Origin of the sequence: Glutamicibacter sp. BW78 (genome assembly GCF_002332245.1) — a bacterium.
GTDB lineage: Bacteria > Actinomycetota > Actinomycetes > Actinomycetales > Micrococcaceae > Arthrobacter_H > Arthrobacter_H rhombi_A.
Window position 1 is genome coordinate 399801 of sequence record NZ_NRGU01000030.1, and the last position, 57096, is coordinate 456896.

General features: G+C 65.4%; 52 protein-coding genes, 1 tRNA gene and 1 riboswitch (2 of these 54 running past the window's edge). Of the genes, 21 read left to right on the top strand and 32 right to left on the bottom strand.

Annotated elements, in window-relative coordinates:
• The 4 genes from clpB to CIK75_RS06365 all read right to left on the bottom strand — a co-directional run.
• On the bottom strand, positions 1 to 75 hold the start of the coding sequence (clpB, locus tag CIK75_RS06350) for an ATP-dependent chaperone ClpB (RefSeq protein ID WP_086997746.1). It extends 2538 nt beyond the left edge of the window; only the first 75 of its 2613 coding nucleotides appear in the window; it begins with the start codon at positions 73 to 75; its stop codon lies beyond the left edge, outside the window.
• Positions 76 to 195: 120 nt separating this feature from the next.
• On the bottom strand, positions 196 to 759 hold the full coding sequence (locus CIK75_RS06355; RefSeq protein ID WP_086997743.1) for a hypothetical protein: 564 nt from the start codon (positions 757 to 759) through the stop codon (positions 196 to 198).
• Entirely contained in the window at positions 759 to 1925 is a 1167-nt protein-coding gene (locus CIK75_RS06360; RefSeq protein WP_086997739.1) for a globin domain-containing protein, read from the bottom strand. Before CIK75_RS06360 ends, CIK75_RS06355 begins: the two co-directional genes overlap by 1 nt.
• Before the next feature lie 256 nt (positions 1926 to 2181).
• Positions 2182 to 2598 carry a YccF domain-containing protein gene (locus CIK75_RS06365; RefSeq protein WP_086997736.1) on the bottom strand — a complete coding sequence of 139 codons (417 nt, stop codon included), beginning with the start codon at positions 2596 to 2598 and terminating at the stop codon, positions 2182 to 2184.
• An 88-nt stretch (positions 2599 to 2686) separates the two neighbouring features.
• On the opposite strand from CIK75_RS06365, the gene trmB reads away from it, so the two are divergent.
• Positions 2687 to 3553, top strand: a complete 867-nt coding sequence (gene trmB / locus CIK75_RS06370; RefSeq protein WP_086997733.1) for a tRNA (guanosine(46)-N7)-methyltransferase TrmB — start codon at positions 2687 to 2689, stop codon at positions 3551 to 3553.
• Positions 3554 to 3569: 16 nt separating this feature from the next.
• Here trmB and CIK75_RS06375 read toward each other — a convergent pair whose 3' ends face one another.
• The 7 genes from CIK75_RS06375 to CIK75_RS06405 all read right to left on the bottom strand — a co-directional run bounded on the left by CIK75_RS06375 (position 3570) and on the right by CIK75_RS06405 (position 12992).
• Positions 3570 to 4508: an alpha/beta hydrolase gene (locus CIK75_RS06375; RefSeq protein WP_086997730.1), complete on the bottom strand. Its 939-nt coding sequence runs from the start codon at positions 4506 to 4508 to the stop codon at positions 3570 to 3572.
• A gap of 11 nt (positions 4509 to 4519) precedes the next feature.
• Entirely contained in the window at positions 4520 to 4966 is a 447-nt protein-coding gene (locus CIK75_RS06380; protein ID WP_086997725.1) for a MerR family transcriptional regulator, read from the bottom strand.
• A gap of 60 nt (positions 4967 to 5026) precedes the next feature.
• Positions 5027 to 6004, bottom strand: a complete 978-nt coding sequence (locus CIK75_RS06385; RefSeq protein ID WP_086997722.1) for a DnaJ C-terminal domain-containing protein — start codon at positions 6002 to 6004, stop codon at positions 5027 to 5029.
• A gap of 83 nt (positions 6005 to 6087) precedes the next feature.
• Positions 6088 to 6723: a nucleotide exchange factor GrpE gene (locus tag CIK75_RS06390; protein ID WP_086997718.1), complete on the bottom strand. Its 636-nt coding sequence runs from the start codon at positions 6721 to 6723 to the stop codon at positions 6088 to 6090.
• Between the two features lie 15 nt (positions 6724 to 6738).
• On the bottom strand, positions 6739 to 8598 hold the full coding sequence (gene dnaK, locus CIK75_RS06395) for a molecular chaperone DnaK (protein ID WP_086997715.1): 1860 nt from the start codon (positions 8596 to 8598) through the stop codon (positions 6739 to 6741).
• Between the two features lie 240 nt (positions 8599 to 8838).
• The gene (locus CIK75_RS06400; protein WP_086997714.1) at positions 8839 to 10560 is read right to left on the bottom strand and encodes a DEAD/DEAH box helicase; all 1722 of its coding nucleotides are present in this window, start codon (positions 10558 to 10560) and stop codon (positions 8839 to 8841) included.
• Positions 10561 to 10829: 269 nt separating this feature from the next.
• Entirely contained in the window at positions 10830 to 12992 is a 2163-nt protein-coding gene (locus tag CIK75_RS06405) for an MMPL family transporter (protein ID WP_086997711.1), read from the bottom strand.
• Positions 12993 to 13115: 123 nt separating this feature from the next.
• On the opposite strand from CIK75_RS06405, the gene CIK75_RS06410 reads away from it, so the two are divergent.
• Genes CIK75_RS06410 through CIK75_RS06425 form a run of 4 tightly spaced genes read left to right on the top strand, consistent with a single transcriptional unit; the run spans position 13116 to position 16878 of the window.
• Complete coding sequence (locus CIK75_RS06410) at positions 13116 to 13586, top strand: MarR family transcriptional regulator (RefSeq protein ID WP_086997708.1); 471 nt, start codon at positions 13116 to 13118, stop codon at positions 13584 to 13586.
• 27 nt (positions 13587 to 13613) lie between these two features.
• Complete coding sequence (locus CIK75_RS06415) at positions 13614 to 14240, top strand: LysE family transporter (RefSeq protein WP_096223391.1); 627 nt, start codon at positions 13614 to 13616, stop codon at positions 14238 to 14240.
• Between the two features lie 54 nt (positions 14241 to 14294).
• Positions 14295 to 14798 (top strand): low molecular weight protein-tyrosine-phosphatase, encoded by a 504-nt coding sequence (locus tag CIK75_RS06420; RefSeq protein ID WP_087001297.1) that lies wholly within the window; start codon positions 14295 to 14297, stop codon positions 14796 to 14798.
• Positions 14788 to 16878 (top strand): chorismate-binding protein, encoded by a 2091-nt coding sequence (locus tag CIK75_RS06425; protein WP_241895333.1) that lies wholly within the window; start codon positions 14788 to 14790, stop codon positions 16876 to 16878. Before CIK75_RS06420 ends, CIK75_RS06425 begins: the two co-directional genes overlap by 11 nt.
• Before the next feature lie 7 nt (positions 16879 to 16885).
• On the opposite strand, the gene cls is transcribed toward CIK75_RS06425, so the two are convergent.
• Complete coding sequence (gene cls, locus CIK75_RS06430) at positions 16886 to 18367, bottom strand: cardiolipin synthase (protein WP_256382348.1); 1482 nt, start codon at positions 18365 to 18367, stop codon at positions 16886 to 16888.
• 74 nt (positions 18368 to 18441) lie between these two features.
• Here cls and CIK75_RS06435 point away from each other — a divergent pair, with 74 nt between their 5' ends.
• Together CIK75_RS06435 and CIK75_RS06440 are read left to right on the top strand one after the other, a co-directional pair.
• Positions 18442 to 19332 (top strand): aminodeoxychorismate lyase, encoded by an 891-nt coding sequence (locus CIK75_RS06435; RefSeq protein WP_087001293.1) that lies wholly within the window; start codon positions 18442 to 18444, stop codon positions 19330 to 19332.
• Positions 19333 to 19357: 25 nt separating this feature from the next.
• Positions 19358 to 20617, top strand: coding sequence for an SH3 domain-containing protein (locus CIK75_RS06440; RefSeq protein WP_158225907.1), 1260 nt, complete (start codon positions 19358 to 19360; stop codon positions 20615 to 20617).
• A gap of 15 nt (positions 20618 to 20632) precedes the next feature.
• On the opposite strand, the gene CIK75_RS16645 is transcribed toward CIK75_RS06440, so the two are convergent.
• Together CIK75_RS16645 and CIK75_RS06450 are read right to left on the bottom strand one after the other, a co-directional pair.
• Entirely contained in the window at positions 20633 to 23068 is a 2436-nt protein-coding gene (locus CIK75_RS16645) for an ATP-binding cassette domain-containing protein (RefSeq protein ID WP_087001289.1), read from the bottom strand.
• A 4-nt stretch (positions 23069 to 23072) separates the two neighbouring features.
• Positions 23073 to 23693, bottom strand: coding sequence for an ECF transporter S component (locus CIK75_RS06450; RefSeq protein ID WP_087001287.1), 621 nt, complete (start codon positions 23691 to 23693; stop codon positions 23073 to 23075).
• A gap of 53 nt (positions 23694 to 23746) precedes the next feature.
• A riboswitch (TPP riboswitch) is annotated at positions 23747 to 23873 on the bottom strand.
• A gap of 69 nt (positions 23874 to 23942) precedes the next feature.
• Between CIK75_RS06450 and CIK75_RS06455 the strand changes: the two genes are divergently transcribed.
• Positions 23943 to 24212 carry a DUF4235 domain-containing protein gene (locus CIK75_RS06455; RefSeq protein WP_087001285.1) on the top strand — a complete coding sequence of 90 codons (270 nt, stop codon included), beginning with the start codon at positions 23943 to 23945 and terminating at the stop codon, positions 24210 to 24212.
• Positions 24213 to 24219: 7 nt separating this feature from the next.
• Here the strand turns inward: CIK75_RS06455 and mnhG are convergent, their stop codons facing one another.
• From mnhG to CIK75_RS06485, 6 genes are read right to left on the bottom strand one after another with little or no spacing between them, the layout of a single operon-like run.
• Positions 24220 to 24618 (bottom strand): monovalent cation/H(+) antiporter subunit G, encoded by a 399-nt coding sequence (gene mnhG / locus CIK75_RS06460; RefSeq protein WP_087001283.1) that lies wholly within the window; start codon positions 24616 to 24618, stop codon positions 24220 to 24222.
• Positions 24615 to 24881 carry a monovalent cation/H+ antiporter complex subunit F gene (locus CIK75_RS06465; protein WP_087001281.1) on the bottom strand — a complete coding sequence of 89 codons (267 nt, stop codon included), beginning with the start codon at positions 24879 to 24881 and terminating at the stop codon, positions 24615 to 24617. Before CIK75_RS06465 ends, mnhG begins: the two co-directional genes overlap by 4 nt.
• Positions 24878 to 25546: a Na+/H+ antiporter subunit E gene (locus CIK75_RS06470; protein WP_087001278.1), complete on the bottom strand. Its 669-nt coding sequence runs from the start codon at positions 25544 to 25546 to the stop codon at positions 24878 to 24880. The genes CIK75_RS06465 and CIK75_RS06470 overlap by 4 nt, the downstream gene beginning before the upstream one ends.
• The gene (locus CIK75_RS06475; RefSeq protein ID WP_087001276.1) at positions 25543 to 27171 is read right to left on the bottom strand and encodes a Na+/H+ antiporter subunit D; all 1629 of its coding nucleotides are present in this window, start codon (positions 27169 to 27171) and stop codon (positions 25543 to 25545) included. Before CIK75_RS06475 ends, CIK75_RS06470 begins: the two co-directional genes overlap by 4 nt.
• Positions 27171 to 27743: a Na(+)/H(+) antiporter subunit C gene (locus CIK75_RS06480; protein WP_087001274.1), complete on the bottom strand. Its 573-nt coding sequence runs from the start codon at positions 27741 to 27743 to the stop codon at positions 27171 to 27173. The genes CIK75_RS06475 and CIK75_RS06480 overlap by 1 nt, the downstream gene beginning before the upstream one ends.
• Positions 27740 to 30763, bottom strand: coding sequence for a Na+/H+ antiporter subunit A (locus CIK75_RS06485; protein ID WP_087001272.1), 3024 nt, complete (start codon positions 30761 to 30763; stop codon positions 27740 to 27742). Before CIK75_RS06485 ends, CIK75_RS06480 begins: the two co-directional genes overlap by 4 nt.
• 118 nt (positions 30764 to 30881) lie before the next feature.
• Between CIK75_RS06485 and CIK75_RS06490 the strand changes: the two genes are divergently transcribed.
• Together CIK75_RS06490 and CIK75_RS06495 are read left to right on the top strand one after the other, a co-directional pair.
• Complete coding sequence (locus tag CIK75_RS06490) at positions 30882 to 32225, top strand: MFS transporter (protein ID WP_096223393.1); 1344 nt, start codon at positions 30882 to 30884, stop codon at positions 32223 to 32225.
• A complete protein-coding gene (locus CIK75_RS06495; protein WP_087001268.1) occupies positions 32222 to 32989 on the top strand; it encodes an SDR family oxidoreductase in 768 nt (255 codons plus the stop codon). Before CIK75_RS06490 ends, CIK75_RS06495 begins: the two co-directional genes overlap by 4 nt.
• A 6-nt stretch (positions 32990 to 32995) precedes the next feature.
• Here the strand turns inward: CIK75_RS06495 and dcd are convergent, their stop codons facing one another.
• Complete coding sequence (gene dcd, locus CIK75_RS06500) at positions 32996 to 33577, bottom strand: dCTP deaminase (protein WP_087001307.1); 582 nt, start codon at positions 33575 to 33577, stop codon at positions 32996 to 32998.
• Positions 33578 to 33678: 101 nt separating this feature from the next.
• Between dcd and CIK75_RS06505 the strand changes: the two genes are divergently transcribed.
• Entirely contained in the window at positions 33679 to 34620 is a 942-nt protein-coding gene (locus tag CIK75_RS06505) for a M15 family metallopeptidase (protein ID WP_087001266.1), read from the top strand.
• A gap of 24 nt (positions 34621 to 34644) precedes the next feature.
• Here CIK75_RS06505 and CIK75_RS06510 read toward each other — a convergent pair whose 3' ends face one another.
• Positions 34645 to 36351 carry a fumarate hydratase gene (locus CIK75_RS06510; protein WP_087001264.1) on the bottom strand — a complete coding sequence of 569 codons (1707 nt, stop codon included), beginning with the start codon at positions 36349 to 36351 and terminating at the stop codon, positions 34645 to 34647.
• A 130-nt stretch (positions 36352 to 36481) separates the two neighbouring features.
• On the opposite strand from CIK75_RS06510, the gene CIK75_RS06515 reads away from it, so the two are divergent.
• From CIK75_RS06515 to CIK75_RS06545, 7 genes are all read left to right on the top strand, one after another.
• Positions 36482 to 36982 carry an SseB family protein gene (locus CIK75_RS06515; protein WP_087001262.1) on the top strand — a complete coding sequence of 167 codons (501 nt, stop codon included), beginning with the start codon at positions 36482 to 36484 and terminating at the stop codon, positions 36980 to 36982.
• A 110-nt stretch (positions 36983 to 37092) separates the two neighbouring features.
• Positions 37093 to 37575, top strand: coding sequence for a cation:proton antiporter regulatory subunit (locus tag CIK75_RS06520; RefSeq protein WP_087001305.1), 483 nt, complete (start codon positions 37093 to 37095; stop codon positions 37573 to 37575).
• Between the two features lie 9 nt (positions 37576 to 37584).
• Complete coding sequence (locus CIK75_RS06525) at positions 37585 to 38778, top strand: cation:proton antiporter (RefSeq protein WP_087001260.1); 1194 nt, start codon at positions 37585 to 37587, stop codon at positions 38776 to 38778.
• Positions 38779 to 38873: 95 nt separating this feature from the next.
• Positions 38874 to 38944 (top strand) — tRNA-Gly (locus CIK75_RS06530).
• A gap of 57 nt (positions 38945 to 39001) precedes the next feature.
• Positions 39002 to 39433, top strand: coding sequence for an aspartate 1-decarboxylase (gene panD, locus CIK75_RS06535; RefSeq protein ID WP_087001259.1), 432 nt, complete (start codon positions 39002 to 39004; stop codon positions 39431 to 39433).
• A gap of 4 nt (positions 39434 to 39437) precedes the next feature.
• Positions 39438 to 40367, top strand: coding sequence for an AEC family transporter (locus tag CIK75_RS06540; RefSeq protein ID WP_087001257.1), 930 nt, complete (start codon positions 39438 to 39440; stop codon positions 40365 to 40367).
• Between the two features lie 66 nt (positions 40368 to 40433).
• Positions 40434 to 41132 carry a hypothetical protein gene (locus CIK75_RS06545; RefSeq protein ID WP_143269311.1) on the top strand — a complete coding sequence of 233 codons (699 nt, stop codon included), beginning with the start codon at positions 40434 to 40436 and terminating at the stop codon, positions 41130 to 41132.
• A gap of 197 nt (positions 41133 to 41329) precedes the next feature.
• Here CIK75_RS06545 and CIK75_RS06550 read toward each other — a convergent pair whose 3' ends face one another.
• Together CIK75_RS06550 and CIK75_RS06555 are read right to left on the bottom strand one after the other, a co-directional pair.
• Positions 41330 to 43018 (bottom strand): MDR family MFS transporter, encoded by a 1689-nt coding sequence (locus CIK75_RS06550; RefSeq protein ID WP_087001253.1) that lies wholly within the window; start codon positions 43016 to 43018, stop codon positions 41330 to 41332.
• Between the two features lie 64 nt (positions 43019 to 43082).
• Positions 43083 to 43583 (bottom strand): MarR family transcriptional regulator, encoded by a 501-nt coding sequence (locus CIK75_RS06555; protein WP_087001251.1) that lies wholly within the window; start codon positions 43581 to 43583, stop codon positions 43083 to 43085.
• A gap of 223 nt (positions 43584 to 43806) precedes the next feature.
• Here CIK75_RS06555 and CIK75_RS06560 point away from each other — a divergent pair, with 223 nt between their 5' ends.
• Both CIK75_RS06560 and CIK75_RS06565 read left to right on the top strand, forming a co-directional pair.
• Complete coding sequence (locus tag CIK75_RS06560; RefSeq protein WP_087001250.1) at positions 43807 to 44004, top strand: hypothetical protein; 198 nt, start codon at positions 43807 to 43809, stop codon at positions 44002 to 44004.
• A gap of 320 nt (positions 44005 to 44324) precedes the next feature.
• Positions 44325 to 44840, top strand: a complete 516-nt coding sequence (locus CIK75_RS06565) for a hypothetical protein (protein ID WP_143269310.1) — start codon at positions 44325 to 44327, stop codon at positions 44838 to 44840.
• Between the two features lie 121 nt (positions 44841 to 44961).
• Here CIK75_RS06565 and CIK75_RS06570 read toward each other — a convergent pair whose 3' ends face one another.
• From CIK75_RS06570 to CIK75_RS06585, 4 genes are all read right to left on the bottom strand, one after another.
• Positions 44962 to 46179 (bottom strand): cystathionine gamma-synthase, encoded by a 1218-nt coding sequence (locus tag CIK75_RS06570; protein WP_087001245.1) that lies wholly within the window; start codon positions 46177 to 46179, stop codon positions 44962 to 44964.
• A 1-nt stretch (position 46180) separates the two neighbouring features.
• Positions 46181 to 47515, bottom strand: a complete 1335-nt coding sequence (locus tag CIK75_RS06575; RefSeq protein ID WP_087001243.1) for an aminotransferase class V-fold PLP-dependent enzyme — start codon at positions 47513 to 47515, stop codon at positions 46181 to 46183.
• 90 nt (positions 47516 to 47605) lie between these two features.
• On the bottom strand, positions 47606 to 49996 hold the full coding sequence (gene metE, locus CIK75_RS06580; protein WP_087001240.1) for a 5-methyltetrahydropteroyltriglutamate--homocysteine S-methyltransferase: 2391 nt from the start codon (positions 49994 to 49996) through the stop codon (positions 47606 to 47608).
• Positions 49997 to 50065: 69 nt separating this feature from the next.
• Positions 50066 to 51001: a methylenetetrahydrofolate reductase gene (locus CIK75_RS06585; RefSeq protein WP_087001239.1), complete on the bottom strand. Its 936-nt coding sequence runs from the start codon at positions 50999 to 51001 to the stop codon at positions 50066 to 50068.
• Positions 51002 to 51491: 490 nt separating this feature from the next.
• Between CIK75_RS06585 and CIK75_RS06590 the strand changes: the two genes are divergently transcribed.
• Positions 51492 to 52484, top strand: a complete 993-nt coding sequence (locus CIK75_RS06590) for a hypothetical protein (RefSeq protein WP_087001237.1) — start codon at positions 51492 to 51494, stop codon at positions 52482 to 52484.
• 6 nt (positions 52485 to 52490) lie between these two features.
• Here the strand turns inward: CIK75_RS06590 and CIK75_RS06595 are convergent, their stop codons facing one another.
• The 4 genes from CIK75_RS06595 to CIK75_RS06610 all read right to left on the bottom strand — a co-directional run.
• A complete protein-coding gene (locus CIK75_RS06595; protein ID WP_087001234.1) occupies positions 52491 to 53777 on the bottom strand; it encodes an MFS transporter in 1287 nt (428 codons plus the stop codon).
• A 5-nt stretch (positions 53778 to 53782) separates the two neighbouring features.
• Complete coding sequence (locus CIK75_RS06600; protein ID WP_241895334.1) at positions 53783 to 54223, bottom strand: MarR family transcriptional regulator; 441 nt, start codon at positions 54221 to 54223, stop codon at positions 53783 to 53785.
• A 154-nt stretch (positions 54224 to 54377) separates the two neighbouring features.
• A complete protein-coding gene (locus CIK75_RS06605; protein ID WP_087001232.1) occupies positions 54378 to 56327 on the bottom strand; it encodes an NHL domain-containing thioredoxin family protein in 1950 nt (649 codons plus the stop codon).
• A gap of 142 nt (positions 56328 to 56469) precedes the next feature.
• A protein-coding gene (locus CIK75_RS06610) for a hypothetical protein (RefSeq protein ID WP_087001230.1) crosses the window boundary here: on the bottom strand, positions 56470 to 57096 show its 3' portion. Its footprint extends 192 nt past the window's final position; 627 of the gene's 819 nt are visible here — the last part of the coding sequence; its start codon lies beyond the right edge, outside the window; it ends in the stop codon at positions 56470 to 56472.

Sequence of the window (57096 nt, forward strand, 5' to 3'; positions counted from 1 at the left end):
GTTACCTGCGGTGGAGGCGTTCATGCCGGCAGCTGAGAGGGCTTCCTGGCTCTTGGTGGTGAATTTCGCGTCCATGTGGATCCTTTCCTGGGAGGTCCATCCTCGTTTCAAACTTGAGTCTACCTGACTCAACTATGTTTTGGGATGGATTATTCCTGGGGCGAAGTCCCGGAGCCGAGGGCCACTTCGGCTGGCTCAGTGACCCCCGTTCGCCGGTGAATTCGCGGCACTAGCACCGAACTGCGGCAAATGGCCCAACTGATCCACCTGCTCGGCCAAGGCGTCAATCACGGAGCGCAGCTGGACCTGGGCCACCCGCGTGTAGGTGCGGACGTACTCGATTTCCGGAACGGGCTCGTTGTAGCCCGGGACACCAGGGGCCGCCGGAGCAGCGGCACCGCCCGCATTCTCTTCAGCTTTCTGCAGGATTTCCGTATATTGCTTTCGAGCACCGTCGATGAGGTCATGGGCATACTGCTCGGCCTCGCTCACGTGCTGATCGGCGATGATCTGGGCCCGGCTCAGCAGGTTCACGGTTTCGGCACTCACATCCATCGCTGGGCCGTGGTCTTCTTCGACGCGTCGTCGAAGCGTCAGAATTTCCTCACGGTCCGACGCCATCTGCCGGGCGGCATCGGAGAGGAAGGAATTGATGGCCGCCGGGTCGAGTCCACCGGCTTCCACGGCCGGAAACATGGCATCGCGAACGGCTTCTGGCGTCAGGGGGCGAACTGGCTGTGTGTCATGGGCAGAGGGCATTATCGGGATCCTTCTTCGTCGGTCTGGCCGATGGCCGAGGAACTCTTATCAAGAGTTGCGAACGTTTCGTAGCGGAGGTCCTCCGGGGCGAGCCCAGCAGCCCCCAATTGGGCCACGGCATGCCCCACCATGGGCGGCGAACCACAAATCAGGGCTGTTCGCCCGGCCCATGACCCTTCGGCGGCAACGGCAGATCCCACCAAACCGCGTAGTCCATGGAAGGTCGGGTCGTCCGAGACGACCGGCCGGTAGGTGAACCAGGGTTCTTCCGTCAGCGTGGTGAGCTTGTCATGATCGTAGAGGTTCCACGGAAGTCGGGCGCCGTGGAACAGGTCGACTCGCGGCCCGGCCCCTTCGGCCCTCCACTGTGTGTTGATTTCATCCAAGACCGCAGCCAGTGGGGCCAGCCCCGTTCCCCCGGCAACCATGAGCAGGTCGTTGTCATTGAATGGACGGGTGAGTTGGTCACCCATCGGAGCGCCCAGTCGGGCGGTGTCACCGGGGCGGACTTTGCGTACCGCGGTGCTGCTGAACTGTCCGCCGGGCACCAGCTGGATATGGAGCTCCACCAAGCCATCCGAGCGCGGCTGGTTGGCAGGTGTCACGTAGCGCCACAGACGTGGCAGTCGTCCCAGTTCCATCGCCATGGATTGCCCGGGCCGGTAGTCCATGGCAACCGAGGTCCGCATTTGGAGGACTGTGACGTCGATGCTCCGTCGATCAACGGAGACCACCTCGGCATCCCACCACGGCGGTGCATCGTCAGCAGCGTCCTCGGCGGCAATGACCATGATCTTTGCGATCTGGCCGTAGGCTGCCGACCAATCCGCTGCGACGCTTTCGGTCCATTGGCTGCCCAGGAACTGTTTGAGAGTTGCTAGCAACGATGAGCCGACCGCAGAGTAGTGCTCCGGTTCCACCGCGAAGCGTCGGTGATCGCGCCCCAGTTCCTCGATGAAACCCGTGTCCGAGTCCAGTTTTTCGACATTGCTGACGATATGGCCCAGGGCGCCGAACAGCTTATCGCGCTGGCTGGCCATGGAAACCGGGAACATTTCGCGCAGTTCCGGGTGGGTGATGAATAAGTGGGAATAGAAGTACAAGGGGGCTTCATCGCCGGCCTGCGACATATCCGCCCAGGTGCTCTTGAGCATTTCAATGTTCATGGCAGCTCCCACAGTCGTGGAATGCGGTCGCGTTACACGCCGTCCTCCGACTCGATACAACTGCCATCTGACCTATTCGGTCCATGTATTGCTATCAACTCTCGTTGTGGGGGCCATCACTGTCGGTCGATAACTATGCCACAAAAGTCAATACCGTAAGGGTGGATTCCAAAAGGACTCGACGTGCCCGACGAGACGGAAGCTCTTTGGACCTCGAGGGCTTCGTCGAGTTAATGGGCACCTGACCGGTGGTGGGTCAGGCTGCCGGCCCCATCGGCAAACGTGAACCCGAGGGGACGATGACCTTTCCCAACGGGACCAGGGACACGGGGATCAATTTGAGGTTGGCGATGCCCAACGGAATGCCGATGATGCTCACGAACATCGGGATCGCGGTCACCACGTGACCCAGAGCAATCCAGATCCCTGCCACCAGGATCCAGACGACGTTACCCACGGTGGAGAAGAACCCGGTTCGTCCTCCCCGGTCGACGATGGTGCGCCCGAAGGGCCACAGCGCATAGTTGGCAATTCTGAAGGACGCCAGGCCGAAGGGGATGGTCACGATCAGCAGGCAGCACACGACGCCGGCTATCAGGTAGCCCAGAGCGAGCCAGAGGCCGCCGAAAACGAGCCAGATGATGTTCAGGATCAGGTTAAGAGGTCCGTTCATGTCTCCAGTGTGCCTGTCACCAGCCAACGCCGCCATCCGGGAAGACCCTGACATGACGCCGGGGGCGACGACGACTAACGTTGACCTAATGAATGATCCCGCAGCCCCCAAGCCCCCGGTCAACGGCCGTGCCGCCGACGATTTGCGCTTCTACCGGACCGATCCGGTGTCTTTCGTCCGCCGCGGCTCCCGTTTGCATGGCAAGCGCAAGGACTCGTGGGACCGGCTTTCCGGAGATTACGTCATCCAGGTTCCGCGCCATCATGCAGATACCTCGGTCCACGAAGATTTTCGCTTCGACGCCGAGGAGGCCTTCGGCCGCAAGGCCCCGTTGACCGTGGAGATCGGCACCGGCCTGGGCGAGGCCATCGCCGAAGCCGCGGAGGCACACCCCGAACGGGACTTTCTCGCCGTGGAGGTCTACCTGCCGGGTCTGGCCCAGCTCATGGCTCGGATCGACGCGAAGGGCCTGACCAATGTGCGGGCCGTGCAGGCGAACGCCCCCGAGGTCCTCGACGTCATGCTGGAGCCGGGTTCCGTGGACGAACTCTGGATCTTCTTTTCCGACCCGTGGCATAAGACCCGGCACCATAAACGTCGGTTGATCAAGGAATCGTTCCTGCCCAAGGCCTCCCGTGTGCTGGCCCCCGGCGGTATCTGGCGGCTGGCCACCGACTGGTCCCAGTATGCCGAACAGATGCGTTCGATCCTCGACGCCTCACAGGATTTCTCCTCCCTCCACCCCGGAGAAGAAGCCGGGGAGCACTCCCCACTCACCCGGGTCCGCCGCGACGGGCTGGAAGGCCACGACCCCGAACCGGATTTCACGGACGACATCGGCGGTTGGGCTCCGCGCTATGAGGGGCGAATCCGCACCAGCTTCGAGGCCAAGGCCATCGCCGCCGGCCGCCTCGTCTTCGATCTGGCCTACCGCATGGAGCCCGACGCCGGCTGAGGGGCTACCGGGGCTGCTAGCCGAACTCGGGGGTCCCCCCGATGAGGATGCGCGCCAGATTGTGCAGGGAGAGCGTGCCGGGGTCCCGATAACCATATTCGGGATCGTCCGTTCCGGGCACGAAGCGGGAGGTGTTATGCCCGGTGACGGCTTGTAGCCCCGATTCCGGGTGGCCCTCCACCGCGAACGGGAGCCCCGCAACCGTGGTTCGAGCGCTCAGGATCCGGCCGTAGCGTGCCAGCAGATCTTTCCTGGCCACCGCCTCATACCTCCGGTGCGGTGGGACGCCCAAACATGAGGGGTCCCGCAGCAGGCGCTCGGGAATGCCCGCGGAACCGATGGTCGCCAACGTGTCGATCCGGGTTCCCGCCGTTGCGGGCCGGTGCCCACCGGTGCCCAACCGGGCGAGCGCATATGCGGCCAGCGTTGCACCGTAGGAATGGGCTTCAATCGCCGTATGGGTGGTGCGAGGAAGCAGTTCCCCCACGCGACGGATATCGTAGGCCAAACGCGCCGCACACGTCCGGGCCGCATGGTCCGAGAGGGCCTTCAGCAGGCCCGGCGCCGGGTAACCAAGCCACGCGATGACTGCCGGGCGTTCGGCACCGGCGGCACGCTGTTGGAGCAAGAGTTCGCCGGCTTCGCGGGCGGTGCCCCACATGGCCGTTCCAGGGCGGATCCCGGCTCCGGAGATCTGCCAGGTCAGGTGGGTGGCGTGGTCCGGGTCCCCGAGCACCACGGCCGCCAGCGGATGGGGCCCTGCCAGGTCGAGGAAGAGGAGACGTCTGGCGGGAAGACGCGAGGTCATGGACGTCGCTCGCAGGGCATGGGCGACCCCATCCACTGCTGCCCGACGGTCCTGGTTGAAACCGTCACGTCGCCTCTTGGCGTTCTCGAACTCGCGCTCCGCCCGGGTGATGAGCTCGGCAACGGTCGCCGGGCCTCCGGAGACCATCGGTGATCCGCCTAGTCCTGGGCTCGCCAGATGACGACGGCCTGACTGCGGGCCCGGGGGCGTTCTCCCCGGGCGAGGGTGACGATGTCACCGCCACCGGATCCTGCAGCAAAGACGCGCTGCAGTTCAGAGGAGCGACGGTCGGCTTCGGCCAGTTCCTGGCTCAGCTCGGCTACACGGGAACGCAACGCCGCGACTTGGTTCTCAAGTTCGAGGACGCGCCGGATCCCTTCCAAGGAGACCCCTGCCTTGGAGAGGCTCTGAACCTCCCGCAGGAGTTCGACGTCGTGCTTTGAATAGCGACGCTGCTTACCGCGCTGCCGCGAGGGCGATACCAGACCCATCCGGTCATACTGGCGCAGTGTCTGCGGGTGCATATCGGCCAGTTCGGCCGCGACGGAAATCACGAAAACCGGGATGAAACGATCATTGATGGCCAGTGCCTTGCCTACTGCCATGTGCTTGCCTCCTCCTGGTGTGTTCGGTTCCGCGGGGTGTTTCGCGTTCGGTTCCCGCCGTTAGAGTACTGCCTTGGCGGCGATTTCTGCGCGCGGATTCGCGTCGCTGGTGGCTGCTGCGAAAGCCTTCACGGCCTCCTGCGCCTCGGCGTTGAGCTTCTGCGGAACGACGACCTCGAGGGTGACCAGCAGGTCGCCGGTGGCCTTGGACGTCTTCACGCCACGCCCCTTCAGGCGCAGGGTCCGCCCGGATGAGGTTCCTGCGGGAACCTTCATCTTCACGGTCTCCCCCGTCAGCGTGGGAACCTCCAACGTGGTCCCCAGGGCTGCCTCGGCGAAGCCCACCGGGAGGTGGATCCGGATGTTATTGCCCTCGCGGGCGAAGAAGGCATGTGGTTTGACCGAGACCTTCACCAACAGATCGCCGTTTCCTGCCGGACTGCGCTGGCCCTTTCCGCGGACCCTGACGCTCTGGCCGTCGCGGATGCCCGCGGGGATGCGCACGTCGATCACTTCGCCATCAGGTTCACGCAGCCCGATGCTGGTGCCGCGGATGGAACCGGCGAAGGAAATGGTGGTGGAGGCGGTCCGGTCGGCGCCCTTCTGCGGTGCCTGCTGGAATCCACCGAAGCCTCCGCCACCGAAAAGGTCGGCAAACTCCGGGGGAACTTGCCCACCGCCGGGGAACCCGCCACTGCGGCGTCCCCCACCTCCGGAATTGAAGAGGTTGCCGAAGACGTCGTCGAAGCCGGCACCTCCGCCGGCCGGCCCGCCGGCGCCTCCCGAGGTGAAGCGGGCGCCGGAGCCCATGGCCCGGATGGCGTCGTACTGTTCGCGTTCCTCGGGGTCGGACAGCACAGCATTTGCCTCGGTGATGTCCTTGAACTTCTTTTCCGCGGCGTCGTCGCCGGGATTGGTATCAGGGTGGTATTTGCGTGCCATCTTGCGATAGGACTTCTTGATATCGGCTTCGCTGGCGTCCTTGGAGACGCCGAGGGTGGCGTAGAAATCCTTATTGACCCAATCCTGACTGGCCATCGGGCGCCTCCTGTTTCCTGGTTGTTTCTCAAGCTAATGGGGTGCCGGCCGCCCCACCTGGGGTGGGACGGCCGGGGTGTGGCTTATTCTCCGGTGGAGACAACCACCTGGGCTGCGCGGATGACGCGCTCGCCCTTCTGGTAGCCGATCCGCAGGACCTGGGCCACGTGGTCCTCGGGGACCTCGGAGCTGGGCTGCTGCATCAGGGCTTCGTGGAAGTTGGGGTCGAAGACGACTCCTACTTCCTCGATCCGGGTCAGGCCGTGGCCCGCGAGGATGGCGTCGATCTTCTTTGCCACCGCCGCGAACGGCCCTTCCTCGAGATCGCCGTGCTTGCGAGCGGCGTCGAGGTCATCGAGCACCGGGAGCAAGCTGACCAGCACCGACTGGACGGCGAGTTCGCGAACCGACTCCCGGTCGCGCTCCACGCGCTTGCGGTAGTTCACATACTCGGCCTGCAGCCGCAGCAGGTCGTTACGCAGTTCCGCTTCGACGTCGGACGTCGCCTCGGGCTGCTCCTGCGCTTCGCCTGCCTCGTTGAGGATCTGCTCGGCCTGGGCCAGCGCGTCCTCGGACTCGGCGCCTTCCGCTGCAGCGGTCGCTTCCTCATGCCCTTCGGCGCCGCGCACTTCGCCCGTCTCGGGATCGACCTTGCGCTTATCGGTGAAGCGCACCGGTTCGTCGCCGTCGTGCCCTTCTTCGTTGCCGTGTTCTGGCATCAGCTTCGAACCGCCTTACTTCTTCTCTTCGTCTTCTTCGTCGACAACCTCGGCGTCGACGATATCCTCGTCGGGTGCCTCGGTGCCTGCGGACTCCCCTGCGTCACCGGCTGCGCCTTCGGACTCGGCCTGGGCGTAGATGGCTTCGCCGAGCTTGGTCTGCGATTCCTGGAGCTTCTCGTACGCGGCCTTCACCTCGTCGTCGTTGTCCTGGCCTTCGAGGGCTGTCTTGAGGGCGTCGACGTCGGCCTGGACCTCCGTCTTGACCTCCTCGGGCAGCTTGTCCTCGTTGTCCTTGATGAGCTTGTCCACGGAGTATGCGGACTGCTCGGCGGAGTTGCGGGTGTCGGCGGCCTCGCGGCGCACCTTATCCTCGGCTGCGTGTTCCTCGGCTTCCTGGACCATGCGATCGATGTCTTCCTTCGCCAGCGAGGTACCGCCGGTGATGGTCATCGACTGTTCGGTCCCGGTGCCCTTGTCCTTGGCGGAGACGTGGACGATGCCGTTGGCGTCGATGTCGAAGGTGACCTCGACCTGCGGCACGCCACGCTGGGCCGGTGCGATACCGGTCAGTTCGAAGGTGCCCAGCGGCTTGTTATCGCGAGTGAACTCGCGTTCGCCCTGGAAGACCTGGATCGACACGGATGGCTGGTTGTCGTCGGCCGTGGTGAAGGTTTCCGAACGCTTGGTCGGGATGGCCGTGTTGCGCTCGATGAGCTTGGTCATCACGCCGCCCTTGGTCTCGATGCCCAGCGACAGCGGGGTCACGTCGATCAGCAGGACGTCCTTGCGTTCGCCCTTCAGGACGCCGGCCTGCAGGGCTGCGCCGACGGCGACGACCTCATCCGGGTTGACGCCCTTATTGGCTTCCTTGCCGGCCAGTTCCTGGACCAGTTCGGCGACGGCCGGCATGCGGGTGGAGCCGCCGACGAGGATGACGTGGGCGATATCGGAAACCTTGACGCCGGCTTCCTTGATCACGTCGTTGAACGGCTTGCGGGCGCGCTCGAGCAGATCCTTGGTCAGGTCCTGGAACTTGGCGCGGGACAGGTGCTCGTCCAGGTGGACCGGGCCATCGGCGGTGACCGAGAGGTACTGCAGCGAGATGTTGGTGCTGGTCGCGCTGGAGAGTTCCTTCTTGGCCTGCTCGGCAGCTTCCTTCAGACGCTGCAGGGCGATCTTGTCCTTGGACAGGTCGGCACCCTTGGCCTTGGCCTGGGACAGCAGCCAGTCAACAACTCGCTGGTCCCAGTCGTCGCCGCCGAGGCGGTTGTCGCCGGACGTCGAGCGGACCTGAATGGTGGAGAAGTCGTCTTCGTCCTTGCCAACTTCGAGCAGGGACACGTCGAAGGTGCCGCCGCCGAGGTCGAACACGAGGATCAGCTCGTCTTCCTTGCCCTTGTCCAAGCCGTAGGCCAGTGCGGCAGCCGTGGGCTCGTTGACGATCCGCAGCACGTTCAGCCCCGAGATCTCACCGGCTTCCTTGGTGGCCTGGCGTTCGGCGTCGTTGAAGTAGGCCGGGACGGTGATGACCGCGTCGGTGACCTTTTCGCCCAGGTACGACTCGGCGTCGTGCTTGAGCTTCATGAGGGTACGGGCGGAGATTTCCTGCGCGGTGTACTTCTTGTCATCGATCGTGGTGCTCCAGTCGGTGCCCATATTGCGCTTGACCGAAGCGATCGTGCGATCGATGTTGTTGACTGCCTGACGCTTGGCGATTTCGCCGACCAGGACTTCGCCGGACTTGGAGAAGGCCACCACTGAGGGAGTGGTGCGTGCGCCTTCGGCGTTGGCGATGACAGTGGGCTCGCCGCCTTCCAGAACGGAGACGACCGAGTTGGTGGTTCCGAGGTCAATACCTACGGCACGAGACATAATGCATCCTTCTTTCCGGTGGGAAATGCTGGTTTCTCCGCCCAACCGGGGAGGTTGAGCGTTCTGCACTCAAGTCTACTCACGCTCATTTCATTGTCAATTCGAACTTGAGTGCAGTTGGCTCAAGTTTGTTTTTTCGCGGAATTTGGCCCACACAAAAGGCGCCGTTCCCCCGCTGCTGACGGGGAACGGCGCCTCGGTGCCGGACTCGATAGCCCGGTTCATCTCCTGCGCGGGTGGTCAGCCCTTGTAGTTGGACTGCGGAGCCCCGGCGCGACGACTACCGCGCCCACGCCCCGAACGGCCGGCCGCGAGGGCTTCCTGGGTCTTCTGCCCAATGGCCTCGCCAATCGTGTTGCTCTGTCGGCTACCGGATGCCGTGGGACGCGAAGAGGAGGAAGCGCGGCCGGCGTTGGCCTCGCGACCCTCCGGACGCCCCGATCCCTGACGCTGTGATGAACGACTGCGGCCGCCTCCGGAGCGCTGGCCGCCATTGCGTCCGCCGGCGCGCTCGCCGGTGCGCTCATTGCGGGCAGCCGCAGGGCGGCCTCCACGCTCGGCAGCCGGTCGGCCGCCGCGATCACTACGGGGCCGGTCATCGCGTGACCGCTCGCCTCCGTCGCGTCCACCGCGGTTTTCGGCACCGGAGGCCGGGGCTTCGCCCCGTCCTGCCGGCCGGCCCGGACGGGAGTTGCCCCGACCGCCGCGGCGGCGTCCACGCCCACCGGCGGCATCGGAATCGGCCAAGGTCTTGGCACGCGGGTTCGACTGCGGCCGGGGCGCCACATAGGTGACCGATTCGGCCTTGTCGCCGCGGACGGCAACGACTGCCGCCGACTGCGGGCCGACCTTCTCGAAGGGGACCTTGATTCCGGCAGCACGCATCAGGGACTTCACGTCACCTTGCTGATCCGGAGTGGCGATGGTCGCCACCATCCCTGCGGACCCGGCGCGGGCCGTACGGCCCGAGCGGTGCAGGTACGCCTTGTGCTCTGCGGGCGGATCGACGTGGACCACGAGTTCCACGCCATCGACGTGGACACCGCGAGCGGCCACATCCGTGGCGACCAAAACCCTGGCATCCCCGCCGGAGAAGGCCGCCAAGTTGCGGTCGCGGGCGTTCTGGCTCAGGTTCCCGTGCAGGTCAACCGCAGGAACGCCTGCCTTGGAGAGCCATACGGCCATCTTCTTGGCGTGGTGCTTGGTGCGCATGAACATGATGCGCCGTCCGGTTCCGGAGGCCAGCTCGAGAATCAGTTCCTTCTTGGAGTCCGCGTCCACCACGAACACATGGTGCTCCATGGTGTCCACGGCGGCCTGCGAGGAATCCACCGAATGGATGACCGGCTGGTCCAGGTAGCGCTGGACGAGCTTATCCACTCCATTGTCCAGGGTGGCCGAGAAGAGCATGTGCTGGATGCCTCGCGGAGTCTGGTCCAGGATCCGCTTGACCACGGGCAGGAAGCCGAGATCGGCCATGTGGTCCGCCTCGTCCAGCACCGAAACCTCGACGCGAGAAAGGTCGACGACCTTCTGCCGCAACAGGTCCTCGAGACGGCCGGGGCAGGCGATGAGGATATCGACGCCGGAGTTCAGTTCCTTCTCCTGGCGGACCTGGGAGACCCCGCCGAAGATGACCGAGGTGCGCAGTCCTGCGCCCTCGGCCAGCGGGATGACGACGCGGCTGATCTGGGTGGCCAGCTCACGGGTGGGAGCCATGATCAAGGCCCGGGGGAAGCGTGCCTTACGCGGCTTGGGATCCGCGGCCAGACGTGCCACCAGCGGCAGCGAGAAGGCCAGCGTCTTGCCGGAGCCGGTCCGCCCACGCCCCAGGACGTCCTTGCCGGCCAAGGTCGATGGAAGCGTGGCTTCCTGGATGGGGAAGGCGCTATCGATGCCCTGCTCGGACAGGATGGTCGCCAGGCGTGCGGGCACGCCGAGGGAAGTAAAAGAAACGCTCACGGGGGCTGCTTTCGGTCGTTGCTGTGCGCAACCGGGTTCGGCGCGCTATCTCGCCGAAGAAAAAGAATGCCTGGGCCCGGTGATTCTGGGCTCCGCCGGACCTCCACGAGGGTGGCCAGCCTTCCGCCGCAACGTCGTGCCTCACCCAAAGTGGGGCGGCGGCGGGAAAAGGATCAAATCTGTCGACGCATGGCCGGTCTACCGGCAATCCTGCCGGCGGCACGAGCCACAAGGACCCATCTTACCAGCAGGCTTCGTAGCTCTTCGCCTTAGTCCCCGGCTTGGGACAGTTTCGAGGGCCACCAAATGACCTTTCCGAGGTCATGGGCCAGTGCTGGCACCAATAAGGAGCGCACCACCAGGGTGTCCAACAGCACACCGAAGGAAACGATGAAGGCCAATTGGGCCAAGAACATAATGGGGATCACACCCAAGGCGGCGAAGGTCGCGGCCAGGACGACTCCGGCCGAAGTGATCACCCCTCCGGTGACGGCCAAACCACGCAACACCCCCTCACGGGTTCCGTGCTTGAGCGACTCCTCCCTGACTCGGGTCATCAGGAAGATGTTGTAGTCCACGCCGAGTGCCACCAGGAAGACGAACCCGAAGAGGGGAACGGAGGGGTCGGCTCCGGGGAACTGGAAGATCCCGTTGAAGACCCAGGCCGAGACGCCCATGGCCGTCCCATAGGAGAGCACCGTGGTGATGACCAGTAGCACCGGGGCCAGAACCGAACGTAGGAGCATCATGAGAATCACCAGGATCGCCAGCAGGATCAACGGGATGATCTTCGCCAGGTCCTCTTCGGCAGTGACATTGGTATCCAGGGAGATGGCCGTGGGGCCGCCGATGAGTGCGTCGGGGTCCACCCGCTGCGCTTCCTGACGCAGCGAAACCACCGATTGCTCGGCCGCCGCCGAATCGGCAGCCGCTTCGAGGGTGATGGAGATCAGATTCCGTCCGTCCACCTCCTGGGCGGGGCGTTCCCGACCCGGCGCTCCGGCGTCTGCCGGACCGCCACCCTCCGCCTGCAGGTAGGCCGAGGCCACGCCGTCATCCTTCTTCACCGTCTCGAGCATTTTCTCTGCGCTATCGCTGGCGGTGATCAGCACTACCGGGCTGCCGGCGCCGGCGTCGAAATGGCGGGCCAAAACGTCTTGTCCGGTCGCCGATTCGGTCTCACCCAAGACCAGATCGCTTTGGGGGACACCGGTGGCCTTGAGCTGCGTGATGCCCAGGGAACCGACGATGAGCACCAGCGCCGTGGCGATCCAGATCCGGCGTGGATGCCTGCCGACCAGACGGGACACCGAGCCCCAGAGCCCGATCGCTGCCACGGGAGAGGGGTCGAGGTGATCGGCATGGCGTGGGACGAACGGCCAGTAGGCGACCCTGCCGAGCAGGGTCAGGGCCGCCGGGAGAAACGTCAGGACAGCAATCACCGAACAGATGATCCCCGAGGCCCCGATCGGCCCGAGCGCCTTATTGGAGTTCAAATCCGAGAACGTCAGGCACAGGAGTCCAACGGTCACCGTTCCGGCCGAGGCGATAATCGGTTCCACCGCACCCTTGAGCGCCCGGGTGGCAGCCTCGAATCCCCGGTCGCCCGCGGCGATGGCCTCACGATGACGGGCCACCAGCAACAGCGAATAATCCGTGGCCGCGCCGATCACCAGGATCGACAAGATGCCCTGGCTTTGTCCATCGAGCTTGATCCAGTCCCATTTGGCCATCCAGAAGACGGCAAGGATCGCCAGGCACAGGGCCGCCACCGCGGTGAACAACACCGTGAAGGGCAGCAGCAGAGAACGGTAGACCAACAGCAGGATCACCAGCACCGCGCTCAACGCCACCAACAGCAAGATGCCGTCGATTCCGGCGAAGGCCTTCACCAGGTCCGCGGTGAACCCCGCAGGACCGGTGACATAGGCGTTGACCCCGTCGGGGACCTGGTCGGCAAGGGCGGCACGTAGCGAGGCCACGGCGGCATCGGCTTCCATGTCCTCGGTCAGCGGGACCACCATTTCCAGCGCCGTGCCGTCCTCGGAGGGAAAGGGGCCGGCAATGTCCCCGGAGACCAGATTCCCCGCCGCGATCCTCTTCTTGAGCGCGTCGGCGTCGAAGGATTCGATACCGGCTGCGGTTTTTCCTTCGAGCACCACGACGGCGGGGATCGCTTCACTGTCGCTGAACGCGGCTTGGGCATCCAAGGCCTTCGTGGCCTCGGCCGTCGCCGGGAGGAACCCCGCCTGGTCGTTGGTCTGGACCTGGTCCAGCTTCCCGAAGGTCGGGCCACCGATCCCGGCCACCCCGAGCCAGACTGCGACGATCAGGACCGCCAACAGGGCACGAAGCACCGGCCCTCGGCTCCGGTGGCCAGCGCTCGACTTCGTCGGGGAACCGGCATGGGGGTCCTTGGTCTGCTGGGTCATCTCTGCTCCTCGGCATGGGCGGCACGGCCGTACCCGGTGTTCATGATCTCAAAGGATCCTACTTTAGTTCCACCATAAAGTAATATGATTTTCTAGTAAAGATGATCGGCCTAAGCTATCACCATGGAAAGCCACCCGGATCTTCGTCTCGTCGAACTGCTCCAGCAGTTCGTCATGGCCACGGACCGCTACGTGGAGACCGCCGGCTCTGGGCATGGGATGCATCGGACTGACCTCAACGCACTGTCCTACGTCATGCGCTCAGAGCAGGCGGGCCAAGCCCCGACGGCCAGCAACATCTCCGCCGAACTGAACCTGAGCTCGCCGGCGACTTCCGCCCTCCTCAACCGGCTGGCCGCCTCCGGGCATATCACCCGCGACCGCAACGATGCCGATCGCCGGGTGGTCAGGATCCAGAGCACCGCCACTGCCGTGGCGGACGGGAGGGCCATGTTCACCGCGCTGGCCGCAGAGCTCGGCGACGTCATCGCCGGCTACAGCCCCGAGGAGCGTCTGGTCATGACCCGGTTCATGGCCGACGCTGTCTCCGCCGTGGACCGGGCCACGGGATCCCACCGCCACGAAACCAGTTAGCGGGCTCCTGCCCCCTAGAATCTTGGGGTGACCCTCTCCCTTTGGCTTTCACTGCTGGGTGCCTGCATCCTGATCAGCTTCACCCCCGGCGCCGGGGCCATCAACACCATGAATAATGCGCTCAATGCCGGGTTCAGGCGCTCTTTTTGGGGCATCCTGGGACAACAGGCCGCGTTGCTGGTGCACGTGATGATTGTCGCCGCCGGCATCGGGGTGCTGGTGGCCAACTCACCGGTGGCCTTCGCCGCCATCCGCTACCTGGGTGCCGCCTATCTGGTGTATCTCGGCGTGGGTCTGCTGCGGGCCAAACCGGACCCCGACACGTCCGCGGTAGACGTCAGGGCCCACGAATCCGCCCTGTCCATGTTCCGTCGCGGGCTCTGGGTGAACCTCCTGAACCCGAAGGCGATCGTCTTCTTCCTGGCGTTCACCCCGCAGTTCATCCGTCCCGCAGCCCCCCTGGCACCCCAATACCTCATACTCATTGGGACCATCGTTGCGGTGGACGTCCTGGTCATGTGGTTCTTCTTCGCCGCCACGGCCAAGGGATTCCGTCGTTTCACCCGCAATGCGCGCGGCCAACGCATCCTCAACCTCTCCTTCGGGACGTTGTTCATCTTCGTGGCCGCGCTGCTGGTCTTGATGCACCAGTAGCCGCACCGGCCGACGACGCTGTCACCGGCGCGACGGCCCGCCTAGACTGGCATCATGTACAGGATCACGACAGTGTGCACCGGCAACATCTGCCGGTCCCCGATGGCCGAGCATCTGCTCCGTGCCGCACTGCAGGATGCCGGCGTCGCTGGCGTGGACGTCGATTCGGCGGGAACGAGCGACTGGGAGATTGGCCGCCCCATGGACCCCCGAGCCGCCGGACTACTCACCCGCCACGGCCTTGACCCTTCCCACCATGTAGCCCGCCAATTCAGCGCGGAGGACTTCGCCGCCACGGACCTGATCCTGGCCCTCGACACCGATCACTTCGAGGCCCTCCGTCGGATGGCCGGAAACGAAACCGACCGTTCCAAGGTCCATATGCTGCGTTCCTTCGACCCCTCGGTGGCCCAGGAGGCCCCGACCGGACAAGGTATTTACGATCCGTGGTACGGCGATGAGGCCGATTTCGCGATCACGGAACAGCTCATCAACGCCGCTCTGCCGGGTCTGGTGCGCCATATCAGGACTCGGACAGCGGACACGCGTGGCGCGTAGATCACCGGTCATCATTGCGGTCGATGGCCGCTCCGGGGCCGGCAAGAGTACCTTGGCCTTGGAATTGGCCACGAGCCTGCGCATCCACCGCAGTGTTTCCCTGTTCCACCTTGAAGACATCTATACCGGCTGGGACGGGCTCGAGGGTGGCCGCGAACGCTATGTCACCGAGGTTCTGGACTCCCTCCATTGGGGGGAGGACGCCCGCTGGACCTCCTGGGATTGGGTGCGAGACACCGACGGCGAGCGCCGGACCACGGTGGCCGCAGACGTGGTCATCGTCGAAGGTGTGGGGGCCTCCTGCACGGAAGCAGTCCCCTATCTAGATGCCAGCATCTGGGTCGAGGTGGAGGACGACGTCCGACGACGGCGTGCCCTGGCCCGGGATGGCGACACCTTCGCCCCGCATTGGGAACGCTGGGCCGCGCAGGAACAACGGTGGCTGGACCAGGACCCGGTCATCGAACGCGCCGATGTCATCGTGGCGAACCTGGCCGACGGCAGCGCCCCACCCGATGCCTTACGCGCCCTCACCCAGCTGCCGGTGCTGCAGGAGCCCCTGCGGCACGAACTCCAGGCGGCGGCACAGGAGACGCTGCTGTTCCGCAGGATCCCGCTGCCCGAGGCTTCGAGGGCTGCGACCAGCCTCTTTGAACGCCTCTGCCCCGGAGAGCATGCCGTCCTGCTGGAATCCTCGAACGCTTCCACCCCGGGGTCCACCCGCAACCGTTTCAGCATTCTGGCGGATGACTCCGGCGAAGCTGCCGCCCGGGTCGAACACCACGACGGCCTGACCCAGGTCGTCACCGGTTGCGCACGCGCCCGACTGGCCGGCCCGTTTTTCGCTTGGCTGGACCGTAATTGGGGTACCGCCCGGCTCCAAGGGCCGGAGGGACTGGACTGCGAATTCGTGCTGGGCTGGCTGGGCTGGTTGGGCTACGAGCTCGGCCGCGAATCCGGGGCGGTTCCGAGCACCTCCAGCCCCACCCCCGACGCCGCCCTCCTGCACCCGGGGCGGGCCATCGTGCTCGACCATGAACGGGCCGAAGCCTGGTTGCTGGCATTGGAGGCACCGGATGCCCGGGACTGGCTGGATTCCACCGTTGAGGCGCTGCAGCAGCCGCTCTCCCCCGGGGTTCCCCCGGACTCCGGAGCCCCGCTGCAGGGCGCCCCGCCACCAGGTTTTGCTGCGGCGGACACCCGGGAGGAATATCTGGCGAAGATCCTCGCAGCCCAGGACCAGATCACCGCGGGCAACAGCTATGAGATCTGCCTGACCACGGCCCTGGCGGCCACTGCCGAACCGGGGAGCTTCGATCCGTGGCAGCTATATCTGAACCTGCGCGAAACGAGCCCGGCACCCTTCGCCCACTACATCCGGTGGGGTGGCATCGTGGTGGCCAGTTCCTCCCCCGAACGTTTCCTGTCCGTGGACGCGGCCGGGCTACTCCGTGCCGAACCGATCAAGGGCACGCGGCCCCGTTCGGAAGATCCCGTCAAGGACAGCATGCTGGCCCTTGATTTGGCGACGGCACCGAAGGACCGGGCGGAGAACATCATGATCGTGGATCTGCTGCGCAACGACCTCTCCCGCTGCGCCGATCCTTCGTCGCTCCGCGTTCCACGTCTCTGCGCGGTGGAGAGCTACGCGACCGTGCATCAACTGGTGTCCACGATCGAGGCACGGCTGCTCCCCGATGCTTCGCGGGCCGAGGCGGTGGCCGCTGCCTTCCCGCCGGGGTCGATGACCGGGGCGCCGAAGATATCGACCATGGCCATCCTGGACCGACTCGAGGAGGGGCGTCCCCGTGGGGTGTACTCGGGGGCCGTCGGGTACTTCTCCCATAGCGCAGCCGCCGATCTGGCGGTGGTCATCCGCACGCTCGTTGCCCGACGGGACCCCTTAGCCTCCTGCGGTGCCGGGGGTGGTCCTGCTCCCGACGGGCCCTGGCAGCTCAGTCTCGGCCTCGGCGGGGCGATCACCGCCGATTCGGATCCGGCGGCCGAATGGGAAGAAGTGAAGACCAAGTCCCGGGGTGTGCTCTCGGCGCTCGGGGCCGAATTCGGCTTCGAGGCCTGAGCCGCGCCTACTGCAGGGTTGCCGTCAGCCGGGCAACGTTATCCAGATAACGCACGGTTCGTGGACGGCCCAGCCAGTCGTCGAGGGTGAGCAGCGTGCACTTTTCCTTATACGCATCCTGGACCTTGTTGATCTGCCCTACCGCTTGGGGGCCCAGCAGCATCAGGGAGACTTCCAAGTTCAGCGAGAAGGACCGCATATCCATATTGGAGGACCCGAAGACCGCCACCTCGTCGTCGACGGTGAAGCATTTGGTATGGAGGACCATCGGCTGGTGATACCTGTAGATCTTCACTCCTGCCTTCAGCAACTGCAGGTAGTAGGACTGTTGGGCGTGGTGGACCAACGCCTGGTCGCCGCGTTCGGAAACCAGCAGTTCGACTTCGACCCCGCGTTGGGCTGCCGTGGTGATGGCGTAGAGCATCGAGTCATCCGGCACGAAGTAGGGGCTGGTGATCGTCAGCTTCTCCGTGGCCGAATACATCAACGTATTGAACAGGCGCAGGTTGTTCTCCGATTCGAATCCCGGTCCGGAGGGAACAATCTGTCCGCTCTGCTGACCGCAGGGCTCGGGGACGCCGCCTTCGTTCAGATCCGCCAGCAGGTTCTCATCGGTCTCCTGCGACCAATCCGTGGCAAAAACGACGTCCAGCCCGGTGACCATCGGGCCACGCACCCGAGCCATCAAGTCGATCCACTCGCGGCCGATCCTCTGCGAGGACTTGCGCTTATAGCCCGGCTCAATGAGGTTTTGGCTCCCCGTGAAGGCAATTTCCCCGTCGATGACCAGGATCTTCCGGTGGTTACGCAGATCGGGTCGGCGCCACTTCAAATGCAGCAGCGAGATGGGGAGCATCCGCCGCCATTCGATACCGCTGGCACGGAGCCGGCGCAAGAGCTCGCGGTACCCGGCGGTGCGCATCGTGCCCAGGTGGTCGAAGAGGAACCTGACCCGTACCCCGCGGTCGGCGGCATCCTCCAGGGCCCTCAGGAAGGGCCCGGTGAGCTCCGGGTCGTCGCCGACGATGTAGAACTGGGCGTTCACGTAGTCCTTCGCCGAGCCGATGGCCTCGGTCATCTGCCGGATCGACTCGCTGGAATCCTTGATGAAGTCGAACTGGTTGCCCTCCTGGAGCGGGAAGGCCCCGAGATTGCGGTTCAGTTCGATGGCCGAGCGGACCCAGTCGGGGGCATCCGGTGGGCCATTGTCCACGTCTAGGGTCTCGGTGGCGTCGATCACCCGTTGGTTGACGGCGGTTTGCCGATCGATCCGTTTCCGCGAAAGCTTGAAGTTCCCGAAGAGCAGGAAAAGGCCCAGCCCGACGACGGGGAAGAAGAAGATGGACAGCAGCCAGGCCATGGCGGTGGTCGGACGACGGTTCCCGGGGACGACACCGAGCATGACGACCCGGATCCCGAGGTCGACTACCCAGAGGATCGACAACAACCATCCGGGAAGGTCCTGCCACAGGAACAATGATTCGGTCAAGGACGCACCTCTCAACGACTTCAAGACGGTCCAAGCCTAGCGGCAGGAATGAACTGCCGGGGTAATCTTGGCCCATGACAGTCTTGGTGTTCTTGGACCCCTCCACGCCGGCCGGCCGCCTCGCCGATGCCTCCGTCGCGCAACTGCTCGTCACCGATCAGGGGGTCATCCGCGGCGACGGGGTCTTCGAGTCCATGTTGTACACCGCCGGGGCCGTCCGGAAACTGGACGCCCACCTCTCCCGGCTCCGGGTGTCGGCGGCCAGCTGCGACCTGGATCTGCCCGATGAGCAGTCCTGGCGGGCGGCCATCGCTACCGCGGTCACCCGGTATGAACAAGAGCGCACCCCGGGGCCCGAGGACCCCGACGAGGCAGTGGTGAAGCTGGTGGTCACGCGTGGGCCCGAGGATGAGCCCCATGGCACCGCCTGGGTCACCGTCTCCCCCGCCCCGGAGTCGGGACGCCGTCAACGCGAGGAGGGCGTCGCCGTCGTGCTGTTGGATCGTGGGTACGATTCCTCGCTGGCCGAACGCGCCCCCTGGCTGCTGATGGGCGCCAAGACGCTCTCCTATGCGGTGAACATGGCAGCCCTGCGTCATGCGCGCACGCTCGGGGCCGAGGACGTGATTTTCACGTCCAGCGACGCACGCGTACTCGAGGGGCCGACTTCGACGGTGCTGCTGGCCACCCGTGTCAACGGGGTCAAGCATCTGGTCACCCCATTGCTGGAAACCGGCATCCTTCCCGGAACCACCCAGGGCGCGATCTTCGCAGCCGCCGAAACCGCAGGTTGGACGCTCGGCTATGGTCCGTTGGAACCACGGGACCTGTTCGAAGCCGACGCACTCTGGTTGGTCTCCAGCATCCGGCTTCTAGCACCGGTCACCTCCATCGACGGCACAGCGATTGCCCGCGATCGTGAGCTGCATGACGAACTGTCGGCCCTGCTCGAAGCCATCGGATAGGCGCCACCGGCGGGGAAGGAACCCCATGGAAACTACACCTGCTGCACCGATGGCCGAGACCACCTTGGATCGTCGCCGGCTCCTCGCCGTCGTCGCGGTGGCCGCCGCCTCCCTGCTCGGCGGCGCTGGAACTTTACTCACTCCGGAAGCTGCGGTCGCAGCCTCCACCAAGATCAAAACGACGGCGAATCTCAACGTCCGCGCCCGCGCCGCTGCCGCAGGAGCCAAGCTGGGAACGCTAGCGAAGGGCACCACGGTCACCTCCACCGGCCGGGCCTCCAACGGCTGGTACCGGATCAGCTACCGGGGAAAGACCGGCTATGTTTCCCATCGCTACGTCAAGGTTCTCCCTGCCGCGAAGAGGGCCACACCCCCGAAGGTCACCAAGATCTCAGCCAGGGTCAAGACCTTGGCAGCGCTGAATGTCAGGTCCTCCGCTTCCTCGCACGGCAAGCATCTGGGCACATTGACGAAGAACGCTAAATTCACAGCCACCGGGGTCGCCGCCAACGGCTGGTACCGGCTGAGCTATCGGGGTCGAACCGGCTATGTCTCGCACCGGTACCTCACAGCGGACCTGTCGAGCGATCCCGCCTACACTTCCACCCGCAACGGCCTGCCCACCAGTGCTCGGTACTACTTCTCAACCAACGGCTCCGACGTGGCCCATCTGGCCAACGGGGCCCTGATGATCGGAGACCTCCCGGCAGGCACCGTCGCCTGGCGGGACGTGCGATGGGAGAAGAAACATGCCACCCCGAAGGGCTGGTATTGCGTGCGTACCGCAGGGGCCACCGGCTGGGTGAGGGCCAGCACCCTGCGGCGCAGCCAGCCTCGGACCAGCACATGGCCGGGCCGCACAACGGCCGCCCAGATCCGCAAGATGGCCAATGGCCGGCTTCCCTCCGCGAATCTGGTGGCCATCTCCTGGGATCCGGGCAGGAACCTGATCGCCGGCCCCGCCCTCAGTGATCTGACACAACTGAACGCGGCCTTCAAGAAGAAGTTCGGGCGCAACCTGCAAATCGACTTGACCTACCGCACGCGCGGCACCCAGGAATATCTGTACCGGGAGCTGGGCCCGATGATCGCCGCCAAACCAGGAACATCCAACCACGGGTGGGGGTTGGCGATCGACTTCCCCGAGACTCGCGACTACGGTTTCGGCGGCACGTACTACTTGTGGCTCAAGGCCCATTCGAAGAGCCACGGGTGGGTGCACCACAAGATTTACGAACAGGGGTCCCGCTACGCCGAGGCGTGGCACTTCGAGTACATACGCTGAGCCGAGGGAACCACCTCACCCCCAGACCAGGTTCCACGCCCCGGTGAGCACGGCGGCCGTGGTGGCCACCGCCCCCAGGGTGAGGCCACCGGACACCAGGGCCCCGTCCCGCCAGGAGAAGGAGGCGGTTCGCGCCCAAGTGCGGTGGGCCCCACCGAAGCCTTTGGCTTCCATGGTGACCGCCAGCCGGGAGGCCCTACGGATGGCCTGGACCATCAGCCCCAGACTTTGACCTGCATTGGCCCGCAGACGCTGCACGAAACCCCCTTGGGCCCCCACACCGCGGGCACGACGGGCCATACCCAGCGTCACCCACTCCTCGGCCAGCAAACCCATCAGGCGCATCCCGGCCAAGGCACCCAACACGAAACGGTGAGGCAACCTGGCTTGTTGGGCCAGCGCATTGGCCAGATCGGTGGGGTCGGTACTGGACAAAACGATGACCGCGGGAACCGCTACCGCAAAAATCCGCAGACCGGTGGCCACCCCGGAGATCAGCGATCCGTCGCTGATCGTGGCCACCCCCAGGTTCAGCAGGACGGCACCTGCGTCGTTGCCGACCAGGGCGGTGCCCCAGGCGGCAAATAATGCGGCCACCAGCAGTGGCCAGGCCCGCCGCAGGAATCGCGTCGGGGCGATCCCTGCCAGGCGCAGCAGCAACAGACTGGCCAGCACGACGACGGAGGAGGTCACCAGGTCCAGGGAGGCGATCAGGGGCACGGTCCCCAGCACTACCGCAGCGAGTTTGGCCAGCGGGTTGCACCGACCGAAGAAGCTGGCCCGGGCACCTGCGTCGGGTTCCAGCCCCGGCATCCCCCCCGCGGCCCGAGGATCGGTTGCCGGTTCCTCCTGCGTGGGGGTTCCGGGTTCCTGCACGGGGCGCAGGTCGGCGGCGACCTCGAAGGTGGAGGCCCCCAACGCGGCGGCGAACGCCGCATCGTGGGTGACCGCGACGACGGCGACGCCCTCGTCGAGTTGTTCGCGCAGCAGCAGCGCCAGTTCCTTCCACGTATTGGCGTCCTGGCCGAACGTCGGCTCATCGAGGATCAGCAGTCGCGGTCGGGCCGCGAGCACCGTGGCCACCGACAACCTGCGCTTTTCGCCTCCCGAGAGGGTGAACGGGTTCGCGTCGGCCAGATGCCTCAGCCCCAGCCGGTCCAACAGCTCATCGACCCGTTCGGTGATGTGCGCGTCGGTGTACAGCCGGGTCTTCGACCCCGGTGTGCGGGCATGCCGGGGGCCAAAGGCCAATTCCGCGCGGACGGTGGTGGTGACGAACTGGTGTTCGGGCTCCTGGAAGACGGTGCCGATCCGCCCCACGAGTTCCCCGGCCCGCCACGTGTAGGGCCGGTCGGGGTGCACGGGTTCGGTTTCCTCGGGGAGGTCCTGGGCACCGGAAAGGGCAGGCAGTGCCGCGACGCTGCCCCGACGTTCGGGCAGCAGCCCGGCCAGAGTCAGGGCCAACGTCGATTTGCCGGCCCCGTTGGCTCCGGTGATACACAGCGCCTGACCGGCGTCGATCCGCAGGTCCAGACCCGACACGACGGGGGCACCGGAGGCTGTTCTGGATACGGCCAGCCTTCGGGCGCTCAACAAGCCGGCGGCCGGTTCTTTTGCCGGGGCCCGTGCGGGCAGTACGGGCGTGTGGCCGGGGACCCAGATCCCGGCGTCGATGAGCCGTTCACGGAGGGGGCCGGGAGCGAACAGCCTGGCCGGTGCGCCCTGGTAGGCCACACCGCCGCCGGGCTCCAGCACGATCACCCGATCCACGGCATCTGCCCAGGCGGTGAGCCGGTGCTCAACGATGATCATCGTTGCTCCGCTGGCGCCGAGTGCCTCGAGCACTGCGTCCCGCACTTCCAGCACCCCGTCGGGGTCGAGATTTGCTGTCGGCTCATCCAACAGGACGAGTCCGGGGCGCATGGCCAGGATCCCGGCCAGGGCCAGGCGTTGCTTCTGCCCTCCCGACAGGGACGAGGTGGGGTGGTCCAGTGGCAGGTCAAGTCCCACCGCCTGCAGGGATTCGCTGACGCGGGGCCAGATCAGCTCCGGGTCCACCGAGAGGTTCTCCGCGCCAAAGGCGACGTCGTCCCCCACCCGGGCCTGGACGACCTGGGTTTCGGGGTCCTGCTGCATCAGACCGGTCCGGCCGCGGGCTGCCGCAGCCGGTAAACCGTCAATCAGTAGTTCCCCGGCCGAGGCGTTGTCCTCGTCATCCTGCAGCACCCCGGCCAGGGCGTGCATGAGCGTCGATTTTCCGGCGCCAGAGGGGCCGACGAGCAACACTTTTTCCCCGGCCTGGATGTCGAGGTCCAAACCCAAGACTGCGGGCGTCTCCCGCCCGGCGTGCTGCCATCCCCAACCGCGGGCGCGGACCGCAGCAGCACGGACGTCGCCGACCCCGGCGGCCGGTGGAGAGCCGCGGGTTCCGGTCGGTGCATCAGAGGTCATCGATTCACCCTAGAACCCGTTCCTGGGCGGCCTTCCGCGAAGCCATCGAGGACAACGCCCCGGTCCGTGAGAGCGCGCGCGTCAGCGCCCACGACCCCAGGCCGGCGATGATCAGCCCCGAAATGGCCATGAACACCACGTAGGCCAGTTTCATGCTCGCCGTGTATTCGGGGAACCAGGAGAAGACGAAGGCGTCGTTCACTCCCCCGAAGATCCCGGTCAGCATTCCGGCGAACAGGGCCACCGGCAGCGACCAGCGGCGGTAGAGCAGCAGCGCAAAAACGATTTCGGCGCCGAGCCCCTGGATGATTCCCGAGGCCCAGACCGTCCAACCGTATTCCGATCCCAGCAGCGAGGAAACGACGGCCGCGACCATCTCGCAGAACAGTGCTGCGCCTGGTTTGCGGATGATCAGGGCCCCCAGGACCGCGGGGAAGAGCCACATTCCGGCCAGCAGGGCCGATGAGGGCGGGAAGGCGACGAAAATGACGTCGAAGACGTGGTGGGTGGTGTTCCAGGCCCAGAAGATCACGCCGGAGGCCACGGCGATGACGGAGGCCACGACGATGTCCACGACCCGCCAGGTGTATCGGGCGGTCGGTGCCGCCGAAAGGGTGCTGCTCATAGGGTGTTCCTCCTTGGTTTCAAGGAGGGGAGGACTCCGCGGCGGATCCGCGTGTCCTGAGATTCTCGACTCCCTTCGCCGGTACGAGCCGGAGCAGGTTCGAGGGTCTGCGGTGATCCGCACTCTCAGCGTCGAAGTTTCCGGCCGTGGCCGGGCGACGACGCTCCCCTGTCGTAGGTCATTCAGTGGGGCCCAGTCTACAGCGCGTTATGCTGGGCAGGTAATCACCTACCGACGGGAGAATCGTTCGTGAACGCATTATTGAAGATCGTCGGCACGGTCGTGTCGATCGGCGCCGGTTTTGTCGGCGGCAAGCTCGTGGACACCATCTGGTACAAGGTCACCGGAGAGAAGCCCCCGAAGCCGAACGACAAGGAAGCCCAGGCCGAGGCGTCGATGCGTCATGCCCTCGGGTTCGCCGTGGTCTCCGCAGTCGTGGCCGCAGTGATCCAGGTTTTGACCAACCGTGGCACGCAGAAGGCCATTGCCCGTTTCAACCACACGGCCGACGAGGTCTGACCCCTCGTTAGCGACCTTCGTCCAGGCGACGCTGGGCCTCGGAGACCACTTCATTGAGGTCATCGAGGACCAGCGTCTCCTGTTTAAGGTGTCTGGTCCGGTACCCGGCACGGCCGACCATATGTGCTGTCACCGGTGCGGTCAGCAACTGGAAGAACCAGGCCAGCAACAGCACCGGCACGGCGGACCAGGCCCTGATCTGCAGGGCGACGGAGAGCAGCATCAAGAATAATCCGAGGACTTGCGGCTTGGTGGCCGCATGCATGCGGGAAAAGAGGTCGGGGAAACGCAGCAGACCGATGCCTGCGGCGACGGACAGCAGGGCGCCGAGGATCATGCAGATCGCGACCATCCATTCCAGGACGAGGTCCAGCGTCCCGCCGTCGGCGAGGCCAAACACGATCATGGGGATCTCCGATCGGTGACGTAGCGCGCGATGGTGACCGAACCGATGAAGGCCACCAGGGAACCGACGACGATGAACACGATGTGGTTCAGATGCCGGTTCACGACCATATCCACGCAGAGCCCACACAGGATGATGATCAGCAGGACATCCAGGGCCAGGGTCCTATCAAGGATCGAGGGGCCCCTGGCTAGCCGGATCAGGGCCATGACGGCGCCGAGGGCCAGGGCGATACCGGCCACCCACGCGGCAACGAGGATCATGGTTGCTCCTTCATCGGTCGGTTCGTTCGTTCTGCGACGTCGGGCCCGTCGGCACCTTCGGCATTGAGTGCCTCCAGTTCCTCCCGGCTGCCCATCATCCGGATGATCCGGGCTTCGATGGCCCTGACCTGGCGCCGGAAGTCTTCGGCCTCCTGCACCGTATTGATGTCCAACACGTGAAGGTAGAGCGTGGAGGTTGTCCTGTCGATTTCCACGACGAACGAACCCGGGATGAGGGTCAGCACATGCCCCAGGGCCGTGGCCATCAGGTCCTCCTGGCTGCGCATGCGGATACCGATGACCGCGTTGCGCACCTTCGGCCCGCGGCGCAGCACGACCAGTACCACCTGGACGCTCGCCCTGACGATTTCGCGCAGGAACAACAGCGAGAACACCAGGGCCTGCCAGGGGTTGAAGCGGCCGCTGAGCTCAACGGGAGGCAGTTTGAAGGTCATCACCACTGCCAGGGCGATCAGGAACCCGAAGATCAGGTTCCCCGGGCTGAAGTCCCGCCAGAGGGCTCCCCAGACGAGGACCAGCCAGATGATGAGGGGAAGTTCGATGAGGAAGCGGGCGCGCCGGCGTCGTGCTCTGGCCCGGGCGCTGCGGGCACTGGTGAGTAGTTCCGAGGGGCGGGCGGGGCGGGGATGACGGTGGGGGCTCATTTTCCGCCTCCCGCCGGGGAGTCGCCGAGAACTGCCTCAATATAGGGGGTGCGTTCGAGCATCTGCTGCGAGGCCTGGTCGGCCAGGTCGAAGAGCGGGCCGGCGAAGATGGTCAACGCCATGCCCAGTGCCACCAGCACCCCCGTGGCGAAGACCATGGTCGGGGGCAGTACCGCCGCATCCCCCCGTCCGCTGAGGCGGTGCGGCAAGGTCTTGACCCCTGTCGCCCCGATGTCCGGGCGGCGGGCTTCTTCGGCGGCAATGAGCAGGATCGGGTCGGCATCCTCGGCGTCTTCGGCGCGGCGCCAGAACGCCCGGTTCCAGACCCGGGCGACGGCCAGCAGGGTGAGCAGGGAGGTCAGCAGCGCCCCGGCCAGCAGCACCCAGGCCAGCGGTGTGCCCAGGTCCACGCCGCCGCGCAGCAACCCGACCTTGCCCAGGAACCCGGAGAAGGGAGGGATGCCGGCCAGGTTCATGGCCGGGATGAAGAAGAGTACGGCCAGCACCGGTGACAGCTTGGCCAGCGAGCCGAGCCGGTCCACGTTGGAGGTCCCGCCCCGTCGTTCCATCAGCCCGGCGACCAGGAACAGCGAAGTCTGCACGATGATGTGGTGGGCGACGTAGTAGACCGTGGCCGCCAGGGCAACGGCGCTGCCGGTGGCCACCCCGAACATCATGTATCCGATGTGGCTGGTCAGTGTGAAGGAGAGCATGCGTTTGAAATCGGCCTGGGCGAGGGCGCCGAGGATCCCCACGAGCATGGTTAGCAGGGCGACGACCAACAGGGCCGTATTCAACCGCCCCCCGGGGAAGAGCAGGGTTTCGGTGCGGATGATCGCATAGACACCCACCTTGGTCAGCAGTCCGGCGAATACGGCGGTCACCGGCGCCGGGGCTGTCGGGTAGGAGTCGGGCAGCCAGAAGGACAGCGGGAACACCGCGGCCTTGACGCCGAAGGCGACCAGCAGCATGACGTGGAGGATCTGTTGGGTCCCCGGGTCGATATCGGCCAGTTTCCCGGCCAGATCGGCCATGTTCACGGTTCCGGTCGCCGCATAGACCAGCCCGATCGCCAAGAGGAACAGGATGGAGGAGACCACCGAGACCACCACGTAGGTGACGCCGGCCCGGATCCGGGCCGTGGTCCCGCCCAGGGTCAGCAGCACGTAGGAAGCGGTCAACAGGATTTCGAAACCCACATACAGGTTGAACAGGTCACCGGCAAGGAAGGCGTTGGAGACCCCGGCGACCAGGATCAGGTAGGCGGGATGGAAGACCGAGATCGGCCCGTCCTCGTCCCCGTCGGCCATACCCTGGCCGGTGGCATAGAGCAGTACGGTGAGGCTGACCGCTGTGGAGACGACCAGCATCAATGCGGAGAACTCGTCGACGACCATGGAGATGCCGAACGGTGGAGCCCACCCACCGATGATGACGGCCTGCGCCCCATGCTTCCAGGCCGAGACCAGGAGCCAGGATTCCAGGGCGAGGGTCAGGCAGAGGGTCCCGATCGTTGCGGTGCGTTGGGCCAGTGGGTGCCGTCGCAGCACGAAGGCCAGGGCCGCACCCAGAATGGGGAGCAGCACCGCCAGGGGTGCGACGTCGATCGCTGTCAGGTGGTCCATCAGCGGGCCTTCCTGTTGCGTCGCTTATTATTGGTTCCCGCACTCTCCTCGGAGGAGGCCTGCCGCAGTTCGCTGGCGAGCCGTTCCCCGGCGAGTCGGGCGGCAGCGGCCCTGCGTGATTCCTCGGCGTGGGCCGGAACGTTGTCGTCGTCGATATCTGCCGGGAATTCGGAGGTTTCCAGCGCGACTTCGGAGTCCTCCTCGAAATCGAAGGTGTCCTGGGAGGCGACCCGGCGGTCCTCGGCGTCGTCGGTGAGTTCATCCCGGCGGGCGATCACCCACGAACGGTAGATCATCGCCAGCAGGAACGCGGTGACCGCGAAGGTGATGACGATCGCGGTGAGGATCAGCGCCTGCGGCAGCGGGTCGGCATAGTCTTCCGCCGGGGTCCCCTCCTCGTAGAGGGGTGCGAGCCCGCTGCGTCCCCCCGCTGCCAAGATCAACAGGTTCACCCCGTTGCCCACCAGGATGATCCCCAAAAGCACCCGGGTCAGACTGCGCTCGAGCAATAGATAGATCCCTGCCGCGAAGAGCACACCCATCACGATGAGCAGGGTCATGTTCACACTCATCGTTGGCTCCCGGCCCGTTGGACGGCGGCTCGGCGGGGCCGGCGTACGCCGCCGGAGAGCAGCCCGCGTTTCTCGGTCTTCTCGTCGATTTCCGAACCGAGGCTGCGCAGGACGTCCACCACCAGTCCCACGACCACCAGGTACACCCCGATATCGAAGAACGTCGAGGTGACGAATTTCTGTTCGCCGAAGATCGGCAACGCAAATTCCACGACGGCTGTCTGGAAGAGGTCTCCGCCCAACACCAGGGGCACGACGCCGGAGAGGGCCGAGGTGGCCAGCCCGAGTCCCAGCAAGGTGCCGGGGCTGATGGGGGTCGCTTCGGCGAGCTCGAAACGCCCTCCGGCCAGGTAGCGGATGGTCAGGGCGAGTCCGGCCAGCAGCCCGCCGGCGAAGCCGCCACCGGGAGAGTTGTGTCCGGCCAGCAGGAGGTAGACGGAGAAGATGATGATCGTGTGGAAGATCAGCCGGGCGATGACTTCGAAGATGATGGAACGGCGTTCGGGGGCCAACGTCTTACCGGCCACCAGCCAGGCGTCCTTGGCCGACTGGGCGAAATGCCGGGCGGTCGCCAGTGCCGCTGCGGCGCGGGTGCCTCCGGGTTGGGGGCGTGTCCGGCCCACGGATCCCAGTTCGGCTTCGCCGACGCGGTGTCTAATGTCCCCCCGGCCGCGGACGAAGATCAATGAGGCCACCCCGGTGGCGGCCACGGCCAGCACGGTGATCTCCCCGAAGGTGTCCCAGACACGGATGTCGACGAGGGTGACGTTGACGATGTTCTTGCCGGCACCGCCGAAATAGGCCAACTCCGGGAACGATAATGACACCGGGTCGGCGGTCCGTGAGGCCATGGCAGCGGCGGCAATGCCGATCATCGCCACCCCGAATCCGACCCCCAAGAGGGCACGCGCCGTGCGGTGCCCCGTGGGGTTCAACGTCCAGAGTCTGGGGGGAAGGACCCGCAACGCCAGAACCATGGCGACCAGGACGATCGTTTCCACCAACAGCTGGGTCAGCGCCAGGTCGGGGGCACCCTGCAGGGCGAAGATGAAGGCCATGCCGTAGCCGGTGACGGAGACCATCAGCACAGCCAAAAAGCGCTTATTGGCACGGATGGCCGCCAGGGCCCCGACGATCATGCATAGTCCGGCGATCAGTTGGGCGGGGGTGTCGAACCAGACGATGTTCTCCGGCAACGGTGTCTGATTAGTCAGTCCCGCGACGGCCGGGACCACCAGGGCAACCAGCAGGATGACGCCCAGGTAGAACGGCAGCGAACCGCGCTGCGTCCGCCCTGTCGTCCAGACGGAGACCTCGTCGACGGCGTTCAGGGCCCACTTATACATCTGCTCGGCTTCGAGCAGTGCCGGGACCCGGGCCTGCAGGGCACCGAACCCAGACCGCCACCGATGCAACAGCAGGCCAACGACGATGATGACCGCCGAAAGGCCCAGTACCGGGGTCAGACCGTGCCACAGGGCCAGCCGAATCGGCTCGTCGGAGGCGGGGAAGAGGGAGGCGAATCCTCCCACGGCCTCACCCAGTGGTGTCGGGAGGACCCCGAACACCAGGGTTGCCGCGGTCAAAACCGCCGGCGCTGCGAGGAAGGACCACGGGACGGGTTTGAAGGCCGTGGCCGGCATCCCCGGTTTGGAGGCGAATCCGCCCCAAATGAAGCGTGCACTGTAGGCGACGGTGAAGATGGAGCCCACCACCACCCCGAGCAGCACGATGATTCCCCCGGCGCTGTCGGCCGTGGCCAGGAGAACCTCGAGCACCGATTCCTTGGCGACGAAACCGTAGAGCGGCGGGATGCCGGCCATCGAAGCCGCCGAGATGACCGCCACGACGAACAGTTTCGGGGCGGTCCGCCATAGCCCCGAGAGCAGTCTCACGTCACGGGTTCCTGCTTGGTGGTCGATGATCCCCACGATCAGGAACAGTGCCGCCTTGAAGAACCCGTGGGCGAGCACCAGCGCCAGCCCGGCGAGGGCGGCATCTGCTGTTCCTTGTCCCACCACCAGCATGATGAAACCCAGTTGGGAGACGGTCCCGTAGGCCAGAACCAGTTTGATATCTGTCTGCCGCAGGGCCCTCCACCCGCCGACGAGCATGGTGGCCATCCCCAACCCGATCACCAGCCCGTCCCAGTAGGTGGTCCCGGAGAACCCGGGGGCCAGACGGGCCACGAGGTAGACCCCCGCCTTCACCATGGCTGCCGCATGGAGGTAGGCGGAAACCGGGGTCGGTGCGGCCATGGCACCGGGCAGCCAGAAGTGGAAGGGCACCAGCGCCGACTTGCTCACGGCGCCGAGCAGTATCAGGGCGATCGCAATATCGATGAGGGTTCCACGCGAGGCCAGTTCCGGGGCCATGGCCATGATTTCGGAGAGCCGGTAGGTGCCGGCGCTCTGGCCGATCATCACTAGGCCCAGCAGCATCGCCAATCCGCCGAAGGTGGTGACCAGCAGCGCTTGCAGGGCTGACCGGCGGGCGAAGATCCGCGTCCGGGCGAAGCCCACGAGCAGGTAGGACAGGATCGTCGTGATTTCCCAGAAGATGAACAGCAGGATCAGATCGTCGGCGATCACCAGCCCGAACATGGCACCGGCAAAGGCCAGCAGTTGGGCCCCGAAGGGTCCGATGTTGGCATCCTCGCTCTTGAAGTACCGCGCGCAGTAGAACAACACGAGTGCCCCGACACCCAGAATCAACAGGCTCAGGATCGCTGCCAACGCGTCCATTCTGAAGGCCAGGTCCAGCTGCAACACGGGGATCCAGTGGAGCACGAGGCCCGGTGGCGCATTCGGGCCCCCCGCGGGGGCCGACTGGTCGGCTGAGATGAAGGAGTCGAAGTTGGCCAGTAGCCACACGAACGCGACGGCGGGTACGGCGCCGAGCAGATAGAACGAAGCACGGCCGAAGCGGCGGAACAAAAGCGGGGCGACGGCGCTCACCACAAAAAGTGAGATGAGGACCACGGCCACGATGTTCTCCTGAGGGGGTTCTGGGCCACGCATGGTTCGACACTGCAGCACTCGGTCAGGTAATTAATTTAGTTTAACAGTTCATCAATCCGATTCCGTAGAAAACACCTTAATAGACAGGTAATTTCGCGCAGGGCGTTACGCTTCAGGAATGAGCCCGAACGCCACGCCCACGGCGCTACCCGAGCGCGGAGCACGAACCATCTCCAAGCAGGTCATTGCCTGGGCCTCTTGGGACTGGGGCGCCTCGGCAATCAACGCGGTGATGACCACCTTCGTCTTCACCGTCTACCTGACCAGTTCAGCCTTCGGCAATACAGACTCCAACACCGCAGCACTGTCCTTGGCCCTGACCATCGCCGGTTTCACGATCGCCCTGTTGGCCCCGGTGACCGGTCAACGTTCGGACGCGGGCGGCCGCCGCCGTTTCTGGCTGGGAGTGAACACGGCCTTGGTGGCCCTGGCGACCGCGGCCGCCTTCTTTGTGTTCCCCGATCCTCGTTTCCTGATCCTGGGGGTCAGCCTCATTGCGGCTGCCAGCATTTTTTCCGAAGTTGCTGGCGTCAACTACAACGCCATGCTCCCGCAGATCTCCACCCCCAAGACCATCGGCAAAATCTCGGGCTTTGGTTGGGGCATGGGGTACGTCGGCGGCATCCTGGCCCTGTCCCTGGTGTTGTTCCTCTTCGTTCAACCCGTGCTCGACTGGTCGGGTGCAAGCACCGACAATGCCCTGAACATCCGGCTCGTCGCTGTCTTCTCAGCTCTCTGGTTCTTCGGTTTCGGGCTGCCGGTGCTCTTCGCCGTCCCCGAGATCTCCCGTCGGCAGAAGATGGCCAAGGTCAGCATCTTGGAGTCCTATCGGCAGCTGGGCCGAAACGTCGCCTCGCTCTGGCGCACCGAGCGGAACACGGTCTTCTTCCTCATCGCTTCAGCAGTGTTCCGTGATGGACTGGCCGCCGTCTTCGCCTTCGGTGGTGTGATCGCCGCAGGGACCTTCGGCTTCGAGCTCTCCGAAGTGATCGTCTTCGCCATCGTCGGCAACCTCGTGGCTGCCGCAGGCGCCCTGGTCGGCGGTGTACTCGACGACAAGATCGGCCCCAAGGCGGTCATCCTCGGTTCGCTGGTGGGCCTGCTCATCGCCGCCGGAGGGGTATTCCTCTCCCCCGACGCCACCGGCTTCTGGATCTTCGGCCTGCTGTTGACCCTGTTCGTCGGCCCCGCGCAAGCCTCCTCCCGCGCGTTCCTGGCCCGGTTGGCCGCCGAAGGTCACGAAGGTGAGCTCTTCGGCCTCTACGCCACCACGGGTCGTGCGGTGTCCTTCCTCGCGCCGGGCTTCTTCACTTTGGCCGTCGTCTTGGCCACGAGCCACGTCCCCGCCGGCGGGGCGCAACGCTATGGCATCCTGGGCATCATGCTGGTTCTGCTGATCGGATTGTTCCTGCTGTTGCCGGTGCGCAAACCCAATCATTCGACCCCTCAGGAGAACGCATGACCGCCTCATCCAGCACCCCGGAAACGGCCCTCCGGGTTGCCGTCGTCACTGGAGCCGGCTCGGGGATCGGCCGGGCCGTGGCCCGCGAACTCCTGGACACCGGCTGGCATGTGGCCTTGGCCGGACGACGCGCCGATGCCCTGGAACAGACGGCACAGGCCCATGAAGGAGCCCTGGTCGTTCCGACGGACATCACCGACCCCCGGCAAGTCGACGCCCTGTTCTCCACGGTCGTCACAGACTGGAACCGGGTGGACGTCCTGTTCAATAACGCGGGAACCTTTGGTCCACGCGCCTCGGTCGACGAGATCTCGGTTTCCGACTGGAACGATGTGGTGGCCGTGAATCTAACCGGCAGCATGCTGTGTGCCGCGGCGGCGGTCAGGACCATGAAGGCCCAAGACCCGCAGGGCGGCAGGATCATCAACAACGGGTCGATTTCCGCCCACGCGCCCCGCCCGCAATCAGTGGCCTACACGACGACAAAACATGCCATCACGGGGCTGACGAAGTCCATCGCCCTCGATGGTCGCAGCGCACGGGTCACTGCCTCGCAAATCGATATCGGTAATACCGCGACGGAGCTAACGGTCGGATTCACCACCGGGACCCTTCAAGCGGATGGCAGCACCCAGGTCGAACCGGTTTTCGATGTCCAACATGCAGCCCGCGCGGTGCGGCAATTAGCCGACCTTCCCTTGGACGTCACCGTCGATTCACTCGTCATCACGGCCACCGGCATGCCGTTCACGGGTCGTGGCTGACCGGGTTCAGGGCTGCAGGTCGGTGCGGTGGAAGTTCAAGTGGCTCCGCGAGGCCGTCGGACCACGTTGGCCCTGGTAACGGTTCCCGTAGGGGCCGGAACCGTAGGGGTGCTCCGTCGGCGAGGTGAGTTTGAAGAAGCAGAGTTGGCCGATCTTCGATCCCGGCCACAGCTTGATCGGCAGGGTCGCCATATTCGAGAGCTCCAACGTCACATGCCCCGAAAATCCGGGATCGATGAAGCCGGCCGTGGAGTGTGTCAGCAGTCCCAGCCGGCCCAACGATGACTTCCCTTCGAGCCGGGCGGCGACGTCGTCGGGCAGGGTGACCCGTTCGTAGGTGGAGCCGAGAACGAACTCTCCCGGGTGCAGGACGAAGGCCTCGGTAGGATCAACCTCCACCAGACGAGTCAGCTCCGGCTGGTCTTGTGAGGGATCGATATGGGCATATTTGTGGTTGTCGAAAAGCCTGAAATAACGGTCCAGGCGGACGTCGACGCTAGCGGGCTGGATCATCTCGGGCTCATACGGGTCCAGCCCGATGCGCCCGCTGTCCAGTTCGGTCCGGATGTCGCGGTCAGATATCAGCACGGTTCCCAAAATAGCCTATGCCGGGTCCCCGGCGTTATCCTGAAGCTGGTGGGTTGAGCTGCATGCGAAATCCGTAGGCTGCTCCGCGCACCGCAAACACCATGATGACTTCACCGCACACGCCCCGGCGTCTTCCCGCGCTAGCGACCGCTCTCGCCCTCGCTGCCGCCTTCCTGCTGCCTGTCACCACGGCCCAGGCCTCCCCGATCGGTGACCTGCAAAGTACTCAGGCTTCCCCCTCGACCGCTGCCGCCGATGAGCCCACGCACGAAAAGAAGTCGAAGGCCTCCACATCCGAGCATGAATTCGCTGCCTACAGCACCGATCCCACTTCCCCCCTGGTACTGGTCAACGAACATCATCCGCTGCAGCCGCGCGATTATGCGCCTCAGGAGCTGGTCGCTGTCTCCGGAGCTGGCACCGAGATGGTGCCCCACGCCGCCAAGGCCTTGAAGAAGCTCATCGCTGGCGCCGCACAGGACGGGCACGCACTCATGGTCGAAAGTGCCTACCGCTCCTATGACCACCAAGTAGAGCTCTTCCAGAGGTACACGCGGAAGTACGGCAAGGACTACGCCTCACGGATCTCGGCCAAACCGGGAACCAGTGAACACCAGCTCGGGCTCTCGGCCGACCTTGGCGTCGCAAGTGGGCAGTGCTCCCTGAAGGCCTGCCTGGCAGATCTGCCGGCAGGAAAATGGATGGCCGCCCATGCCACCGACTACGGCTTCATCGTGAGGTATCCGCAGGACGAACAGGAAACCACCGGTTACAACTTCGAACCCTGGCACCTGCGCTATGTCGGCAATAAAGCGGCACGGCAGATGGACCAGCATGGCACCGCCACCCTCGAACAGTATTCCAACGAACTGGTGACCGCGCGGAAGAAGCAGGAGGCCAAAGCTTCCGCAAAGGAAGCAGAAGCCAAACGGCAAGAAGCCCAGGAGCAGGCAGCCCGTGACGCCGAGTGGGAGCGTCAGGAGCGCCGGGCCGAAGAGACGCGGTGGTGGCCCGACTGGGCCCGCAACGCTTTCACGCAGTAGCTCCGCGTCCGGCGTCCCGAAGTCCTAGCTGGCCCGAACCGGGATCGCGGTGAAGGTCGGGGTCATCGTCTCGGCAAAGAAGTCGTTGCCCTGGTGATCAACCACAATGAATGCGGGGAAGTCTTCCACTTCGATCCGCCAGATCGCTTCCATACCCAGCTCCTCGTATTCGAGGACCTCGACCTTGCGGATGCAATCTTGCGCCAACCGTGCCGCGGGGCCACCAATCGAGCCCAGGTAGAAGCCGCCGTGCTTCTGGCAGGCGTCGGTGACCTGGCGGGACCGGTTGCCCTTGGCCAACATGACCATTGAGCCTCCTGCCGCCTGGAACTGGTCGACGTAGGAGTCCATCCGCCCGGCAGTGGTCGGGCCGAAGGAACCGGAGGCCATGCCTTCCGGGGTTTTCGCCGGGCCCGCGTAGTAGACGGGATGGTCTTTGAGGTAGTGCGGCATCTCTTCCCCGGCGTCCAGGCGTTCACGGATTTTCGCGTGGGCGATATCGCGGGCCACCACCAGGGGGCCGGTCAGCGATAAGCGGGTTTTGACCGGGTGCTTCGCCAATTCGGCGAGAATCTCGGACATCGGCCGATTCAGGTCGATCCTGACCACCGAAGATCCGCCGGTACCGCTGACACCATCGGTGTCGTCGTCGTGCGCGGAGACCGCTGGGTGGTCCGTTTCGGGCATGAAACGGGCAGGATCGGTTTCGAGTTGTTCCACGAAGACACCCTCGGAGGTGATCTTCGCCAGCATCTGCCGGTCTGCCGAGCAGGAGACGGCGATCGCCACGGGCAGCGAGGCACCATGGCGGGGCAACCTGACGATGCGGACGTCGTGGCAGAAGTATTTACCCCCGAACTGGGCTCCGATGCCGAAGTGGCGAGTCAGTTCCAGGACTTTCTCCTCCAAGTCGATATCGCGGAAACCCCGTCCGGTCATCGCCCCGGTGGTCGGCAGGGTGTCCAGGTATTTGGCCGAACCGTATTTGGCGGTCTTCAACGCGAATTCGGCGCTGGTTCCCCCGATGACGATCGAGAGGTGGTACGGCGGGCACGCAGCGGTGCCCAATGACCGAAGCTTCTCGTCGAGGAAGGCGAGCATGGCGTTCTCGTTCAGAATCGCCTTCGTCTCCTGGTACAGGAAAGACTTATTCGCCGATCCTCCGCCCTTGGCCATGAACAGGAACTTGTACTGTTCCTCGTGGCCGGGCTCGGTATCGGCATAGAGCTCGATCTGGGCCGGCAGGTTGTTCCCGGTGGAGGTTTCCTGCCAGGTCGTCAGCGGGGCGAGCTGCGAATAACGCAGGTTCAACTGCGTGTAGGCGTCATAGATGCCCTGTGAGAGAGCCTTCTCGTCCGGGCCCTCGCTGAGCACCTGCTGGCCGCGTTTGCCCATCACGATCGCCGTGCCCGTGTCCTGGCACATCGGCAGAACCCCACCGGCGGCAATGTTCGCGTTCTTCAGCAGGTCCAGGGCCACGAACTGATCATTCGGGCTGGCTTCGTCGTCGTCGAGGATATTGCGCAGTTGCTGCAGGTGGGCGGGCCGCAAATAATGGGAGATGTCGTGCAGGGCCGTCCGGGCCAGATGCGCCAGAGCCTCGGGCTCGACCTCCAAGAAGTTCCGTCCGCCGGGCCCTTCAACGCGACGGACCCCGTCGGTTCCGATGAGACGGTAGGGGGTGTCGTCCTGGCCGATCGGCAACAGGTCCTCGTACTGGAACTCGGTCATGGGGCATCCTTGGCATCCGGTGGGTTGATTGCCGCCCAGTCTAATTCGACACCCCGGAGAACCCCGAACCGCCACCCGCCCATTCCGGGACGGGTTGCGCATCGGCTACGAGCGTGATCGGCTGGAAGACATGAGCGAAGAGCCAACGCAGAACCCATCCGAAAACCCGGACCCCGACGAGCCGCAAACGCACCTAGAAACAGTGCTGCACGAGGGCCAAGCCGATGAGGCCATGGCCGGTCAGGTCATTGCCACCTTCCTGTCCGAGGAAGTCTTCTTCCTCAGCCGTGAGCAGGTGACCGAGGAAACCGACAACGTTCAGCCACTGCTGCTGCAGAATAAGGAAGGTGACCCCGTCATCGCCCTGTTCACGCACGTCAATCGGATCCCCGAGGCCTACACCGCCGAAGCCCCCTACGCGGTGCGCGTCGTCGGTGCTGCGGTCATCGACAACCTCAACGGTGCCGGCGTGGTCCTGAACCCTGGCCACCAGCTCGGTTTCGAGATCCCTGCCGAAGGCGTCGACGCCATCCGTCGTGACTTCGCCCCCGACGGCTCCCCAGCACCGGAGGCCCCCGCCGAGGGAGCCGCCGAGGCAGCCGCCGACAACGAATCAACCCCGGAGGCCTAAACCCGGGAACCCAGCATCATCAGATGGCCGTCGCCGGTTTCCCGGCGACGGCCATCTGCGTTCTGCGCCCCAGGGCTGCCCGATACTCCTCCGGGGTCTACGCTGGTGTCATGAATCTGGAAGAAACGCCCCTCCCGGGCATCGGTATGCGACGCGACGTCATGCTGGCCACGGGGCGACGTGTCGGCGTCGTGATCAAACGCGAGGGCGGCATGGAGCTGATCATCTCCGAAAAGCAGGATCCCGACGCCTGCCAGGCGGCCATCCCGCTGACCTCCGAGGAAGCATCGGCCATCGGCGGTCTACTCGGCGCCCCACAACTGGTGGCAGGTCTCTCCGCGGAACATAGCGAACTGCCCGGAGTGAACACCCAGCAGTTCGTCATCAGCCAAGACAGCCCCTACGCAGACCACACCTTGGGCGACACCCATTTGCGCACTCGCACCCACGCCTCCATCGTGGCCATTTCGCGGAGTGGTCAGGTCTTTGCCTCCCCCTCCCCGACCTTCGAGCTTGAAGCCGGCGATGTGGTCGTCGTCGTTGGCACGGCCGAAGGTCTCGATAAAGCAGCCCACCTGCTGAATCACGGATAAGGGCTGCCCGTGGACCCCACCACCGTCGTCCTGATTGAACTCGGGGCCGTCTTCCTCGGCCTCGGGCTTCTCGGACGTCTGGCGGCACGGGTCGGCATGTCACCGGTACCCCTGTACCTGCTGGGTGGGCTGATCTTCGGACATGGTGGTTTGGTCCCCCTGTCGGGGATCGAATCGTTCGGAGACGTCGCCAGTGAAATCGGCGTTGTTCTGCTGTTGCTGATGCTTGGGCTGGAATACACAGCCAAGGAGCTGGTGACCGGGCTGCGCCGTTCGTGGCTGGCGGGGCTGGTTGACCTGGTCCTGAACTTCGTCCCAGGAGCCGCCCTCGCCCTCATTCTGGGGTGGGGACTCATTGGTGGCCTGGTGCTCGGAGGGGTCACCTACATCTCTTCGTCGGGGATCGTGGCCAAGGTCCTCACCGATCTGGGCCGGTTGGGAAACCGTGAGACCCCGGTGGTGCTCTCCATTCTGGTGCTCGAAGATCTGGTGATGGCCGTCTACCTGCCGATCCTGACGGCGGCGTTGGCCGGGGTGAGTTTCTGGGGTGGGTTCCGGGCCGTGGGCATCGCGCTGCTTGCGGTGACCCTGGTCTTGCTGCTGGCGCTGAGGTACGGCCCCCAAATTTCGCGGCTGATCCACTCCCCCGATCAGGAGAACTTCCTGCTTAAGCTCATCGGGGCTGCCCTGCTCGTGGCAGGTCTCGCCGCGGCACTGCAGGTTTCGGCCGCCGTGGGCGCCTTCCTCCTGGGCATTGCCATCTCCGGTTCGACGGCGCATTCCGCAGCCAAGGTCTTGGCCCCGCTGCGGGATCTCTTCGCCGCCATGTTCTTCGTCCTGTTCGGCATTAACACCGACCCCGCGACCATCCCTCCGGTGTTGCTCCTGGCCCTGGCCCTGGCCCTCGTGACGTCGGTGACCAAGGTCCTCACCGGCGTCTGGGCTGCCCGTCGGGCCGGGATCGGCATACCAGGACGGATTCGCGCCGGAACGGCGTTGATCGCCCGCGGAGAATTCTCCATCGTGATCGCCGGACTTGCGGTCGCCGGTGGAGGGGCCTCCCCGGAGTTGGCTGCCCTAGCCACCGCCTATGTGATGTTGTTGGCCGTTTTGGGTCCGATTGCCACGAAACTGGCCGAACCGGTGGCGCGAGCCCTGACAGGCCGCCCAAAACGGTCCCCGCAGCCTGCAGGACAAGACTAGGATCCTGCGCGGGGTGCGGCCCCAATATGCATGTCAACGCCCGGTGGGCTATGCTGAGATGCACCCGCGGGTACGAACGGACCGGCGGGTGTTTTGCGGGCGTAGCTCAATGGTAGAGCGCCAGCTTCCCAAGCTGGACACGCGGGTTCGATTCCCGTCGCCCGCTCTCTTCATGCCAGGACCGGGAGTCCAACGACCGCACGGCGCGTAGACTAGGAGTGCCATGAAACGCACAATGTTCAAGTCGAAGATCCATCGCGCCACCGTGACCCATGCCGATCTGCACTATGTCGGATCGGTGACTGTCGACCTCGACCTCCTCGAAGCCGCCGACATCCTGCCCGGGGAACTGGTCAGCATCGTCGATGTCACCAACGGTGCCCGGCTCGAGACGTACACCATCGCCGGCGACCGCGGAAGCGGTGTCTTGGGGATCAACGGTGCCGCCGCGCATTTGGTGCATCCCGGCGACACGGTCATCCTCATCAGCTTCGCCGAGATGGAGAACGCGGAAGCACGTAGCTATGTACCCCGTATCGTCCACGTCGATGCCAACAACTCGATGATCGCTCTCGGCAGCGATCCCTCCGAGTCGCTATCGAGTAACGCCGCGCGCCCTCCGCACGCCATCGCCGGCTCCCCCGCGGACTCCTAGGACCGTGCTCGGGGTCCTCTCTGGATTCTCGATTGTTTGGGCCGTCATCATCGTCGGCTATGTGGTCGGACGCACGGGGGTCCTCGGAGCCGACGCCCGCTACGTCCTGAACCGCCTGACGTTCTTCGTCGCCAGCCCGGCGCTGCTCTTTGTCACTGTCGCCGACGCCGATCCCCGCGCTGTCTTGGGCCCCAGCCTGGCTGTGGCGGCGATCAGCGCCACCGGAGTTGCCTTGCTCTACTTCGGTGTCACCGGCTGGTGGTTGCCTCGAGGGCGTCCCGAACGACTCGTCGGGGCCATGAGTGCTTCAACCGTGAACTCGGCGAACCTCGGGTTGCCGATCGCTGCCTACGTCCTGGGCAGCACCACGCATGCGGCCCCGGTGATCCTTTTCCAGCTGGCCCTCTGGAGCCCCATCTTCCTGGCCCTGCTGGATTCAAGCACCTCGGGACGGCGCACCACTCCGACCGCTTTGGTGCTCAGCACGCTGCGTAACCCGATGATCGTCGCTTCGTTGGCCGGCTTGCTGTTCGCCGTCTTCGGCTGGACCCTGCCGCAGCCGATCGCCGACCCCGTCGAGCTCATCGCCGGCGCCTCCATTCCGGCGATGCTCCTAGCCTTCGGTATTTCTCTGGTAGGTTCCAAACCCCTGGAAAAAGCCACCCACCGACGGTCTGATGTTCTGATCGGCACCGGACTGAAGCTGATCGCCCACCCGGTGCTGGCGTGGCTCGCCGGAGCCCTCTTGTTCCGTTTGCACGGTGCAGAATTATTTGCCGTGGTCATCATGGCTGCGTTGCCCTCGGCACAGAATGTCTTCGTCACCGCTTCCCGGTATGAGCAGGGGCTGGTGGTCGCCAAGGACACCGTCCTACTGACGACGATCGCCGCCGTCCCCGCGATGCTGCTCGTGCCCCTGCTGCTGAACTCCTGAATCAGCCGGTAGACGAAAAGGGCGCGGCAGCTGGGCCGCTGCAACGGAACACGAGAGAATGGACCAGTGAGTAAGAAGCGTCTTGAAATTAGTTGGATCGGCTCGGTCGGCTCTGCCTTAGGGGCTGTGACCTCGGCAGTGGTGTTGTCCACCTTGGGCGTGGCCGGGACCATTCTCGGCGCAGCACTGGGTAGTTTGGTGATCACCGTCGGCGGTTCGATCTACTCCCAATCCCTCCAACGGACCACGGAGCATGTGGGCGAACGGGTGGGCAATGCGCGCGCCAAAACCCGGCCATTTAACGACGCACAACCACCAGCGACACCGCGGGACGCGGGTCCGAGTGGAACGACCGTCGATGAGGTCGAGAAACCGGCGAAGAACGCTGGACGCGGGATCCTGCAGAGGCTGCCGTGGAAGCACATCATCGGCGTCACCGTCGCCCTCTTCGCCATCACCATGGCCCTGATCCTCGCCTTCGAGCTCTCCGCAGGACGTGCGGTGTCCTCGTTTACGGGTGGCACGAGCGGAACCGGCGGTACCTCGATCCCGGGGATCAGCGGGAACACCAACCCGACGGATGACTCCGGAACCAAGGATCAGGACCCGAACTCGCCCGTGCAGGATGAAGCGCCGGACGAGGAGCAGCAGCCCCAGCAGGATCAGGCACCCGCGCCCCAAGAGGAGGAACCGGCTGCCCCCGAGGCACCTCAGGAACCTGCCCCGGCCCCGGCACCTGCACCGGATCAGCCCGTGGAGCCCTAAGTCGACTGACTGCCGCCGGCACCGGCGAGGGACGTCAGCCGATGCGGGCCAGCCAACTCCAACCGGGCGCACAGTTCAGTCAAAGGGCCGTTTCCTAGTATTGAAGGTGCCTCATCAAGGTGCGAGTGATCCGCAAGGCCCCAGCCATCCCCCTCGGCTGGGGCCTTGTGCGTGCCAGAGCACCGCGACCCCGACGCCTAGGGTGCAGACGGTCTTTGCGCGTCCTCAGCGTTGGCCCGGTGGCGCCCCCTGGCCGGGGCCTCAGCTGCAGGGGCAGCTTCCGGCGTCTCGGACTGCCCGGGCGCTTCCACCGAGGGGGAATCCGTGGCAGGCTCCGCCCCGCCGACCTCGGTCCGCAGAGCGTGTTCGTGGATGAACACCACCAAGACGAGACCGGCCAGCATGACCGGAACGCCGTAGAGGAACAGAGGCGGCAGGGCGTCGGCGAACCCTTGGGCGATGAGTTCCTGGACCGGAGCCGGAAGCTGGGCCAACAGCTTGGGTGTTAACGAGCTGACGGAGTCCGCGTTGAAGCTTCCCTTCCCGGCGTTTGCCGGAAGTGAGGAAAAGGCGTCGGTCAGCCGGGATACGAAGAGCGCCCCGAACACCGAGATACCGAGCGAAGCCCCGATCTGGCGGAAGTACGAGGCCGAACTGGTGGCCACCCCCACGATCCGGTGGGGGACGCTGTTCTGCACGACGACGACGAGGTTTTGCATCGAACACCCCACACCGAGTCCGACCACGAACATGGCCAGGGCGGTGTACCAATACGGGACGCCCACCCCGATCTGCGCCAGCATGAACAGCCCCACGGCGCCGATGACCGGTCCCACCAGGAGCCACACCTTATAGCGGCCAGTGGAGGAGACCAGTCGCCCGGTGGTAATGGTGGCCAGGAGCATGCCCGTGGTCATCGGGATCAACATGAGACCGGATTCGGTGGCGTTGACCCCTTCGACCATCTGCAGGTACGTCGGGAGGTAGGCAATGGTGGCGAACATCGAGATACCAATGGTCACCCCGGCCAGAGCCGGGAGGATGAAGTTGCGTTCGGTGAACAACGTCAACGGAATGATCGGCTCGGCTGCCCGGCGCTCGGCCAAGACAAACAACACCGCCGACACGACTGCCACGACAGCCAAGACCAGCACCTGGATGCTGCCCCAGGCATAGGTGGTTCCACCCCAGCTGGTGATGAAGACGGCCGCGGCGCTGAACACAGCCAAGGTCATGGTGCCGAGAACATCGATGCGAGGCGCCGCCCCGGAGGGCCGAGGCAGGTGCAGGGCGAAGATCACGGTCCCCAACGCCGCCAGGCCCAACGGAATGTTGATGTAGAAGATCCACCGCCATCCCATGTTGTCGGTGAAGAACCCGCCGATCAGAGGCCCGGCGACGGAGGCCACCCCGAACACGGCCCCCATGAAGCCCATGTACTTGCCACGGTCGCGTGGGGACACAAGGTCGGCAATGATGGCTTGGGCTCCAATCATCAAGCCGCCACCGCCAATACCTTGGATGGCGCGGAAGATGATCAGCTGGATCATGTTCGTTGCGGTGCCCGAGAGGATCGAACCGGCCAGGAAGACCACGATGGCGAACACAAAAACAGATTTACGTCCGTACAGGTCACCGGCTTTGCCATAGATCGGCAGGCCGATCGTCGCCGCCAGCATGTAGGCGGTAATCACCCAGGAAATATGTTCGAGACCGTTGAGGTCTCCGACAATGCTGGGCAGCGCGGTCGCGACGATCGTCTGGTCCAGCGCCGCGAGGAGCATCGCCAGCAGCAACCCGATGAACGCCCACACGAACTCGCGCTTGGTTCTGGCCGGTTGTTGGCCGTTGGGGTGGGTGGCTTCTTGTACCGTGTCGTGTGCCATCTGGAATCCTGCGGTTCGGAGGGAGGGGCGGGGCGAAAACCGGCCTCCCGGACGGTGAACCCGTCTAGCAGGAGGGGGGGTGTGTCGAAGCGGCCGGAGCACCTGGCCAGCCGTCGGCACTGAGCAGGACCTTGAGCAACAAGCGTCGCAGTTCGACGCGCTCGTCTTCGGCCAGGCCAGATAAGAGGTTCAGTTCCGCCTCCGTGGAAGCAGCGGCAACGTCGTGGGCGATCTCAGTTCCGGCGCTGGTAATGGCGACGATGATGCGCCGACGATCCAACGGGTCAGGATGACGTTCAATTAATCCGCTGCGTTGGAGGGATTCCACGTAGGTGCTCACGTGGGATCTGTCGGTGTTCAGGCGGGTCGCCAACTCGTGGGGAGCCAGCGGACCGAGATCCACCAACGCCATCAATACCGCGTAGTGAGGGAAGCCCAAACCGAGGTCCTTGAGCGTGGCGACCATGCCTGCTTTACCCAGCCGGGCCAAGCTTCCGGCCAGATACGTCGTCCTGGACATAAGCGATGGCGGCGGAAGGCCGACCTGCTCGTCAACTTGAGGCATAAGACAATAATAGCGTCGCGCCACTACCTAAGCACAGAGATTTGAACGCCGAATTTTTCGGCGAAGGGCACCACTACATGGGGAGCCTCAACTACGACTTGGCACGGCTGAATGGCCCAGGTCAGGAAACGCACGGATTTACTGTCCGTGAATCCCAGACCGGGCCCGCTCTCTGGACAGGCACATTCGACGCCTCCGCTGGCTGACTGGCAACCTGAGTTACATGCGTAGCTACCTGCCCGGAATCCTGAGCGCGCTGACCGCGCTGGCCACCAACATCGTGCTGGACGTTTACACCGACGTGCCGATGCTCCTTCGGTGGGCTGTTGCAATTACTTGTTCATTGCTCGTCACCTTTGTCCTGATCAAGTGGCCCGAGCGCCGGCAAAAACGAAAAAGCAACGACGCAGTTTCCAGCTAGGACTGCTGCCCACGTGCCATCCGCGGAACGTTGGCGTCAGGGCATCGCAAAATCGGCCGATTCGTCCTTTCATGAAGAACCCTCGGCGGGACACTGCGAAGCTACGTCCCGGCCTCGCACCGTTGCTCCTCAAGCGAGGAGGACCGCTCATGTGGATGAGACGGCTGATTTCCATCCCGGAGGTCTTCCGGCACTGCGTTTATGGTCTCGCTCAACCCCTGAGACGAGGACGGGCTTTTCGGCTACAGCAGTACGTGGATACGGTGAAGTGGACAGGGGGCCTCGTGGGGGCGTCAATCACCCAGCCGAAAGAGCGAATGATGAGCAAGATGCACGCACTAAGAATTTCCTTTCTCATACTCGCAGGGCTCGTGGCGTCGCTGGTGTATATCCTCGCGGTGGGGTTGTTGACGGTGAGTGCCATCGGCGCCCGCGATGGCGCAGCTTTTAGTCTCAACAATTCTGTTGTGGCCATAACCGAGCCTCATGTCCCCTATCTTCAGATGATCTCCATCATGCTGTTGGGACTACTGGTCGCCTATGCTCTCCTCGTCGGCACAGGCAAGCAGCCGCCCCGAGATCGCATGGCCCTGTCGGGCGGCTTCGGTGTCGGCACGGCAGCGTTGGTGCTCTATTCATTTGCGGGCCTTGGAGTCTCCAACGCGAGGGCCAGCGTCGTAGAAGCGGAGCTGGCCGGGTGGAAAGGCTGGATTTACAAGGCTGGTAGCGACTCATCTGTGCACCTTCTATTGGCCCTGATACTCGCGTGGATGCTCTTGCAGATTCTGCAGGCTTCGAAGGCATCACAGGTGACCGAAGCTAAAAGCATCCATTAGACGCTCGAGGCTGGTGCCGCATTCCTACGACTACTGCACGAAATGTTGAACGTAGTCTGCACGACGACTCCGCGTCGGCACAAGGAACCCGCGGCGCCCAAACGCTACAGCCACCCTCGAGCTAGCGGGCACCCACCGGCATGCGTAACGAAGCGACCGCGGCCAGCGCCTGGCCGAGGTCCCCGCGCAGGTCACGGACATCCTCCACCCCGACCGAGAGGCGCACCAGATCCGTGGGGGCAGCCAGTGCGGTGCCACGGACCGAGGCATGGGTCATTTCCGAGCTGTAACAGACCAGTGATTCGACGCCCCCGAGGCTGACCGAGAGCCCGAACAGTCGCGTGGAGACGGCGAATTTCCGTGCTGCGGCCTCACCACCGGCCAACCGGACCGAGACGATGCCACCGAAGCCGTCCATCTGACGGGCGGCCAATGCGTGCCCGGGATCCTCGGGGAGCCCCGGATAGTGCACGGCGGCGATCTCCGGTTGCTCACGCAGCCATTCGGCGAGCGCCAGCGCGTTGGCCCCGTGGCGGTCCATGCGCAGCCCCAGCGTCTTCAGCCCGCGGGCGGCCAGATAGCAATCCTGCGGCCCGGCAACGGCTCCGGCGGCGAACTGCTGGAAGGCCACCAGTTCGGCCACCGGCTGTCCGCGATGGAGGGCATCGGCGACGACGACGGCTCCCCCGAGCACATCGGAGTGGCCGCCGATGTACTTCGTGGTCGAATGCACGACGACGTCCGCTCCCAGATCCAGGGGCCGCTGCAAGTAGGGCGAGGCAAAGGTGTTGTCCACGACCAGTAGCGCCCCGGCGTCGTGCGCGATCTTCGCCCATCCGGCGATATCGGCGACGGCGAGCAACGGATTCGACGGGGTTTCCAGCCACAGCACCGCGGTTCCGGCGGGGCGGACCGCTGCCCGCACCGCCGCCAGATCGGTGATATCCACCGCCGTGTTCTCCACGCCCCACCGGCCCAGGACCTGGGTGATGAGCCGGTGGGTTCCGCCGTAACCGTCGGCGCCCAGGATCACGTGGTCCCCCGGGGCCAGGACCGCACGCAGCAGGGCATCCTCGGCGGCGATGCCCGAAGCGAAGGCGTAGGCGCTCGTTCCGTGTTCCAACGCGGCGAGCTGGGTTTCGAAACCGTTGCGGGTGGGGTTGGAGCCACGCGAATACTCGTGGCCTGCGCGCAGGACGTTGATACCGTCCTGGATGAAGGTGCTGGTCTGGTAGATCGGCGGGATGACGGCCCCCGTCAGCGGGTCAGGCTCCTGCCCGGCGTGGATCGCCGTCGTGTTGAAACCCCGTGGAGGGGAGGTGGGCGGGAAGGTGGTCATGTCAGTTCTCCTGTCCTGCGGCGTCGAGGCACTGGCCCAGATCTGCGATCAGGTCCACCGGATCCTCCAAGCCGATGGAAAGCCGGATGGTGGTCTCCCCGATACCCGCAGCCACGCGTTGGGTCTCGGTGAGCCGGCAATGGGTCATGGCCGCCGGATGGGCCACCAGCGATCGGGTATCTCCCAGGTTGGCGACCAGCTTGAACAGCGCCAGCCCATCGATGAAGGGACCTACCGACTCGCCGGAGGCCGCCAGATCGAAGGAGAAGACGGAGACCATCGAGCGCGGGTCGGCCTCCGTTTCGGCCCGGAGCCCGGGGTGGTGGACGCGGGCAACTGCCGGGTGGGTCTCCAGGAACCGGGCGACGGCCAGGGCGTTGATTCCATGGCGGTCAACCCGCAGTCCCAGGGTTTCCAACCCGCGGCTGATCTCCGCAGCTGCCGGCGCCGACAGGCTGGGGCCCAGGTCGTGCAGGTACTTGCTGCGGGCCAAGGCAAGGTATGCGGCCCGGCCATGGCGTTCGATGAGCGTCAGTTTCCCGTATCTGGCCTTCGGCTTCGCCAATTGCGGCCACTTCAACGGATCGGCGGCGAAGTCGAAGCGGCCAGCGTCGACGATCCCCCCGGCCAGCGCCGTACCGTGGCCCCCCATGAACTTGGTGGCCGAATGCACCACGATATCGGCCCCGTGCTCGATCGGCCGGTACAGGACAGGGGTGGCCAGGGTGTTGTCCACGACCACGGGAACGCCTGCTGCGTGGGCGATCGTCGCGATCGTGTCGACGTCGGGCAGCGTGGAGAGCGGGTTGGTGATTGATTCGACCAGCACAGCCCGGGTGTCGGGCGTGATGGCCCGTTCCCAGGCGCCGGGATCGTCCTGGTCCACGAAGTCGACGCGGTAGCCGAAGTCGCCGAAGGAGTCCGTGAGCAGGTCCACGGTTCCCCCGTAGAGCTGCGAGGAAGCGACGACGTGATTCCCCCCGGGCAGCCGGACCCCGTCCTCGTCGCGTCCCCCGCCAAGCAAGGCCAGCAGGGCGATGGCTACCGCCGATTGTCCGGTGGCCGTGGCGATCGCCCCGATGCCACCTTCCAGGGCGGCCACCCGCTGCTCGAACCCGGCGACGGTGGGGTTCCCGGTGCGCGAGTAGGTGAAGCCGGGGGTGCGCAGTGCGAACATCTCCACGGCGGTGGCATGATCGGGAAATTCGAAGGCCGCCGAATGCACGATGGGCGGGGCCACGGCAAAGTGCGGTGCTGCCGGGATGTAGCCGGAGTGGATGGCCGCGGTGGCCGGGCCGAAGGGTGCTGCGGGGCGTTCCGGGGTGGTGGTGCTCATGGCGGGGCTCCTGGTCCAGTCGCTGGTGGTGGGAAACGGTGATTCGATGCCGTGCCGGCCGGAACCGGCACGGCATCGAATCGCAGGGGATCAGGCCCCGGTGACGCCGACGGGTTCGCCGGCGGTGAGGCCGGTCCGGGCGGCGCGGGCCGCGGCGACCAGATGGCGCAGGGACTCCTCGGTTTCGGTGTAGCCGCGGGTCTTCAGCCCGCAGTCCGGGTTGATCCACAGCCGGGAGGCATCCAGCCCCTGCAGGGCGGTGCCGATGAGACCGGCGATCTCCTCCTCGGTGGGCACCCGCGGGGAGTGGATGTCGTAGACACCGGGACCGATGCCGCGGCGGTAGCCGAAACCGGCCAGGTCGGCGACGACTTCCAGCCGGGAGCGGGCCGCCTCCAGGCTGGTGACGTCGGCGTCGAGGCCGTCGATGGCGCTGATGACCTCACCGAACTCCGAATAGCACAGGTGGGTGTGGATCTGCGTGGCCTGGCGCACCCCCGAGGTGGCCAGCCGGAAGGCGGAGACCGCCCACGCCAGGTAGGCGTCCTGGTCACTGGCCCGCAGCGGTAGCAGTTCACGCAGGGCCGGCTCGTCGACCTGGATGATCGCCGTGCCGGCAGCCTCCAGGTCGGCGATCTCCTCGCGCAGGGCCAAGGCGACCTGGTTCGCTGTTTCTGCCAACGGTTGATCGTCGCGGACGAAGGACCACGCCAGGATCGTCACCGGCCCGGTGAGCATGCCCTTGACGGGGTGCGCCGTCAACGATTGGGCGTAGCTGGTCCACTCCACGGTGATGGCCTTCGGCCGGGTCACGTCCCCCCACAAGATGGAGGGCCGGGTGCACCGCGAGCCGTAGGACTGGACCCACCCGTGCTCGGTGGCCGAGAAGCCGTCCATGTTCTCGGCGAAGTACTGGACCATGTCATTGCGTTCGGCTTCGCCGTGCACCAATACGTCGAGCCCGATATCCTCCTGCAGTTCGATCACCCGGGCGATCTCTGCCCGCAGGAACTGCTGGTATTCAGATTCGCTCAGTGTTCCCTTGCGCACCGCCGCCCGGGCTGTGCGGACCTCGGTGGTCTGCGGGAAGGAACCGATGGTGGTCGTTGGCAGCAGCGGCAGTGACAACCGTTCGCGTTGCGCCTGGGCACGTTCGTCGGCATCACCGCGTTCGAAGTCGGTCGGCGCCAGCGCTGAGGTACGCGCCTTCACGGCGTCGAGGTGAACCCCCGTGCCTTGGGCGCGGGCGGTACGGGCCGCGGTGGCTGCCTCGAGCTGCGTCCGGATGGCTTCGGCCCCTTCGGCCAACCCACGGGCCAGGGTCAACACCTCGCTGGTCTTCTCATCGGCGAAGGCCAGCCAGTCGGCCACCCCTGCGGGCAGGGAGGATTCCACGTCGAGGCGATGCGGGACGTGGAACAACGAGGTGGTGGTGGCCACCGCGGGCACCGTGGTGGTGTTTGCCAGGGTCTGCAGCGTGGTCAGCGAGGCCGACAGGTCGTTGCGCCAGATGTTCCTGCCGTCGACGATTCCGGCCACGAACCGGGTTCCGAAGGCCCCGATGCGCAGCAGCGTCTCCGCCTGGGGCTGCGCCCCGCGCTGGAGATCCGCGTGGACCGCTTCGACCCCGAGTTCGGCCAGCACCCCCAGGATCTCCCCCGGGGTGTCCCGGTCTCCGGCGGTGCCGTAGCCGGTGGTCACCAGCAGGGCGGGGCGGCGCCCCCCGTAGTAGGAGGTTCCGGCGTCGTCCGCTGCCAGCAGTGAGCGGTAGGCGCGTTCGGCGATATCGGCGTGGGCGGCCCCGCGGTCGGTGACCAGGCCCGGCTCGTCCAGCTGCACCCAATCGGCTCCGGCATCGGCCAGGGCAGCGAGGATCCCCCGATAGGCGGCGACCACGTCATCCAGGCGTTCCAACGGGTCAAAGCCTGCTGGTGCGCCGTCCTCGGCTTTGGCCAGGAGCAGGTAAGTGACCGGGCCGACGAGGACCGGGCGCAGTGTCCTGCCGGCGCCTCGGTGTTCGGAGATCAGGGTGGTCAGGGCGTGGGCCAGCGGGGCGAAGGTCGTCCTCGGACCGATTTCGGGGACGAGGTAGTGGTAGTTGGTATCGAACCATTTGGTCATTTCCAGTGGCTGGCGTTCGGCATCCCCGCGGGCCAGGGTGAAGTAGCCGGCCGTATCGATGGAGCCGTCCGGGCCGGCCAGATCGGCAAAACGGGAGGGCAACGCCCCCAGTGCCACGGTGGCGTCCAGGACCTGGTCGTAGAGGGAGAAGTCCGCGGGGATGGAGGAGTCGGTGGCGGATAGGCCCAGTTCGGTCAGCCGGGAGATGGTGTTTTCCTGGAGCTCTCGGCTGGCTGACTGCAGGCCGGCCGTGTCGAGGTTTCCTGCCCAGTGGGCGTCGAGTGCCTTCTTCAATTCGCGGTTCGGGCCGATGCGCGGGTAGCCGAGGATCGTTGCTGCGGGGAAGTGAGGGGTGCTCATGGTGGTGCTCCTGTCGGTAGTGGTCATTCCGTAGGTGGTTCGATGGGATTGGATGGGTGGCGAAGTAGCTCAGGCCGGTACTGCCGTGAGTCGGCCGGGGCGCGGGGCGGGGTCCCCGAATCGGCCGGTGAGGCCCAGGCGTCCGACGACGTCCAGCGGGCCGCGGTGGTCGTTGAAGGTGTACAGGTGCAAGCCGGGGGCCCCGTCGTTCAGGGCGTTGCGCCCCAGGTCGACGGCGGCTTCCACCCCGATGCGGCGGCGTTCATCGGCGTCGCGCGCGGTTTCCAGTCGGTGGGCCAGCACCGGATCCGGTTCGATTCCGGCCAGCCCACTGAGCCGGGTCAGCCGCCGCACGGAGTCGAAAGCGATGAGGCCCGGAACGATGGGAATGCGCACCCCGGCATCCCGGGCGGATTGCAGCAGGCGGGCATAGTCGCTGGGGCGGAAATACACCTGGCTGATGGCGAAATCGGCCCCCGACCGTTCCTTGGCCAGCAGCACCTCGACGTCGTGTTCAAAGGAGGGCGATTCGGGATGGCGTTGTGGGTAGGCGGCGACACCCACGGAGAGCCGTCCGGCACAGAGCGCCGCCGAATGGCGGCTTTCCACGTCACGGATGAGTTCGATCAGATGCCGGGCGAACGGCAGGTCACCCCGCGAGGTGGCCCGGTCCACCGGCAGGTCCCCGCGCAGGGCCAGGACGCCTCGGACCCCCGATCCGATGAGGCGTTCGATCAGGGAGGTCAACGACGCCCGGCTCTCTCCGACACAGGTCAGATGGGCCAGGGGACGCAACCTGGTGTTCGAGGCCAGGTGGCCGACGAGTTCCAGGGTGGCTTCGCGACGCTGAGGCGCCCCGCTGTAGGTCACCGCGACGTAGTCGGGCCGGGCCTGCGCCAATTCGCCGATGGTCTTCACGACCTTTGGAACCGCCGAATTGTCCAGCGGTGGGTAGAGCTCGAAGGACAGGGCCGGTGGGGCCGCGCCGTTGCTGTCATGGGGCATGGTTCTCCTCGCAATATCGGTGCGAGGGAGCGCACCGGCCTGCGCCGGATCGACCCCTGAACCGGAGCAGGGACAGGCCCTGGCTCCGGTGGGTTCGCGAATGCGTCTCCATCGCTTCTGGCGGGAGCACCGGCCGCCGTTTTCCCCGGATCCCGGGGTGGCGGTGGTTGCTGCGGCGTCGTCGATCCAGATCTCTCGGCCGCTCTTGATGGGTGGGTGGAACCATCTAACGCAGCCCGGATGTGCTCCGGCAAGCGGCGTCGTCACCGCCGCGTCATGATCGTGAATATGACCAGATGTTGCGCGGAATCGGCCTCCGAACCCGTCACGAAGGGCCCTCGGGGCGTCATATGACGCCACCATGACGGGAGACCGGGGGTAGGCGGTGGCGGCAAGGGCCGATGAGCCCTACCCTCGACCGGAACCGGTTCCTGCCTCGCCGTCGTCGGGGGTCCACCGCAGCGCCGGCATTCCCGGTAACGTGGAGCAGGTGAAAAATGCTTCCCCACCCATCCGTGTTCTGGCAGCTTGGCTGGCCGCGTTGATGGTCCTTGCCGTTGCAGCGGTCATCACCATCACCTGGGTGAACCAGAAGGTCTTCAGCCCCGAGCAACAGGTGAGCAAGTACTTCTCGCTGCTCCAGCAGGGCGAAGGCGGTCAGGCGTTGGGCCTCCTGGATCCCGAAGCCCCACCAGGCAATGCCCTGCTGCTCGACGGCGAGGCGTTGAAGTCATCCGTGGAGCCGATCCAGGACTTCCAGGTCGAAGATGCCCGTGAGGTCACCGACGGCAAGGTGGAGGTCCCCACCACGTATACGGTGGGCGAGCAGAAACACCAGACGGTGTTCCATCTGACCCGCAGCGGCAGGGATTGGCTGTTCTTCGACCGGTGGCATTTCGCGGCGACGGATCTGCCAGAGGTCACGGTCTCTGCGGATACCACCAACCAGGTCCTGGTCAACGGCGAGGATGCCCCGCTGGCCAAGGGCACCGCCACGCTTCCGGTCTTCCTGCCGGCCGTGATCGAAGCCAGCTACCGGGAAAAGTACTTCCAGGGGGCCAAACGCCAGGTGGTCATCGATTCCCCCTCCGCTGCAGGGACCGATGGATTGGAACTGACGACCAAGCCGACGGAAGAGCTGGTGCAGGAAATTGATGATCAGCTGCATCAGTATCTTGACGACTGCGCGGCCCAGCAGGTCCTCAAACCTGCCGGCTGCCCGCTCAGCTACAACACCGAATCACGGGTGGCCGGTGACTCGATCCATTGGAAGATCACCGATTATCCCGAGGTCAAGATCGGCCCCTACGACGGCGGGTGGGTCCTGCGTTCGCTGAAGGTCGGCACCTCGCTGAATCTGGTCGAACAGAATCTGATGACCGGGGCCAAAAGCGGGAACACGGTCCGTCATGACTTTGGTTTCACCGCCAAGCTGGAAGTCTCCGGCGATTCGGTCACCGTCACCCCCGTCGTCGGGGACTGATCGGCGCTATCTCGTCGGTTTCCCGCTGCTCGTCGGCGCCACTCCACCGCGGCTGCCATGGGGGCCTTCGGGTTCTTCAACGGTAGCGAAAACTGGTGCATTCAGTTTCCCTCTGCGCACGTGCTGCAACGCCCAGAGACCGGCGAGCAAGGCGATGATTCCGCCCGCGGCGATCGACCACCGGGCACCGAACTCGGTGCCGAGCCAGCCCACCAGCGGGGCGCCGATCGGGGTACCGCCTTGGATGACCATCACGTAGATGGCCAGCACCCGGCCGCGGAATCGCGGTTCGACGGAGAGCTGGATCGAGGTGTTGCAACTGTTCAGGAACGTCAGGGATGCCAACCCCACGGGAACCAACGCGATGGCGTACAACCAGAAGGTCGGCATGACCGAGGCCGCCGTGGTGAAGATGCCGAAGAGGATCGCCCCGCCGATCAGGTAGCGCAACCGGAACCGGCCCCGGCGGGCTGCCAACAGGGCGCCGGCCAGTGTGCCGACGGCCATGACCGAACCCAACAGCCCGTACTCCCCCGGGCCTACCCCGTAGACGCCGGTGGCCATCATCGCGTTGGTGATCTGGAAGTTCAGCCCGAAGGTGCCGATCAGGGCAGCCAGGATCAGGATCATCACCAGGTCGGGACGGCTACGAACATATTGCAGCCCTTCACGAATCTGCCGTTTCCCGCGGACCGCCGGTTTGGGGGTATATAGCAGTTCGGGCTTCATCTTCCAGATCGAGAACAGGACGGCGGCGAAGCTGGCGGCGTTGATCAGGAACGCCGGGGCGGTACCCACCGCGGCGATGACCAGTCCGGCGACGCCTGGCCCCGCCAACCGGGCCAGGTTGAAGGAGGCGCTGTTCAACGCCACGGCGTTGGGGACGTCGTCGGGTCCGACGATCTCCGAGACGAAGGCCTGCCGGGCCGGGGCGTCGAAGGCGCTGGCGATCCCGAGCACGAAGGCCAGGGTGTAGACATGCCACAGCTGCGCCGTTTCGGTGAGTACGAGCAGCCCCATCGCCAGGGCACAGAGGCCCATGATGGTCTGGGTGATCAGCAGTAGCCTGCGTTTGTTGTACCGGTCGGCCACCAGCCCCGCGTAGGGACCCAGGAACAGGATCGGCACGAACTGCAGGCCCGTGGTGATCCCTGCTGCCGTTCCGGAGTTGTCGGTGAGGATGGTGAGCACCAGCCAGTCCTGGGCCACGCGTTGCATCCAGGTGCCGATGTTCGACACCAGCGCGCCGGAGACCCAGAGCCGGTAGTTCGGCGATCCGAGGGCCTTGAACATTCTGCTCAAGAGGCGTTCATCTCCTTGAGCAGCTCGGCGGCACGGCTCAGCACGGCACGGTCGGCGGGGTCCAGGTCGGCGACGTGCCGAGAGAGCCAGGCGGTGCGTTGGCCACGGACGTCTTCCACGATGCCCCGGCCTGCTTCGGTGATGGCAATGAGGACCTGTCTGCCGTCCTCGGGGTTGGCCCGTCGTTCCACATAGCCTTGTTCCTCGAGTGCCTTGGCGATCCGGGTCATCGAGGGCGCTTGGACGCGTTCACGTTCGGCCAGTTGGCCCAGGGTGCGCGGTTCCTTCCACAGGCAGATCAGGACCGAATACTGTCCTGCGGTGACGGCCCCTCCCCCGACATCGACCCGGAGCCGACGCGATACACGCATGATCGCGACCCGCAGGTGGACTGCGAGATCGTCATCGACGACAGGTTCGGGGTTCTTCGGGGACACTGGGCTCCTGGTCTCGCCTCCGGGCGGATGGACGTCGTCCACCCCGGAGAATTAGTTGCTTAGCACTGCTAACCATACTCCGATGGTTTCGCCATCGCCATGGTCCCCGTCACGAGCACGGGAGCGCTCCGTCATGGGACGCTCCCGCAATCGCTCAGTCCAGTCCGCGCAGGTCCAACGTCAGCTCGGCATCGCCGTCCTGGCTCAGGATGACGGGGATCCCCCAGTCCTGCTGGTAGAGGTGGCAGGCCGCGTGATCGGGGATCGGCCCACCGGCTTCGCCATCACAGGCCGCAGCGCGGGCCGTGATGTGCAGGACGCCCTCGGGGACCTCCGGGTTCAATTCCAGACTCCGCTGCAGCCCGGTGGAGGTCCCGCCCCCGGAGAGCAGCAGTTCCTCCGGCGAGGAGGAGATCTTCAGTTGGGTGGGATCCCCCCACCGGTCATCGAGCTTCTGCCCCGTGGGAGCCGAGAAGCGCACACTGATCTGGTGTCCCCCCGGGGCGACAGGAGTCTGCGGGCGTTGGGTCTGCGAGGCGCCTTCGTCGACATTGAGCGCTTCCTTGGGCAGCGGCAGCCGCACCAACCGGTGCTGGTTGGTCTCGACCACCAACAGGACGGGGTCCCCGTCGACCGAGGTGTCCAGCAGCACGTCCGAGGGCTCGGCGAGGTCGCGAGCCAGGGTGGTGACCGTCGACGTGACGGGGTCATAGCGGCGCACCGCACCGTTGTAGGTATCGGCCACGGCCACCGAGCCGTCCGGCAGCACGGCCACCCCCAAGGGGTGTTGCAGGCGTGCCTCGGCCGCCTGTCCGTCGCGGAAACCGAAGTCAAAAAGCCCGGTGCCGATGGCCGTCTCGACGGCGCCGACGGATCCTGCCTCGTTCACACGCAGCACGCGCAGTGCCGAGGTCTCGGAGTCCGCCACCCAGATCTCACCTGCTGGCCCTTCGGCCAACCCCGAGCTCTGGGCGAACCACGACTGCCCGGGGTCCCCGTCTTCCAGACCCTCGAGCCCGGTGCCGGCGAAGACGTCCACGGCTCCGGTGATCGGGTCGAAGGCGAAGATCTGGTGGGTTCCGGCCATGGCGATAATGACGCGGGAGGACGTTGACGACCAGAGCACGTCCCAAGGCGAGGACAGTGAGGTGTTCAGCGGGTCGGCCCCCAGATCATGGATCCAGGCATCGGGATCGTTCGCCGCCTCCCCTGCCGCCCGCGCCTGCTCGGCGTCGAGGAGGCGTTGGACGCCGTTGCCGGCGATGGTGGTGACGTTCCCGGTGGCCAGGTCCACCCCGCGCAGCCGGTGGTTGACCGTATCGGCGACGATCAGGTCATAGCCGACCCGCCCTGCCACGCCAGCGGGCACTAGGGCCAGGCCCTGGGGTTCGTTGAAGGCAGCCGTCTGGGCCGTGCCGTCGGCATGGCCGCGTTCCCCCGAGCCGATGGTACGGATGACCGTCTTCAGGTCGGCATCGAGTTGGACGATCCGGTGGTGACCGGTGTCCCCGACCAGGAAGGTCCCATCGGGCAAGGTCAGCACCTTGCCCGGGAAGCGCAGATTTCCTTCGCGGGGTGCGGGGGCTACGTACGGGCCGTCGCCGCGGTTCAGCGTTCCCTGGGCCTCGTGTTCGGCCACGAGTTCTTCGATGAGCGATTCCAGGCCCGCGGCGTGCCCCTCCCCCGAGAGGTGGGCGGCCACGTAGCCCTCGGGGTCAAGGACCACCAGGGTCGGCCAGGCACGGGCCGAATAGGCCTGCCAGGTCTCCAACTCAGGGTCATCCAGAACAGGGTGGGCGATTTCGTACCGCTCCACGGCCGAGGCCAGGGCCACGGGATCGGCCTCGTGTTCGAACTTCGGGGAGTGCACGCCGACGATGACCAGCAGATCCCGGTACTTCTCCTCCAGCGGGCGCAGTTCGTCGATCACATGCAGGCAATTAATACAGCAAAAGGTCCAGAAATCGAGGATGACGATCTTGCCGCGGAGTTCCTTCAGTCCCAGTTCCTTGCCCCCGGTATTGAGCCAGTTGCGGCCCACGAGCTCTGAGCCCCGCACCCGGTAGGCGGCACGGACTGAATCGGTGGTGGAATCTGCACTCATATAACGGCTCCCGTTGGTAGTCGGCTGACAGAGGGTCTCAACCCCAGTATGGCTTCAGTTGTTCCCCGGTGCAGGGTCGATGACGGCTCACGACGACGGATCCGCCGCGGCCGCTGCTTGGAGGTCCGTGCGGGGGGGCGATTCAGCCCAGTTCGTCCAGGGTGGCGCTCAGGATCCCCTCGGCCATCGTGGCGAACTTCGGATCGTCGATCCCGCTGGTCCCGATGAACGAAACCATGGCCATCTGGCCGGCCCGTTCGCCGATGAGGACCAGTGCCTGCTGTTCCAGGTCGCTGCCCTTCGAGGCCCTGCTCCACAGCAAGGCCGATTCCACCGCGGACTTCGCCCCCATTTTGGGGGTGCTGCTGCGGAGGGGGACCTCGGTGTCGGAAATTTGCAGGGTCACATCGGAGCAGTTTCCGAGCATTTGCTCCACGGTGGCGTAGTGCTTGCGGAGTTGCCCCCGGTCGGCAACCCGGGCGACTTCGATGGACCCCGTGGCTTCGACGCCCTCCGCGGCGAAGTCGGTCCGCGCCGGGTCCTGGCCGCCTTGGGCCGGTGACCAGTTCAGCTGCTTGACGGCATCCAGACAGGCGGCCGGATGGACGGTGGCCCCTTCCAGGGTGTCCTGAGGCGCCGCGGCCAGGGACTCCAGGTCGGCGTCGGAGGCCACCGCGGAAAGCGTGAAGTTATAGGAGGCAGCACGTTCTATGCCGGCCGCCACCGCCTCGGCAGCGGGGCCCGACGGCGTCGGCTGCGACGCGGCGGC

Coding starts and splice junctions, on each gene's coding strand:
- CIK75_RS06355 (WP_086997743.1), bottom strand. CDS start 759: ATGCCCTCTGCCCATGACACACAGCCAGTTCGCCCCCTGACGCCAGAA.
- CIK75_RS06360 (WP_086997739.1), bottom strand. CDS start 1,925: ATGAACATTGAAATGCTCAAGAGCACCTGGGCGGATATGTCGCAGGCC.
- CIK75_RS06365 (WP_086997736.1), bottom strand. CDS start 2,598: ATGAACGGACCTCTTAACCTGATCCTGAACATCATCTGGCTCGTTTTC.
- trmB (WP_086997733.1), top strand. CDS start 2,687: ATGAATGATCCCGCAGCCCCCAAGCCCCCGGTCAACGGCCGTGCCGCC.
- CIK75_RS06375 (WP_086997730.1), bottom strand. CDS start 4,508: ATGGTCTCCGGAGGCCCGGCGACCGTTGCCGAGCTCATCACCCGGGCG.
- CIK75_RS06380 (WP_086997725.1), bottom strand. CDS start 4,966: ATGGCAGTAGGCAAGGCACTGGCCATCAATGATCGTTTCATCCCGGTT.
- CIK75_RS06385 (WP_086997722.1), bottom strand. CDS start 6,004: ATGGCCAGTCAGGATTGGGTCAATAAGGATTTCTACGCCACCCTCGGC.
- CIK75_RS06390 (WP_086997718.1), bottom strand. CDS start 6,723: ATGCCAGAACACGGCAACGAAGAAGGGCACGACGGCGACGAACCGGTG.
- dnaK (WP_086997715.1), bottom strand. CDS start 8,598: ATGTCTCGTGCCGTAGGTATTGACCTCGGAACCACCAACTCGGTCGTC.
- CIK75_RS06405 (WP_086997711.1), bottom strand. CDS start 12,992: ATGACCCAGCAGACCAAGGACCCCCATGCCGGTTCCCCGACGAAGTCG.
- CIK75_RS06410 (WP_086997708.1), top strand. CDS start 13,116: ATGGAAAGCCACCCGGATCTTCGTCTCGTCGAACTGCTCCAGCAGTTC.
- CIK75_RS06420 (WP_087001297.1), top strand. CDS start 14,295: ATGTACAGGATCACGACAGTGTGCACCGGCAACATCTGCCGGTCCCCG.
- CIK75_RS06435 (WP_087001293.1), top strand. CDS start 18,442: ATGACAGTCTTGGTGTTCTTGGACCCCTCCACGCCGGCCGGCCGCCTC.
- CIK75_RS06440 (WP_158225907.1), top strand. CDS start 19,358: ATGGAAACTACACCTGCTGCACCGATGGCCGAGACCACCTTGGATCGT.
- CIK75_RS16645 (WP_087001289.1), bottom strand. CDS start 23,068: ATGACCTCTGATGCACCGACCGGAACCCGCGGCTCTCCACCGGCCGCC.
- CIK75_RS06450 (WP_087001287.1), bottom strand. CDS start 23,693: ATGAGCAGCACCCTTTCGGCGGCACCGACCGCCCGATACACCTGGCGG.
- mnhG (WP_087001283.1), bottom strand. CDS start 24,618: ATGATCGTGTTTGGCCTCGCCGACGGCGGGACGCTGGACCTCGTCCTG.
- CIK75_RS06465 (WP_087001281.1), bottom strand. CDS start 24,881: ATGATCCTCGTTGCCGCGTGGGTGGCCGGTATCGCCCTGGCCCTCGGC.
- CIK75_RS06470 (WP_087001278.1), bottom strand. CDS start 25,546: ATGAGCCCCCACCGTCATCCCCGCCCCGCCCGCCCCTCGGAACTACTC.
- CIK75_RS06475 (WP_087001276.1), bottom strand. CDS start 27,171: ATGGACCACCTGACAGCGATCGACGTCGCACCCCTGGCGGTGCTGCTC.
- CIK75_RS06480 (WP_087001274.1), bottom strand. CDS start 27,743: ATGAGTGTGAACATGACCCTGCTCATCGTGATGGGTGTGCTCTTCGCG.
- CIK75_RS06485 (WP_087001272.1), bottom strand. CDS start 30,763: ATGCGTGGCCCAGAACCCCCTCAGGAGAACATCGTGGCCGTGGTCCTC.
- CIK75_RS06490 (WP_096223393.1), top strand. CDS start 30,882: ATGAGCCCGAACGCCACGCCCACGGCGCTACCCGAGCGCGGAGCACGA.
- CIK75_RS06495 (WP_087001268.1), top strand. CDS start 32,222: ATGACCGCCTCATCCAGCACCCCGGAAACGGCCCTCCGGGTTGCCGTC.
- CIK75_RS06505 (WP_087001266.1), top strand. CDS start 33,679: ATGATGACTTCACCGCACACGCCCCGGCGTCTTCCCGCGCTAGCGACC.
- CIK75_RS06510 (WP_087001264.1), bottom strand. CDS start 36,351: ATGACCGAGTTCCAGTACGAGGACCTGTTGCCGATCGGCCAGGACGAC.
- CIK75_RS06515 (WP_087001262.1), top strand. CDS start 36,482: ATGAGCGAAGAGCCAACGCAGAACCCATCCGAAAACCCGGACCCCGAC.
- CIK75_RS06520 (WP_087001305.1), top strand. CDS start 37,093: ATGAATCTGGAAGAAACGCCCCTCCCGGGCATCGGTATGCGACGCGAC.
- panD (WP_087001259.1), top strand. CDS start 39,002: ATGAAACGCACAATGTTCAAGTCGAAGATCCATCGCGCCACCGTGACC.
- CIK75_RS06550 (WP_087001253.1), bottom strand. CDS start 43,018: ATGGCACACGACACGGTACAAGAAGCCACCCACCCCAACGGCCAACAA.
- CIK75_RS06555 (WP_087001251.1), bottom strand. CDS start 43,583: ATGCCTCAAGTTGACGAGCAGGTCGGCCTTCCGCCGCCATCGCTTATG.
- CIK75_RS06560 (WP_087001250.1), top strand. CDS start 43,807: ATGCGTAGCTACCTGCCCGGAATCCTGAGCGCGCTGACCGCGCTGGCC.
- CIK75_RS06565 (WP_143269310.1), top strand. CDS start 44,325: ATGAGCAAGATGCACGCACTAAGAATTTCCTTTCTCATACTCGCAGGG.
- CIK75_RS06570 (WP_087001245.1), bottom strand. CDS start 46,179: ATGACCACCTTCCCGCCCACCTCCCCTCCACGGGGTTTCAACACGACG.
- CIK75_RS06575 (WP_087001243.1), bottom strand. CDS start 47,515: ATGAGCACCACCACCCCGGAACGCCCCGCAGCACCCTTCGGCCCGGCC.
- metE (WP_087001240.1), bottom strand. CDS start 49,996: ATGAGCACCCCTCACTTCCCCGCAGCAACGATCCTCGGCTACCCGCGC.
- CIK75_RS06585 (WP_087001239.1), bottom strand. CDS start 51,001: ATGCCCCATGACAGCAACGGCGCGGCCCCACCGGCCCTGTCCTTCGAG.
- CIK75_RS06595 (WP_087001234.1), bottom strand. CDS start 53,777: ATGTTCAAGGCCCTCGGATCGCCGAACTACCGGCTCTGGGTCTCCGGC.
- CIK75_RS06605 (WP_087001232.1), bottom strand. CDS start 56,327: ATGAGTGCAGATTCCACCACCGATTCAGTCCGTGCCGCCTACCGGGTG.